At 64.2% G+C, this 56,998-nt stretch carries 53 protein-coding genes (2 of these 53 running past the window's edge); 17 read left to right on the top strand and 36 right to left on the bottom strand.

What is annotated here, in order from left to right:
• The 11 genes in view from EL335_RS09815 to EL335_RS09865 are tightly spaced (at most 14 nt apart) and all read right to left on the bottom strand, a layout consistent with a single transcriptional unit that may run on beyond the window.
• Positions 1–122, bottom strand: the 5' portion of a protein-coding gene (locus EL335_RS09815) for a type II secretion system protein (protein ID WP_126446455.1). 352 nt of this gene lie to the left of the window's left edge; 122 of the gene's 474 nt are visible here — the first part of the coding sequence; the start codon lies at positions 120–122; the stop codon falls past the left edge of the window.
• On the bottom strand, positions 119–1,933 hold the full coding sequence (locus EL335_RS09820) for a secretin N-terminal domain-containing protein (protein ID WP_126446457.1): 1,815 nt from the start codon (positions 1,931–1,933) through the stop codon (positions 119–121). The genes EL335_RS09815 and EL335_RS09820 overlap by 4 nt, the downstream gene beginning before the upstream one ends.
• On the bottom strand, positions 1,930–2,400 hold the full coding sequence (locus EL335_RS14500; protein ID WP_284155324.1) for a hypothetical protein: 471 nt from the start codon (positions 2,398–2,400) through the stop codon (positions 1,930–1,932). Before EL335_RS14500 ends, EL335_RS09820 begins: the two co-directional genes overlap by 4 nt.
• Positions 2,397–2,903, bottom strand: coding sequence for a hypothetical protein (locus EL335_RS09830; protein ID WP_126446459.1), 507 nt, complete (start codon positions 2,901–2,903; stop codon positions 2,397–2,399). Before EL335_RS09830 ends, EL335_RS14500 begins: the two co-directional genes overlap by 4 nt.
• Positions 2,900–3,388, bottom strand: coding sequence for a hypothetical protein (locus EL335_RS09835; protein ID WP_126446461.1), 489 nt, complete (start codon positions 3,386–3,388; stop codon positions 2,900–2,902). Before EL335_RS09835 ends, EL335_RS09830 begins: the two co-directional genes overlap by 4 nt.
• Positions 3,385–3,993: a hypothetical protein gene (locus tag EL335_RS09840; protein ID WP_126446463.1), complete on the bottom strand. Its 609-nt coding sequence runs from the start codon at positions 3,991–3,993 to the stop codon at positions 3,385–3,387. The genes EL335_RS09835 and EL335_RS09840 overlap by 4 nt, the downstream gene beginning before the upstream one ends.
• Positions 3,974–5,536 carry a GspE/PulE family protein gene (locus tag EL335_RS09845; RefSeq protein ID WP_126446465.1) on the bottom strand — a complete coding sequence of 521 codons (1,563 nt, stop codon included), beginning with the start codon at positions 5,534–5,536 and terminating at the stop codon, positions 3,974–3,976. Before EL335_RS09845 ends, EL335_RS09840 begins: the two co-directional genes overlap by 20 nt.
• Complete coding sequence (locus EL335_RS09850; protein ID WP_126446467.1) at positions 5,533–6,711, bottom strand: type II secretion system F family protein; 1,179 nt, start codon at positions 6,709–6,711, stop codon at positions 5,533–5,535. The genes EL335_RS09845 and EL335_RS09850 overlap by 4 nt, the downstream gene beginning before the upstream one ends.
• 1 nt (position 6,712) lies before the next feature.
• Entirely contained in the window at positions 6,713–7,117 is a 405-nt protein-coding gene (gene gspG / locus EL335_RS09855) for a type II secretion system major pseudopilin GspG (RefSeq protein ID WP_126446469.1), read from the bottom strand.
• Positions 7,114–8,442: an NAD(P)/FAD-dependent oxidoreductase gene (locus EL335_RS09860; RefSeq protein WP_284155325.1), complete on the bottom strand. Its 1,329-nt coding sequence runs from the start codon at positions 8,440–8,442 to the stop codon at positions 7,114–7,116. Before EL335_RS09860 ends, gspG begins: the two co-directional genes overlap by 4 nt.
• Positions 8,443–8,456: 14 nt before the next feature.
• Complete coding sequence (locus tag EL335_RS09865) at positions 8,457–8,759, bottom strand: c-type cytochrome (protein WP_126446472.1); 303 nt, start codon at positions 8,757–8,759, stop codon at positions 8,457–8,459.
• A 172-nt stretch (positions 8,760–8,931) separates the two neighbouring features.
• Here EL335_RS09865 and EL335_RS09870 point away from each other — a divergent pair, with 172 nt between their 5' ends.
• The 6 genes from EL335_RS09870 (at position 8,932) to trpC (ending at position 14,703) form a co-directional block, all read left to right on the top strand.
• Entirely contained in the window at positions 8,932–10,350 is a 1,419-nt protein-coding gene (locus EL335_RS09870; protein WP_172600077.1) for a sensor histidine kinase, read from the top strand.
• Positions 10,347–10,697 carry a hypothetical protein gene (locus tag EL335_RS09875; RefSeq protein WP_126446475.1) on the top strand — a complete coding sequence of 117 codons (351 nt, stop codon included), beginning with the start codon at positions 10,347–10,349 and terminating at the stop codon, positions 10,695–10,697. Before EL335_RS09870 ends, EL335_RS09875 begins: the two co-directional genes overlap by 4 nt.
• Entirely contained in the window at positions 10,694–11,980 is a 1,287-nt protein-coding gene (locus EL335_RS09880) for a response regulator (RefSeq protein WP_126446477.1), read from the top strand. The genes EL335_RS09875 and EL335_RS09880 overlap by 4 nt, the downstream gene beginning before the upstream one ends.
• A gap of 290 nt (positions 11,981–12,270) precedes the next feature.
• Positions 12,271–12,837: an anthranilate synthase component II gene (locus tag EL335_RS09885; RefSeq protein WP_126446479.1), complete on the top strand. Its 567-nt coding sequence runs from the start codon at positions 12,271–12,273 to the stop codon at positions 12,835–12,837.
• Position 12,838: 1 nt separating this feature from the next.
• The gene (gene trpD, locus EL335_RS09890) at positions 12,839–13,861 is read left to right on the top strand and encodes an anthranilate phosphoribosyltransferase (RefSeq protein ID WP_126446481.1); all 1,023 of its coding nucleotides are present in this window, start codon (positions 12,839–12,841) and stop codon (positions 13,859–13,861) included.
• Entirely contained in the window at positions 13,858–14,703 is an 846-nt protein-coding gene (gene trpC, locus EL335_RS09895; RefSeq protein ID WP_126446483.1) for an indole-3-glycerol phosphate synthase TrpC, read from the top strand. The genes trpD and trpC overlap by 4 nt, the downstream gene beginning before the upstream one ends.
• 56 nt (positions 14,704–14,759) lie before the next feature.
• Here trpC and fba read toward each other — a convergent pair whose 3' ends face one another.
• The 11 genes from fba to EL335_RS09950 all read right to left on the bottom strand — a co-directional run bounded on the left by fba (position 14,760) and on the right by EL335_RS09950 (position 29,448).
• A complete protein-coding gene (gene fba, locus EL335_RS09900; protein ID WP_126446485.1) occupies positions 14,760–15,824 on the bottom strand; it encodes a class II fructose-bisphosphate aldolase in 1,065 nt (354 codons plus the stop codon).
• Between the two features lie 37 nt (positions 15,825–15,861).
• Positions 15,862–17,298: a pyruvate kinase gene (gene pyk, locus EL335_RS09905; protein ID WP_126446487.1), complete on the bottom strand. Its 1,437-nt coding sequence runs from the start codon at positions 17,296–17,298 to the stop codon at positions 15,862–15,864.
• A gap of 48 nt (positions 17,299–17,346) precedes the next feature.
• Positions 17,347–18,531, bottom strand: a complete 1,185-nt coding sequence (locus EL335_RS09910) for a phosphoglycerate kinase (RefSeq protein ID WP_126446489.1) — start codon at positions 18,529–18,531, stop codon at positions 17,347–17,349.
• Between the two features lie 95 nt (positions 18,532–18,626).
• Positions 18,627–19,631: a type I glyceraldehyde-3-phosphate dehydrogenase gene (gap, locus tag EL335_RS09915; RefSeq protein ID WP_126446490.1), complete on the bottom strand. Its 1,005-nt coding sequence runs from the start codon at positions 19,629–19,631 to the stop codon at positions 18,627–18,629.
• A 29-nt stretch (positions 19,632–19,660) separates the two neighbouring features.
• Positions 19,661–21,676 (bottom strand): transketolase, encoded by a 2,016-nt coding sequence (tkt, locus tag EL335_RS09920; RefSeq protein ID WP_126446492.1) that lies wholly within the window; start codon positions 21,674–21,676, stop codon positions 19,661–19,663.
• A gap of 68 nt (positions 21,677–21,744) precedes the next feature.
• Positions 21,745–22,623, bottom strand: a complete 879-nt coding sequence (locus tag EL335_RS09925; protein WP_126446494.1) for a phosphoribulokinase — start codon at positions 22,621–22,623, stop codon at positions 21,745–21,747.
• Positions 22,624–22,652: 29 nt separating this feature from the next.
• Positions 22,653–23,690 carry a class 1 fructose-bisphosphatase gene (locus EL335_RS09930; RefSeq protein ID WP_126446496.1) on the bottom strand — a complete coding sequence of 346 codons (1,038 nt, stop codon included), beginning with the start codon at positions 23,688–23,690 and terminating at the stop codon, positions 22,653–22,655.
• A 298-nt stretch (positions 23,691–23,988) separates the two neighbouring features.
• Positions 23,989–26,274: a nitric oxide reductase activation protein NorD gene (locus tag EL335_RS09935; protein ID WP_348541415.1), complete on the bottom strand. Its 2,286-nt coding sequence runs from the start codon at positions 26,272–26,274 to the stop codon at positions 23,989–23,991.
• Between the two features lie 7 nt (positions 26,275–26,281).
• Complete coding sequence (locus EL335_RS09940) at positions 26,282–27,085, bottom strand: CbbQ/NirQ/NorQ/GpvN family protein (RefSeq protein WP_126446498.1); 804 nt, start codon at positions 27,083–27,085, stop codon at positions 26,282–26,284.
• Between the two features lie 77 nt (positions 27,086–27,162).
• Positions 27,163–28,548 carry a ribulose-bisphosphate carboxylase gene (locus EL335_RS09945; protein WP_126446500.1) on the bottom strand — a complete coding sequence of 462 codons (1,386 nt, stop codon included), beginning with the start codon at positions 28,546–28,548 and terminating at the stop codon, positions 27,163–27,165.
• 105 nt (positions 28,549–28,653) lie between these two features.
• A complete protein-coding gene (locus EL335_RS09950; protein WP_284155326.1) occupies positions 28,654–29,448 on the bottom strand; it encodes an HAD family hydrolase in 795 nt (264 codons plus the stop codon).
• Between the two features lie 102 nt (positions 29,449–29,550).
• On the opposite strand from EL335_RS09950, the gene EL335_RS09955 reads away from it, so the two are divergent.
• A complete protein-coding gene (locus EL335_RS09955) occupies positions 29,551–30,471 on the top strand; it encodes a LysR family transcriptional regulator (RefSeq protein ID WP_126446502.1) in 921 nt (306 codons plus the stop codon).
• Positions 30,472–30,495: 24 nt separating this feature from the next.
• Here EL335_RS09955 and EL335_RS09960 read toward each other — a convergent pair whose 3' ends face one another.
• Both EL335_RS09960 and EL335_RS09965 read right to left on the bottom strand, forming a co-directional pair.
• Positions 30,496–30,984: a hypothetical protein gene (locus EL335_RS09960; RefSeq protein ID WP_126446504.1), complete on the bottom strand. Its 489-nt coding sequence runs from the start codon at positions 30,982–30,984 to the stop codon at positions 30,496–30,498.
• Positions 30,981–31,538 carry a thioredoxin family protein gene (locus EL335_RS09965; protein ID WP_126446506.1) on the bottom strand — a complete coding sequence of 186 codons (558 nt, stop codon included), beginning with the start codon at positions 31,536–31,538 and terminating at the stop codon, positions 30,981–30,983. Before EL335_RS09965 ends, EL335_RS09960 begins: the two co-directional genes overlap by 4 nt.
• Before the next feature lie 31 nt (positions 31,539–31,569).
• Between EL335_RS09965 and EL335_RS09970 the strand changes: the two genes are divergently transcribed.
• The 4 genes from EL335_RS09970 (at position 31,570) to EL335_RS09985 (ending at position 35,693) form a co-directional block, all read left to right on the top strand.
• On the top strand, positions 31,570–32,301 hold the full coding sequence (locus EL335_RS09970) for a 16S rRNA (uracil(1498)-N(3))-methyltransferase (RefSeq protein ID WP_126446508.1): 732 nt from the start codon (positions 31,570–31,572) through the stop codon (positions 32,299–32,301).
• A gap of 220 nt (positions 32,302–32,521) precedes the next feature.
• Complete coding sequence (gene pap / locus EL335_RS09975) at positions 32,522–34,048, top strand: polyphosphate:AMP phosphotransferase (RefSeq protein ID WP_126446511.1); 1,527 nt, start codon at positions 32,522–32,524, stop codon at positions 34,046–34,048.
• A complete protein-coding gene (gene argA / locus EL335_RS09980) occupies positions 34,045–35,385 on the top strand; it encodes an amino-acid N-acetyltransferase (protein ID WP_172600078.1) in 1,341 nt (446 codons plus the stop codon). Before pap ends, argA begins: the two co-directional genes overlap by 4 nt.
• 35 nt (positions 35,386–35,420) lie before the next feature.
• On the top strand, positions 35,421–35,693 hold the full coding sequence (locus EL335_RS09985) for an oxidative damage protection protein (RefSeq protein ID WP_126446513.1): 273 nt from the start codon (positions 35,421–35,423) through the stop codon (positions 35,691–35,693).
• 209 nt (positions 35,694–35,902) lie between these two features.
• Here EL335_RS09985 and rpiA read toward each other — a convergent pair whose 3' ends face one another.
• The 4 genes from rpiA to aceE form a co-directional block, all read right to left on the bottom strand.
• Positions 35,903–36,577 (bottom strand): ribose-5-phosphate isomerase RpiA, encoded by a 675-nt coding sequence (gene rpiA / locus EL335_RS09990; protein WP_126446515.1) that lies wholly within the window; start codon positions 36,575–36,577, stop codon positions 35,903–35,905.
• An 81-nt stretch (positions 36,578–36,658) separates the two neighbouring features.
• Positions 36,659–38,101, bottom strand: coding sequence for a dihydrolipoyl dehydrogenase (gene lpdA, locus EL335_RS09995; protein ID WP_284155327.1), 1,443 nt, complete (start codon positions 38,099–38,101; stop codon positions 36,659–36,661).
• On the bottom strand, positions 38,098–39,477 hold the full coding sequence (aceF, locus tag EL335_RS10000) for a dihydrolipoyllysine-residue acetyltransferase (RefSeq protein ID WP_284155328.1): 1,380 nt from the start codon (positions 39,475–39,477) through the stop codon (positions 38,098–38,100). The genes lpdA and aceF overlap by 4 nt, the downstream gene beginning before the upstream one ends.
• A 4-nt stretch (positions 39,478–39,481) precedes the next feature.
• Positions 39,482–42,184, bottom strand: a complete 2,703-nt coding sequence (gene aceE, locus EL335_RS10005; RefSeq protein WP_126446518.1) for a pyruvate dehydrogenase (acetyl-transferring), homodimeric type — start codon at positions 42,182–42,184, stop codon at positions 39,482–39,484.
• Between the two features lie 176 nt (positions 42,185–42,360).
• On the opposite strand from aceE, the gene EL335_RS10010 reads away from it, so the two are divergent.
• From EL335_RS10010 to EL335_RS10025, 4 genes are all read left to right on the top strand, one after another.
• Complete coding sequence (locus EL335_RS10010; protein WP_126446520.1) at positions 42,361–42,951, top strand: 2-oxoacid:acceptor oxidoreductase subunit gamma family protein; 591 nt, start codon at positions 42,361–42,363, stop codon at positions 42,949–42,951.
• Positions 42,935–44,188, top strand: a complete 1,254-nt coding sequence (gene porA, locus EL335_RS10015; protein WP_126446522.1) for a pyruvate ferredoxin oxidoreductase — start codon at positions 42,935–42,937, stop codon at positions 44,186–44,188. Before EL335_RS10010 ends, porA begins: the two co-directional genes overlap by 17 nt.
• 225 nt (positions 44,189–44,413) lie before the next feature.
• Positions 44,414–45,421 (top strand): thiamine pyrophosphate-dependent enzyme, encoded by a 1,008-nt coding sequence (locus tag EL335_RS10020; protein WP_126446524.1) that lies wholly within the window; start codon positions 44,414–44,416, stop codon positions 45,419–45,421.
• Between the two features lies 1 nt (position 45,422).
• The gene (locus tag EL335_RS10025) at positions 45,423–47,042 is read left to right on the top strand and encodes an NAD(P)-binding protein (RefSeq protein ID WP_126446526.1); all 1,620 of its coding nucleotides are present in this window, start codon (positions 45,423–45,425) and stop codon (positions 47,040–47,042) included.
• Here EL335_RS10025 and EL335_RS10030 read toward each other — a convergent pair.
• On the bottom strand, positions 47,039–47,515 hold the full coding sequence (locus tag EL335_RS10030) for a Crp/Fnr family transcriptional regulator (protein ID WP_172600079.1): 477 nt from the start codon (positions 47,513–47,515) through the stop codon (positions 47,039–47,041). The two genes, EL335_RS10025 and EL335_RS10030, sit on opposite strands and share 4 nt — an antisense overlap.
• Positions 47,516–47,906: 391 nt before the next feature.
• Between EL335_RS10030 and EL335_RS10035 the strand changes: the two genes are divergently transcribed.
• The gene (locus EL335_RS10035) at positions 47,907–48,647 is read left to right on the top strand and encodes a Mut7-C RNAse domain-containing protein (protein WP_126446530.1); all 741 of its coding nucleotides are present in this window, start codon (positions 47,907–47,909) and stop codon (positions 48,645–48,647) included.
• On the opposite strand, the gene EL335_RS10040 is transcribed toward EL335_RS10035, so the two are convergent.
• The 7 genes from EL335_RS10040 to polX all read right to left on the bottom strand — a co-directional run bounded on the left by EL335_RS10040 (position 48,584) and on the right by polX (position 55,313).
• Positions 48,584–49,687 (bottom strand): polysaccharide pyruvyl transferase family protein, encoded by a 1,104-nt coding sequence (locus EL335_RS10040; RefSeq protein ID WP_126446532.1) that lies wholly within the window; start codon positions 49,685–49,687, stop codon positions 48,584–48,586. The genes EL335_RS10035 and EL335_RS10040 overlap by 64 nt on opposite strands.
• 162 nt (positions 49,688–49,849) lie before the next feature.
• Positions 49,850–50,971 (bottom strand): SGNH/GDSL hydrolase family protein, encoded by a 1,122-nt coding sequence (locus EL335_RS10045; RefSeq protein ID WP_172600080.1) that lies wholly within the window; start codon positions 50,969–50,971, stop codon positions 49,850–49,852.
• 179 nt (positions 50,972–51,150) lie between these two features.
• Positions 51,151–51,459: a DUF3175 domain-containing protein gene (locus EL335_RS10050; RefSeq protein WP_126446536.1), complete on the bottom strand. Its 309-nt coding sequence runs from the start codon at positions 51,457–51,459 to the stop codon at positions 51,151–51,153.
• On the bottom strand, positions 51,452–51,736 hold the full coding sequence (locus EL335_RS10055; protein WP_126446538.1) for a DUF504 domain-containing protein: 285 nt from the start codon (positions 51,734–51,736) through the stop codon (positions 51,452–51,454). The genes EL335_RS10050 and EL335_RS10055 overlap by 8 nt, the downstream gene beginning before the upstream one ends.
• Positions 51,736–53,166 carry an RtcB family protein gene (locus tag EL335_RS10060; protein WP_126446540.1) on the bottom strand — a complete coding sequence of 477 codons (1,431 nt, stop codon included), beginning with the start codon at positions 53,164–53,166 and terminating at the stop codon, positions 51,736–51,738. The genes EL335_RS10055 and EL335_RS10060 overlap by 1 nt, the downstream gene beginning before the upstream one ends.
• A 9-nt stretch (positions 53,167–53,175) precedes the next feature.
• Entirely contained in the window at positions 53,176–53,589 is a 414-nt protein-coding gene (locus EL335_RS10065; RefSeq protein WP_126446542.1) for an archease, read from the bottom strand.
• Positions 53,586–55,313, bottom strand: coding sequence for a DNA polymerase/3'-5' exonuclease PolX (gene polX / locus EL335_RS10070; protein WP_126446544.1), 1,728 nt, complete (start codon positions 55,311–55,313; stop codon positions 53,586–53,588). Before polX ends, EL335_RS10065 begins: the two co-directional genes overlap by 4 nt.
• A gap of 105 nt (positions 55,314–55,418) precedes the next feature.
• Here polX and EL335_RS10075 point away from each other — a divergent pair, with 105 nt between their 5' ends.
• A protein-coding gene (locus EL335_RS10075; RefSeq protein ID WP_126446546.1) for a Lon protease family protein crosses the window boundary here: on the top strand, positions 55,419–56,998 show its 5' portion. Its footprint extends 844 nt past the window's final position; 1,580 of the gene's 2,424 nt are visible here — the first part of the coding sequence; its start codon is at positions 55,419–55,421; its stop codon lies off the right edge, out of view.

Here is a 56,998-nt window from a genome sequence, read left to right on the forward strand (position 1 = left end):
TCCTGTTCTTTCTGACGCTGCACCGACACCTCGGCGAGCGGCAGCGCGATGCCGGCGAGCACACCGAGGATCGCCAGCACGGCGACCAGCTCGATCAGCGTGAAGCCGGAAAGCCGTCTCATTTGGCCTGCTCCTCGGCCGCTGCAGGCTGCGCCTGGGCCGGTACGACCTCGGTGTAGGTGGAAAGGTCGGCCGCCGGTGCGCGCAGACTGCCCTCCGGCCCGGAATCGAATTCGCTGCGCGCCAGCGCCGGGCGTGTCATGCCGCGCACCAGCCGCGGCGTGATCGAAAGGATCAGCTCGGTCTTTTGACCATCCTCGGTGCGACCACTGAACAAGTGACCGAGGATGGGAATCTCGCCCAGGCCCGGCACCTTGTTCGCGCTGCTGCGTTCCGAATCGCTGATCAGGCCGGCGAGCACCTGGTTCTCGCCATCGCGCAGGCGCAGCACCGTCGAGGCATTGCGCGTGCCGATCTGGTAGGCGAGCGTGCCGGTCTTGGTCTTCACCTGATCGACGATGTTGCTCACCTCCAGATTGATGCGAATGGCAATTTCGTTGTCGAGGTAGATGGTCGGCTGCACCTCGAGCTTGAGACCGACCTCGACATACTGCACCGACTCGGCGACGAAGCCGGTCGCGGTCGCCGTGGTGGTGATGTTCGGCACGCGATCGCCGATCATGATCTTGGCCGTCTCGCGGTTGCGCGTGCGGATGCGAGGATTGGCGAGTAGGTTGATGTCGGCATCGCCCTGGCCGGCCGAGATGCTCAGCGGCGTGATCGTCGCGCCGAGCGTGCGCGAGGTGGCGTTTTTGATGTCGGCAAGCGTCAGCAGGCCGTTGGCCGCGCTGGCCAGCGGCGTCAGCGTCAACAAGTCCGGCCAGCGGATGCCCAAATCGAGCAGGCGGCTGCGTTTCACTTCGAGGATCTCGACGTCGAGCATCACTTCCGGCTCGGGCAGGTCATGCACCGCGAGCAGCTTGCCGGCGAGACGGATCATCTCGGGGGTGTCGCGCATCACCAGCAGGTTCTGCTTCTCGTCGGCGACGACGTCCTTCGCCTTCAGGATGGTGCGCAACGTTGCCAGCGCGGTCTTCGACTCGGTATTGGCGAGGTAAAAGGTCTTGATCGTCAAGACCTGATGGTCGCGCGCCTTGGCCGGCGTGTTCGGATAGACGAGCAAGGTGCCGTCGTCGAGCATGCGCCGCTCGAGCTGGTGCGCCAGCAGCACGGCATCGAGGATCTCTTTCACCGTCGCGTGACGCAGGTAGATCGTCGTCGGTGCGTCGACCCGGACATCCTTGTCGAACACGAAGTTGATGCCGGAGGTCCGGGCGAGCACCTCGAACACTTGCTTTAACGAAGCGTCCTTGAATTCGATCGATACCGGCCGGGCCAGTGCTGCGCCGAGCTTGGCATCCTGCGCGGGCGGCTTGCTCGCCAGCGTCGCCTCGATGGTCTCGCGCAGCTTGAGCGCCGCCTCGTCACGCGGTGCTTCGACGAGGATCTCCTGCAGCCGGGTGAGGGCGGCTTCGGCGTCGCCACGCGCCCAGGCGGCCTCGGCCTCGGCTTGCCATTGGGCGCGGCGTCGTTCCTGCCGGGCCGTCGCAACGAGTTTGCGGGCGCGTTCGTTGCCCGGATCGAGCGCCAGCACGCGCGCCAGCTGCGCATCGGCCTCGGCGCGCCGCCCGGCCTCGATCGCCACTTCGGCCTCATGCAGCCAGCGCGCGGCCAGACGCTCGCGCGTCGTCGCCACGGCCATACGCGCCTCGGCACGGTCCGGCGCTTCACGCAAGGCGGCTTCGAAATGCGGCAGGGCTTCTTCGAGCCGGCCCTGCTCGGCGAGGCGGCGGCCTTCCTGCAGGGGTGCCGAGGTCGTCGCGCAGCCGGTGAGCAGGGCGAGGGTGACGCAAAGGGCGGAAAGATGCTTCATTCCTGGGCTTCTCCGATGTCGAGGGTGAGCCGCTCGTGGCGGTCGAGCGATTGCAAGGTCAGTGCCGGGGGCTGGATCGCGACCACCCGATAGCGCGCGTCGAAGGTATCGCCGACGCGCACCACGAGGGTTTCCGCGCCGCGCGCGAGGAATACCGCCCAGCCGTCGCGCTCGTCATGTTGCTTGCCGATCACGCGCCACGGCAGGCTCGGTGCAAGATTCGGCGCTGGTGCGACGGCACCCGGCAGGTCTTCCGTCGCCGCCGCCGGCACAGGCGCGATGGCGGCCGTGGCAAAGGGGTCGCCGCTCGCCGCGGGCAGGGCCTTGCGCGCTGCCAATGCCCGCAGGTAGGGCAGGCGCTCGGCCTGCGCGGATGACGGAGTTGGCGTGGAAGCTTCACCATAGGCCGCGACGAGCGCCACCGCGATCAGCGTCAGGGCGAGCCAGGGCAGACGCGACGAGCTCATGGGCGACCGTTCTCGGTGGCTTGCAGGAGGAACACGAGACGCAGCCGGGCATCGACGCCACGGGCGGTCACATCCCGTTGCAGCACGAGTTCCGCGACGCCCAGCGCCGGCTCGGCGAACAGCGCGGCGCCAAGGAACTTCTGCAAATCGACATAATCGCCGCGCAGCGGCAAGGCCAGCGTCGCGCGCTCGAAGCCGCCGGCGTCGTCGCGCTCGACACCGAACTCGATGCGGCCGGGCTTGAGGCCATGCTGCAGAGCCAGATCGATGACTGCGTTTTGCCGCGCTTCGAGCTCGCTGCGCGGGATCAGCAGGGCACGGAAGGCGAGGTAATGCGCCTGGCTGCGTTGGCTGCCGTCGTCGCTGGCCGCGACGATCGCCGGCCCCGGCGCCGTGAGACCGGTCAAGGCCAAGGTCGGCAGCGCCAGCAAGGCCGTAATAGAGAAAAGCCCCGGCCAGCGGTAGCGGCGCCAGACGAGCTGACAGGCAAGACGGAACTTCACCGCGCCTCCCGGATATGCAGCTCGAGGGAAAAACGCACCGGCCAGTCGGGGTCTTCGCTGCGCTCGACGCCGAGCAGGGTGGCCTCGGCGATCGGCGTCGCGCTACGCAAGTGCCCGGGCAAGGCCTGAACGACCGCCTGGCTACGAGCCTCGCCGCTCAAGCGGACGCTGGCATGCGCGATATCCGCCTCGGCGCGTTCCAGCACGGCTGCGTGCGGCGTCCCGAAATGATCCGCCAACACGGCGAGCACTTCCGGCCAAGGCAGGTTGAGTTCGCGGATCGCCCGGTCGGCCGCCTGCACGGCCTCGCTGGCCGGCAGGCTGGGCGGCTGGGCTTGCGCCATGTGGCTGGCCTCGACCGGGCTGGTCAGCCCCCAAACCGAGGCGCCGATGATCACCACCAGCATGCCGAAGGCACCGGCGATCCAGCGCATCCGCGTGGATACCGGCGGCGGCGGAGCGAAGTCGATGGCCAAAGGCTTCATGCCGTCACCTGCGCGAGTGGGCCAACGATCACCGGCGGCGGGCAAATTTCGGCCAGGCCCGCCTGCCGGCAATCGCGGCGCAACAACGTGGCGAAGTCGGCCCGGCTGCGATCGAGCGGCGGATGGACGCGCACGTTGCGCCAGCAGCCATCGACGATCAGGCCGATCGTCGTGCTCTCTTCTCCCGCCAGGCAAAACGCCACCGTGCGCTCGAGGCGGCGGCAATGCCGGTTGTAGGCGCGCACGAATTGCGGCTGGATGCGGCGCGGCCGCCAACCTCGCTCGGCCGCCCGACGCGGCAGATCGACGGCCACTGCCGCCGGCAATGCGCAGGCGAGCCAGGCGCGCGCGGTCGGGTCGGGATCGTAACGCAGCACCCAGCGGGCGGGATCCTCGCCAAAGAGCGCGGCAAAACGTTCCGCGGCATAAAGGTCGAGTTCGGCCACGCTGGCGAGCCCCGCGGGGCAATCGAGGATCCAGTAACGGGCCAGCGCATCCGAGACGCTGATCTCGATGGCCGCCCCGGGCCGCGGCGGGTCGCTGAGCGGCAGCGCGCCGCGCCGCGGCACGTGCCATTCGACGGGTTCAGGTCTGAAGCGTGACACGCGCCACCTCTTCGAGGGTCGTCTGCCCGGCACGGGCCAGCTGCAAGGCGGCATCGCGCAGGCTACGCATGCCCTGTCGGCGCGCCTCGGCCTTGATCTCGGCCAGCGGCGCCCGTTGGGCTATCAGGGCTCGCAGACGATCGTCGAGCGCCAGGATCTCGGCGACCGCCCGACGGCCCCGATAGCCGGTACCGCGACACTCGCCGCATCCCCTGCCCCGGCGCAAGCCATCCCAGGCGGCTTGTGCAGGCAGGCGCAATGCGGCGAGCGCGCGTGAGGAAGGTGTCGCGGCTTCGGCGCAGTGCGGGCAGACAGTGCGCAGCAGGCGCTGCGCCCAGACACCGTTGAGCGCCGAAGTCAGGGCATAGGGATCGATGCCCAGATGGGCGAAGCGGTTGAAGACGTCGAAGACATCGTTGGCATGCACCGTCGAGAGCACCAGGTGCCCGGTCAGCGCCGATTGCACGGCGATCTCGGCGGTCTCGGCGTCGCGAATCTCGCCGATCATGATCTTGTCCGGATCGTGGCGCAGGATCGAGCGCAGGCCGCGGGCGAAGGTGAGCCCTTTCTTTTCATTGACGGGAATCTGCAGCACGCCGGGAAGCTCGTATTCGACCGGGTCCTCGATCGTGATCACCTTGTCGCGACCGTCGTGGATCTCCGCCAGCACGCCGTAGAGCGTCGTCGTCTTGCCGCTGCCGGTGGGTCCCGTGACCAGCAGCATCCCGTAAGGCAGCACCGCCAGAGCACGCATTTGGGCCAGCTCGTCGGCAGCGAAGCCGAGCCGTTCGAGGCTCAGCGTTTCGCCGTCGGCCACCAGCCGGCGTTTGTCGAGGATACGCAACACGGCATCCTCGCCGTGGATGCTCGGCATGATCGACAGCCGCAGATCGACGCGTCGGCCGGCGAAGCGCACCGTGAAACGGCCGTCTTGCGGGATGCGCCGCTCGGCGATGTCCAGCTCGGCGAGCACTTTGAGACGCGAGATCGCCTGCTCGGCGGTATCGCGGCCGGCCGCCTCGGCGATCCGTTCGAGCACGCCGTCGATGCGGTAACGCACCACCAGGCCGTGCGGCGTCGCCTCGATATGGACGTCGCTGGCACCGAGCCGCAGCGCATCGTGCAACGTCGCATTGATGAGCCGCACGATGGGGCTCGCCTCATCAGCGGCATGGGCCGCGTCAACCTCTGCCTCGCGGGGTGCCGTCTTGCCAGCGCCGAGTTTCTCCTGGGCGAGGTCTGCCAATGAACTCGTCGCTTCCGCCTGTCTGTCGAGCCAGGCGGTGAGGTCTTCCGGTCGGGCGAGATACCACTCGAGCGGGCGGCCGGCGCGCGCCTCGAGCCAACGCTGTCGGTCGGCATCGAGCGGATCGTCGGAAACGCCGACGACCCGCCGGCCGTCGCGCAACAGCGCACAGCGTCGCGCCCGGGCCTCACTGAGAGGCACGCGGCCGAACAACGGCTGCAGCCGGTGCAGTTGATAAAGCGAGAGGATCGGGAAATCGATCTCTTCGCGGAGCTGGGCCTCGAGCGGCGCGTTCATTGCAGGCTTTCGGCGAGATCGAATATCGGCAGGTAGAGTAGCACGACGATGGTACCGACGATGAGACCGATCGCCGCCATCAGCAGCGGCTCGAACGCGCGCGCGAAGACATCGATGCGGCGGGCGATCTCGCCGTCGTGGAAGCGCGCCGCGCGGCCGAGCATTTCGCCCAACCGGCCACTGCGCTCGCCGACGCGCAACAGGCGCAATGCGACCGGTGTCGCGAGTCCGGTGGCTGCAAAGGCTTGCGAGACGCTCTCGCCGCGTTCGATCGCGGCGGTGGCGGCGCGATGGCGCAACAATGTTTCCGGCGTCAGCAGCCCCTCGCTGAGCCGCAGCGCCTGAAGGATCGGCAAGCCAGCTTCGAGCAGCGTGCCGAGCGCGAGATAGAGCCGAGAGAGCTCGACCATGACGAGCGTCGCGCCGATGCCGGGCAGACGGCGCGCGAAGCGTTGCGCGGCACCGCTCAGCCACCAAGCTCTGGCGCCGACGATCGATACGGCCAGGAGAAACATTGCGGCGAGCGCCAGCTCCCGCCCATGCGCGGCAGCGAAATTGCCCCAGGCCATCAGCTGCTGCGATAGCCAAGGCAGCTCGCGGCCGGTGCCTTGGTAAATGCCGGCAAAGCGCGGCACGACGTGGCCGAGCAGGAAGGCCGCGACCGCGCCGCCGACCACCATCAGGATCGCCGGGTAGATCATCGCGCTGACCACGCGACTCCGCACGGCGTCGAGCTGGCCATGGTATTCGAGATATCGCGCCAGCGAGACCGGCAAGCTCGACGTGCGTTCCGCTGCCCGCATCAGGCCGATGTAGAGCGCCGGGAAATGCTCCGGCTGACGTTCCAGGGCCGTGGAAAAACGTTGCCCTTCCCGCAGATCGCGCAGCAGCCGTTCGAACACGGCGCGTGTTTCGCTGCGTGCTTCCTTGTCGCACAAGGCCTCGATGGCTTCCGTCAGTGTCAGGCCGGCTTCGAGCAGCGCGAGCAGCTCCTGGCTGAACAAGGCCAGCGGAAAGACGCTGCGCCGCCTCGCGAGCAAGCCTTGCACCGGCACGACCGACAAGGGGCGCAGCGCCTGCGCCAACACCTGCGCGCGTGCCGCCGCCGCATCGGCGGCCTCCACGTCGAGGCTGACGATACGTCGATCGGCGAGGGCACGCACCGCGAAGCGCATCTCAGTATGCGATGTCCGCGTTGTCGCCCGTGCCGCCAGGCACGCCGTCACGGCCCAACGAGAGCAGCTCGTAATCGCCCTTGCGGCCGGGCACCCGATAGACATAAGGCCGGCCCCAAGGATCGGCCGGCACGTCCTTTTGCAGATAGGGACCGTTCCACTTCGCCTCGCCGGCCGGCCGCTCGCGAAGAGCCGCGAGCCCCTGCGCCGCAGAAGGATAATGGCCGGTATCGAGACGGTAAGTATCGAGCGCCTTGGCTAGCGCCTCCATCTGGGCGCGGGCCGCGGTGATCTCGGACTTGCCGAGCTGGGCGGCATAGCGCGGCCCCACGTAGGCGACGAGCAGACCGATGATGGCGACCACCACCAGCAGTTCGAGGAGCGTGAAGCCGCGCGTATGCCTCATGCGAAGGTGTCTCCCATCAGCGCGGCAAACCACTTGCCCATCTCGTCGAAGTTCTTCGTCGACCGCGCCGCCGCTTCGCCAGAGGAGGCGGGCACCGGCACCATCGACGCCGTCGCGGCATCGTAGCGGTAGTTCGCCGTCAGCCAGGAAGCGGTCGTCGCGGTGATCGGCGAGTAACAGGCCGAGTTGGTGTGCGGCGACGGATCGAGCGCCAGGCCGGAGAGCAAACGCAGGATCGCGTCGGCGCAAACCTTGGCTTCCTGGTTGGCGATGTGGCCGGCCTTGGGTTGTGTCGTCGCCGAGGCGTCGCCGATGACGTGGATGCCCGGCGCGGTCGTCGATTCGTAGGACAGCACATCGACCTTGGTCCAGCGCCCGTCCGCGGTGTTGGTGAGGCCGTTGGCCGAAATCACCTTGCCGGCGCGATGCGGCGGAATCAGATTGAGCACGTTGGCGCGGATGTTGCCGATGCTGGTATCGACCGTCATCGTCGTCGCATCGACGCTGGTGATCGTCACCCCTGGTTGATACTCGATCACGTCGGCATGGACGTTGTAGAAGGCGTCGGTGAAGGCATTCACTTCGGCGGTGATGCCCGGGTTGGCATCGAGCACGATCACCTTCGAGCCCGGCCGGTTAGTCTTCAGCCAATCGGCGACGACGCAGGCGCGCTCGTAGGGGCCGGGTGGACAGCGGTAGGGCTTGGCCGGGATGCTCATCACGAAGACGCCGCCGTTGGGCATCGCGGTGATCATGTTGCGCAACGCGGTGGTTTGCGGGCCGGCCTTCCAGGCATGCGGCACCTTCGCCTGCGCAGCGGAGGATTCCAGGCCGGGCAGGATGTCGAAATCGACACCCGGCGCGATCACCAGCCGGTCATAGGCATGGCTGGTGCCGCCGGCGAGGACGACCTTCTTGCCGACCGGATCGATGGTCAGCACCTCGCCCTGGACGACCTTCACACCATAACGGCTCGACAAATTGCCATAGCCGTATTGCAGCGAGCCGATCGTGCGGCTGCCGTTGAGCACCAGGTTGCTCATGATGTTCGAGGTATAGGCCGAATCACGCTCGATCAGCGTGACGGCGACACCGGTGCCGCCCCACAAGCGCAGATATTTGGCCACCGTTGCACCGGCCATACCGCCGCCGATCACGACCACCCGCCCCTTGATGCCGGTATTGGCAGGCACACCGGTCGATGTACCGGTCTTGGTGGAGTTCTTCTTCTTGCTGTCCGCGCGGGCCAGCAGGCTCCAGCCGACAGAGGAAAACGCGATGCCCGAGGCGCCGGCCCATTGGATGAATTTCCTGCGATCGATCATGGTCCGTTCCCCCCTCAGCGGAGCGTCGCCAGGTAATTGGCGAGCTGGTTGATCTCGGCATCGGTATAGCCGCGCGCGTGCTTGTCCATCATCTTCGGTGTCGATTTCAGCTGCATTTCCTTGAGCTCCTTGACGATTTCGCTGGCCGACTTGCCGGCGAGCTTCTCCACACCGCCGCTGCCATTGGTGCCGTGGCACTGGAAGCAGTTCGAGGCGAGCAAGCGCCCGGCCGGCGGGGCGGCGAGAGCGGTCTGGCTCAGTGCGGGCAGACAGGCCAGGCTGCATGCCCATGCGCACAAGATTTTTCTTCGTTTCATGACGACTCCTTTTTCTCGATGTGACGAACGCCGCTCGTATCCGAGCGGCAGAGGACGGCCTTCCTGGCAGCAGGCCGCGGAGCGCATCCTGAGCGATGCGGTAAAGTGTTGCCACTGTCGTCGATACCCGACACTTTTTCCGGGCGAGTCGTTTTCCTACCATTGCGAGCCGATGAACCTGTATCCGCGCTCCTTCCTGCGTCTGATCCTGACCGGCTGGCTGCTGACGGCCCTGCCGCTCCTGATTGCGATCGCCTTCGCCTCGGTGAGCCTGAAAGGACTGAGCGAACGCAGCGCAATTTCGATGCTCGAGACGGCCGAAGCCGCGCGGCTGGCCTGGGAACTCGACGAGGACATCCTCACGATGGAGCGCCTGCTGCGGCAATACGAGGCATTGCAGGACCGGTCGCTGATCGACGACTATCTGCTGGCACAAAAGGAATGGAGCTCGCATCTGGATGAACTCGTCCGTCTGCCGCTGCTTGCTTCGCTGAGCGACGAGGTAAGCGCCATACGCACACTCGAAGCCACCGCACAGCCCCCGCTGTTGGCCGACGCACCTGACGTAGAGCCGATGCTGAACACATTCGAGGCCCTCAAAAACCGTATCAGCGGCCTGATCAAGGAGATCGACCGGCTCAGCGAAGCAGAACGCCAGACCTTCCGCAACGAAGCAGAACGGCTGCAACAGCAGCTGCTGATCGCCATCGCGCTGGCGCTACTTGCCGCGCTGTTGCTGTTCTGGGCGGGGCAGCGCACGGTCGCGCAACTGTTTCGTGGCGTCGAGCGCGCCGTAATCGCGTTGGGCAACAACCTGCTGGAACGGCCGATCGAGCTCAAGGGCACCAACGATCTGCGCTGGATCGGCAAGCGGCTCGAGTGGCTGCGCCGGCGCATGCTCGCCCTGGAGGAAGAGCGCACGCGCATCCTGCGTCACGTCTCGCACGAGCTGAAAACCCCGCTCGCCGCGCTGCGCGAGGGCAGCAGCCTGCTCGCCGATGGCGTCGCCGGACCACTGTCGATCCAGCAGGATCAGATCGCCGCGATCATGCAGGGCAACGTGCTGCGGCTGCAGGCGCTGATCGACGGCCTGCTCAAATTGCAGCAGGCCGAGCACGTGCGCGAGCGCATCGAACCCGTGAGCCTGCGGCTCGACGAGCTGGTCCAGCAGATTTTGGCGACCCACAAGCTCGCCGCGCGCGACAAGCATCTGCGCATCACCGGCCGGCTCGCGCCGCTGACCCTCGTCGGCGGCCGCGAGGAGATCACCACCATCATCGACAACCTGCTGTCAAACGCCGTCAAGTTCTCACCACCGCGCGGCACGGTGCGCATCGAGCTCTCCCGCAACATGCAGAATGCGGTGCTCGACGTCTTCGACGAAGGGCCGGGCGTGCCCGAGGAGGAGCGTAAAATGATCTTCGAGCCGTTCTACCGCGGGACGGCGGCGAAATCGGTCGCCGGCGTCGGCCTCGGTCTCGCGATCGCCCGCGAGCTCGCCGTCGCCCATCGCGGCATGCTCGAATATCTTTCCGACGAGGCAGCCACGCATTTCCGCGTCACCCTGCCCCTCACCGCCGAATTGCCATGAGCCCCCTGCGCATCCTTTGCTTGGCTGTCCTGCTGCTGGGAGGTGGCTGCACCAATCTGCCCGGCCAGGGCGATGCGATGCCGGACGAGTCGCAAAGGCTACGCGAAGCGCTGCGCAAAGCCGAAGACGAAAAGCTGCAACTCCTGCAACAGCTCGCCGAGCTCCAACACCGGGACGAAGAAGAAAAACAGAAGTTGCATGATCAGCTGGCCGAACGTCAGCGCCGGCTGCGTGATGAGCAGCGCAAGGTCGAGATGCTCGAAGCCAAGGTCGCCGACCTCGAAAAGAAGGTCGAGGCATTGCGGCGCATCGACCGCGAAACCCTGAAAAGGGCGATCCGCCGATGAGCACGGTACAAGGCGCCCGCATCCTGGTCGTCGACGACGACCCCGATCTTCTCGCGCTGATCGGCATGCGACTTTCTTCGGCGGGTTATACGGTTGCCAAGGCAGCATCCGGAAAGGAAGCGCTGGAGATCTTCCGTGCCGAACGGCCGCGTGCCGTCGTCACCGATCTGCGCATGGAAGGCATGGATGGCCATGCGCTGTTCGAGCGCCTGCATGCCGAAGCGCCGAGCGTGCCGGTGATCATCCTCACCGCCCACGGCACCATTCCCGATGCGGTCGCAGCCACACAGCGCGGCGTGTTCAGCTTTCTCACCAAGCCTTTCGATGGCCGCGAGTTATTGGCGCGCATCGCCGCAGCGATCGCCCTGTCGCCGCCGATCGCACCGGAACGCGCCAATGCAGCCTGGCGCGGCGGGATCGTCTCCGCCGATCCGGCGATGGACGAGCTGCTGCGCGCCGCCCATCGTCTTGCCGACGACCCGCGGCCGTTGCTGCTCAAAGGACCGCCGGGCAGCGGCAAGGAATTGCTGGCGCGCGCGATCCACCGCTGCGGTGCGCGCGCCGCTCAGCCGTTTCGGATCCTGCCCTGCGCCGCCAGCGCCGACGCCGACGCCAGCGCACGCTTCGATGCTGCGCTCGATCACGAGGGCAGCTTGCTGCTCGACGACATCGAACGCCTGCCAGCGAACCTGCAAGCCCGGCTGCAGGCGCGCATCGGCACGACCGACCTGTTCGGGGGCAGGCGCACGAACGTGCGCTTGATCGCGACGGCAGGACAAACGCTGGAAGCCGCCGTCCATGAAGGGCGCTTTCGTGCCGATCTCTACTACGGCTTGATGCGCAACATGCTGACAGTTCCCGGTCTGGCTGCGCGGCGTGGCGACATTCCGCTGCTCGTCGCGCATTTCGCCGCACAGGCGGGCGGCAAGACCGCCCAGGCGTTCTCCCCCGAGGCGATGAGCCTGCTCTGCGAGGCGCCTTGGCCCGGCAACGTGCGTCAGCTGCGCAGCATCGTCGAACAGGCGCTGGCGCTGGCGGTCACCCCGCTCGTCCCCGCCTCGCTGGTCAGACGCCTGCTGGCAGAGGAAAACGCACGGGAAATGGCCGCCTTCGATGACGCGCGCCGGGCGTTCGAATACGACTACCTCGTGCAACTGCTGAAATCCACTTGTGGCAATGTCGCCCAAGCCGCGCGCATCGCCCGCCGCAACCGCACCGAGTTTTACAAGCTACTGGCGCGCCACGATCTCGATCCGGCGCGCTTCAAACAAGGCGGGCAATGAATCCGGGCTGCCATCGAGTCCGTTTCTGAGGGAAAATGGCAGCTTTACCAGGCCGTTGAAAAACGTCACGAGGATGGCCAGATGCAAGGCGCACGGAGCGCAGCGACCGAGACATATCAAACAGATAGGCGAGGGAGCGACAACGAAGTTGCGGCGAAGGCTAACCTCGGTTTTGCCGACCGAGGTTAAGCGAAGCGGCCGAAGCCAACACCGCGCAACGCCGCAGATGGCCACCGCAGTAGTTTTTCAACAGCCTGTTACATCCCGACGCGCACGAAAGGCGCCACCCCATGCTGCTGATGATCGACAATTACGACTCTTTCACCTACAACCTCGTGCAGTATTTCGGTGAGTTGGGTGAGCCGGTGCGGGTGTTCCGCAATGATGCGATCACGCTCGAAGAGATCGCCGCGATGGCGCCCGATTACCTGGTGATCTCGCCGGGGCCCTGCTCGCCGAAGGAAGCGGGCATCTCGGTCGATGCGATCAGGACGTTCGCCGGCAAGCTGCCGATCCTCGGCGTCTGTCTCGGGCACCAGAGCATCGGCTATGCCTTTGGCGGCGAGATCGTGCACGCCAAGCAACTGATGCACGGCAAGATTTCGCCGGTGCATCACGCCGATGTCGGCATCTTCAGTGGTCTGCCCAATCCTTTCAACGCCACGCGCTACCATTCGCTGGCGATCCGTCGTGAGACGCTGCCCGGCTGTCTCGAAGTCACCGCCTGGACCGACGACGGCGAGATCATGGGCGTGCGTCACAAGGCATTCGCCATCCAGGGCGTGCAATTCCATCCCGAATCCATCATGACCGAGCATGGCTATCGACTACTCAAGAACTTCCTCGAAGGGAAATGACATGATCACGCCACAACAAGCGCTCCAGCGCACCATCGAGCACCGCGAGATCTTCCACGACGAGATGCTGCACTTGATGCGGCAGATCATGAAGGGCGAGGTCTCGCCGGTGATGATCGCCGCGATCCTCACGGGCTTACGCGTCAAGAAAGAAACCATCGGCGAGATCACCGCCGCCGCGAAGGTGATGCGCGAGCTCGCCACGAAGGTCGACGTGCCCCCCAACTCGCATTTCGTCGATATCGTCGGCACCGGCGGCGATGCTTCGCACACCTTCAACATCTCGACCGCCGCGGCGTTCGTCGCCGCCGCAGCCGGGGCGACGGTAGCCAAGCACGGCAACCGCGGCGTCTCGTCGAAATCCGGCGCCGCCGACGTTCTCGAAGCGCTGGGCGCGAAGATCGATCTCCTGGCGCCGCAGGTCGCCGAGTGCATCAAACAAACCGGCATGGGCTTCATGTTCGCGCCCAATCACCATCCGGCGATGAAGAACGTAGCGCCCGTGCGCCGCGAGATGGGCGTGCGCACGATCTTCAACATCCTCGGGCCGCTCACCAATCCGGCGAGCGCACCCAACTCGCTGCTCGGCGTGTTCCATCCGGATCTGGTCGGCATCTGCGTGCGCGTGATGAAAGAGCTCGGCGCCCAGCACGTGTTGGTCGTCCACGGCAAGGATGGCATGGATGAAATCTCGCTCGGCGCCGCAACACTGGTCGGCGAACTGAAGGACGGCGAGATCCGCGAATACGAAATCCATCCCGAAGACTTCGGCATGCAGATGATCGCCACCCGCAACCTGCGCGTCGCGGATGCCGCCGAATCGAAGGGACGCATCCTCGGCGTGTTGAAGAACCAGCCCGGCCCGGCGCTGGAGATCGTCTGCCTCAATGCCGGCGCGGCCCTGTACGCCGCCAATCTAGCCCCGGACATCGGTGCCGGCATCGCCATCGCACGCGAGACGATCGAAAGCGGCCGTGCCCTGGCGAAGCTCGAGGCATTTGTTCGCGTCACGAATTCGTTATGAGCGACATCCTGAACAGGATCCTCGCCGTCAAGCGCGAGGAAGTCGCCGCCGCGAAAGCCGCCAAACCCTTTGCTGCGATCCGTGACGAAGCACGGGCGCAGCCCGCGCCGCGCGACTTCGTCGGCAGCATGCGCACGAAAATCGGCGCTGGTGGAAATGGTAACGTCCTGCCGGGCGCCGACTCGCCTCGGACAGTCGGCGCTGGCGGGACGGCAGTCATCGCCGAGATCAAGAAGGCCAGCCCCTCGCAAGGCGTGATCCGTCCGGACTTCCATCCCGCCCAGATCGCCGCCGACTATGAAAGGCATGGCGCTACCTGTCTATCGGTGCTCACCGACCGGCGATTCTTCCAAGGCGCGCCCGAATATCTGCAACAGGCACGGGCCGCCTGCAGCTTGCCGGTGCTGCGCAAGGATTTCGTGATCGACCCGTATCAGGTCTATGAAGCCCGTGCGATGGGGGCGGATGCGATCCTCTTGATCGTCGCCGCACTCGAAGACTCGCAGATGGCGGAACTCGAAGAAATCGCCTTCAGCCTAGGGATGGCGGTGCTGGTGGAAAGCCACGATGCCGGCGAAATCGACCGGGCGCTTCGACTTGAGACACCGCTCATCGGCATCAACAACCGCAATCTGCGCACTTTCGAGGTGAGCCTCGATACCACGCTCTCACAGCTTTCCCGCATCCCAGCCGATCGCATCGTCGTCACCGAATCCGGCATCCAGACCCCCGCCGACGTCGCATCGATGAAGGCCCAGGGTGTGCATGCCTTCCTGGTCGGCGAAGCCTTCATGCGCGCACCCTCTCCGGGGGCGGAACTTTCGCGGCTGTTCGGAATGTGAAACAAAAGGGCCGCTGACGCGGCCCCGTGATGCGAATGGTGCGTCTTACTTGAGTCTTACTTGATCACTGCAGTCAGCTCGCCCTTCTTGTAACGCTCGGCCATCTTTTCGAGCGGGATCGCCTTGATCTTGCTCGCCATGCCGGCGCAACCAAACGCTTCGTAACGCGCCTTGCAGATTTCTTTCATCGCCTTGCGGGCTTCGGCGAGATACTTGCGCGGGTCGAAGTTCTTGCGGTCGGTGTTGAGATAACGACGGATCGCACCGGTGGAGGCCATGCGCAGATCGGTGTCGATGTTCACTTTGCGTACCCCGTTCTTGATGCCTTCGACGATTTCCTCGACCGGCACGCCGTAGGTGGCGCCCATCTCGCCGCCGTTCTCGTTGATGATCTTCAGCCAGTCCTGCGGCACGCTCGATGAGCCATGCATCACCAGGTGGGTGTTGGGAAGCTTGGCATGGATTTCCTTGATGCGGTCGATCCTGAGCACAGCGCCCGTGGGCGGACGGGTGAACTTGTAGGCGCCGTGCGAGGTGCCGATCGCGATCGCCAGCGCATCGACGCCGGTGAGTTTGACGAACTCGGCGGCTTCGTTCGGATCGGTGAGCAGCTGGTCGTGCGAGAGCTTGCCTTCGGCGCCGTGGCCGTCTTCCTTCTCGCCCTGACCGGTCTCGAGCGACCCCAGACAGCCCAGCTCGCCCTCGACGGAAACACCGATCGCGTGCGACATCTCGACCACCTTGCGGGTGACCTCGACGTTGTACTGGAAGGTGGAGGGCGTCTTCGCATCTTCCATCAGCGAGCCATCCATCATCACGCTGGAAAAGCCCGAGCGGATCGCCTGGATGCAGATCGCCGGGCTCGCGCCGTGGTCCTGGTGCATCACGATCGGGATGTCGGGGTGGGTCTCGATCGCGGCCTCGATCAGCTTGCGCAAGTAGGCTTCGCCGGCGTATTTACGCGCGCCGGCCGAGCCTTGCATGATCACCGGGCTGTTGGTTTCCTCGGCGGCCTCCATGATGGCCTGGATCTGTTCGAGATTGTTGACGTTGAAGGCGGGCAGACCATAGCCGTGTTCGGCGGCATGGTCCAGCAGTTGGCGCATGGATACGAGTGGCATGGAAGTCTCCTCTTCGATTGGGTTGCGATACGGTTGACTAGGCGGGCCGGTGCTCGCCGACCCGAACGATTTTCAGGGTATTCGTGCCGCCGGGCTGGCCGATCGGCTCGCCGCAGGTGATGACGATCAGATCGCCCACCTCGACGGCGCCGGCACGGATCAGCTCTTCCTCCGCTTCGAACAGTTGCTCGTCGCGATCGTGTCCCTGGTAACGGGTCATCAGCGGATAGACGCCGCGATAGACACTGACTTTGTAACGCGTGCGGATGTCGTTCGTCAAGGCATAGATCGGTACATTGCAACTGAGCCGGGAAATCCACAGCGCGGTGGAGCCGGTCTGCGTCAGTGCGGCGATCGCCTTCACTTTCAGGTGGTGGGCAATAAACAGCGCGGCCATCGCGATCGACTGATCGATGCGCGTGAACACCAGATCGAGGAAATGGCGATCGAGCGCGGCCGGATCCATCGATTTTTCTGCCTCGTAACAGATGCGCGCCATTGCCTGCACGGTCGCTACCGGATATTCGCCGGCAGCGGTCTCGCCGGAGAGCATCACCGCATCGGTGCCATCGAGCACCGCATTGGCGACGTCGGAAACTTCCGCGCGCGTCGGCACCGGCGAGTGGATCATCGATTCCATCATCTGCGTGGCGGTAATCGCGAACTTGTTCATTGCGCGCGCTTGGCGGATGATTTTTTTCTGCAGCGCAGGCACGGCGGCATCGCCGACCTCGACGGCCAGATCGCCGCGCGCCACCATCACGCCGTCACAGGCATTGAGGATATCGTCGAGGTTGTCGATCGCCTCGCGGCGCTCGATCTTGGCGATCACCAATGCCTGGGAGCCCGCCTTGCCGAGCAGCTTGCGCGCCAGACGCAGATCGGCACCGCTCTTCGGAAACGAGACGGCGACGTAGTCGACCTGGAGCATCGCCGCGTTCTGGATGTCTTCCATGTCCTTGGGCGTCAGCGCGGGCGCGGAAAGCCCACCGCCCTGCTTGTTGATGCCCTTGTTGTTCGACAGCTCGCCGCCCTGACGCACCACGCAGTGGATCTCGGCGTCCTGGACGGATTGCACCTCCATCACGATGCGGCCGTCGTCGAGCAGCAGGATATCGCCCGGCACGACATCGTCGACCAGTTCAGGGTAATCGAGACCGACACGCTCGCTATCGCCCAGCGTGCATTCGGCATCGAGAATGAAGCGCTGGCCCGGCTTGAGCACGATCTTGCTGCCGGCGAATTTGCCGATGCGAATCTTCGGCCCTTGCAGGTCGGCCATCACCGCGATGGTGCGGCCATGCTTGCGCGAGGCTTCATGCAAGCGTTCGAGACGCTGGCGGTGATCGTCGAGACTGCCGTGCGAAAAGTTCAGGCGTACGATGTCGATACCAGCGACAACCAGCCTGTCGATCGTCTCGGCATCGGTTGAGGCCGGGCCGAGCGTCGCGACGATTTTGGTGGCACGTTGCATGGGAGCGGTGACGGGCCGCACGGCGGCGGCCCATTTGTGCGGATGGTTTCAGCCTTGGGCGCGCTTTTCGAGAATCTCGACGGCCGGCAGCACTTTGCCTTCGAGATATTCGAGGAAGGCGCCGCCGGCGGTGGAGATGTAGGATACCTTGTCGTAAATCCCGTACTTCTGGATCGCGGCGATCGTGTCGCCACCGCCAGCGAGCGTAAAGGCCTGGGTGGCGGCGATCGCCTCGGCGAGCTTCTTGGTGCCATTGCCGAACTGATCGAATTCGAACACACCGACCGGGCCGTTCCAGACCACGGTGCCCGCCGTCATGATGATGTCGGCAAGCTGCTGGGCGCTTCGCGGGCCGATGTCGAAGATCATGTCGTCCTCCGCCACTTCATCGGCGTTCTTCAGCACCGCCGGCTCGTTGGCGTCGAACTTCTTGCCGACGACGACATCGACGGCGATCGGGATCGAAGCGCCGCGCTTTTCCATTTTCTCGATCAGCGCCTTGGCCGTCGGGATCAGCTCGTGCTCGCACAGCGACTTGCCGACGTTCTTGCCGGTCGCGGCAAGGAAGGTGTTGGCGATGCCGCCGCCGACGACCAGTTGATCGACCTTTTCGGACAGCGCTTCGAGCACGGTCAGCTTGGTGGAAACCTTCGAGCCGCCGACGATGGCGACCATCGGCCGCGCCGGATTGGCGAGCGCCTTGTCGAGCGCTTCGAGCTCTTGGGAGACGAGGATGCCGGCGCAGGCCACCGGCGCGAATTGCGCGATGCCGTAGGTCGAGGCTTCGGCGCGGTGGGCGGTGCCGAAGGCATCCATGACGAATACGTCGCACAGCGCGGCGTATTTCTTCGCGGTCTCTTCGAGGTTCTTCTTCTCGCCCTTATTGACGCGGCAGTTCTCCAACAGCACGACTTCGCCTTCGGCCACGTCGAAACCGCCATCGACCCAGTTCTGGATCAGGCGCACCGGCTTGCCGAGCTTCGCGGACATCACCTCGGCGACCGGCGCCAGGGAATCTTCGGGCTTGAACTCGCCTTCGGTCGGCCGGCCCAGATGCGAGGTCACCATCACCCGGGCGCCGGCCTGCAGCGCGAATTCGATGGTCGGCAGCGAGGCGGTGATGCGTGCGTCGGAGGTCACCTTGCCGTCCTTGACAGGCACGTTCAGGTCGGCGCGGATGAAGACGCGCTTGCCCTTGAGATCGAGGTCGGTCATGCGGATGAATTTGGCCATGTTTGTCTCCCGAGTCTTTTTCGAAATCAACCACTGAAGCGCTGCGCCGTGATGACAGCGCAACGCTTGGATGGCGGATCTCTGTGGCTGCCTTGTTACTTGCTGGCGACGTGCTGGACGAAGCGCAACATGTTGCAGGTGTAGCCGTACTCGTTGTCATACCAGGCAACGACCTTGACGAAGGTCGGGTCGAGCTGGATGCCGGCTTCGGCATCGAAGATCGAGGGCTGGGCGCAGCCGCGGAAGTCGGTCGACACGACCTTCTCGTCGGTGTAGGCGAGCACACCCTTCAGCGGGCCGGATTCCGAGGCTTCCTTCATCGCCTTGCAGATGTCTTCGTAAGTGGCTTCCTTGAGGAGCTCGACGGTGAGGTCGACCACGGAGACGTCGGAGGTTGGCACGCGGAAGGCCATCCCGGTGAGCTTCTTGTTGAGCTCGGGGATGACTTTGCCGACGGCCTTGGCAGCGCCGGTCGAGGAGGGGATGATGTTCTCGAGAATACCGCGACCGCCACGCCAATCCTTCGAGGATGGGCCATCGACGGTCTTTTGCGTCGCGGTGGCGGCATGCACGGTGCTCATCAGACCGCGCTTGATGCCAAACTTGTCGTGCAGCACCTTGGCCACCGGCGCCAGGCAGTTGGTGGTGCAGGAGGCGGCCGAGACGATGGTCTCGCCGGCATATTTTTCGTGATTGACGCCATAGACGAACATCGGCGTGTCATCCTTGGACGGTGCGGATTGAACGACTTTCTTCGCACCCGCATCCAGATGCTTCTGGCAGGTTTCCTTGGTCAGGAAGAAACCGGTGGATTCGATCACGACATCGACGCCGACCTCGCCCCACTTGAGGTTGGCAGGATCTTTCTCCGCGGTCAGGCGGATTTTCTTGCCATTGACCACCAGATGATTGCCCTCGACGGCGATATCGCCATTGAAGCGGCCATGCACGGAGTCATACTTGAGCATGTAGGCGAGATAGCCAGGCTCGAGCAGGTCATTGATGGCGACGACCTCGAGCTGAGGAAATTCCTTGGCGATGGCGCGAAAAGCCATGCGGCCGATGCGGCCGAATCCGTTGATACCGACTTTGATGGTCATGAGAGGTTCTCCTTGTTGATCAATGGGAATCAGATGAATTGCTCGACGGCCTTCACGACGTTTGCGACGGTGAAACCGAACTCCTTGAACAACACACCCGCCGGCGCAGATTCGCCGAAACGGTCGATGCCGATCACGGCACCCTCGCCGCGGATGTATTTCCACCAGCCGTCGGTGACACCGGCCTCGACGACGATCTTCGGCAGGCCAGGGGGCAGCACGCTGTCCTTGTAGGCCTGATCCTGACGGTCGAACACGTTGGTCGAAGGCATCGATACGACATTGACGTGGATCTCCTGCTGCGCCAGCGCCTCCTGGGCTTTCAAGGCCAGATCGACTTCGGAGCCGGTGGCGATGATCACGGCCCGCACATTTCCATTGGCTGGCGAAAGGATGTAACCGCCCTTCTCGATCAGCGCGATGGTGGTGGCATCGCGCTTGATGAACGGCAGATTCTGACGCGACAGGCACAGCGCGGTGGGGCCGTTTTGCTTCTCGACGGCCTTTGTCCAGGCGACGATGGTCTCGACGGTATCGCACGGCCGCCAGACGTCCATGTTCGGGATCATACGCAGCGTAGCGATCTGCTCGATCGGTTGGTGCGTCGGGCCATCTTCGCCGAGACCGATCGAATCATGCGTAAATACGTAGATCACGCGCTGCTTCATCAGCGCCGACATGCGGATGGCGTTCCTCATGTATTCGGAGAACATCAGGAAGGTGCCGCCGAAGGGCAGGATGCCGCCATGCAGCGCCATGCCGTTCATGATGTGCGCCATGCCGAATTCGCGCACGCCATACGAGATGTAGTTGCCCGGCTGCTTCTGGAAGACGTGCTTGCAGCCGCTCCAATTGGTCAGGTTCGAGCCGGTCAGATCGGCCGAGCCGCCGACGAATTCGGGAAGATGCGGCGCCAGTGCATTGATCGCGATCTGGCTTGCCTTGCGCGTCGCGACGGTCTCGGCCTTGGCGTTGATCGCCTCGATGGCTTGCCGCGCGATCTCGGGCCAGTTGGCGGGCAGCTCGCCGGCCATGCGGCGCTTGAATTCGGCAGCCTCTGCCGGATAGGCCTTCGCGTAGTGCTCGAACCTGCGATTCCAATCTTCCTCGAGCGCCGCCCCTTTCTTGCGCGCATCCCAGGCCTCATAGACTTCCTGCGGGATCTCGAATGGTGGGAAGTTCCAGCCGATGTGCGGACGGACGGCAGCGATTTCGGCCTCGCCCAGCGGCGCGCCATGCACGTCGTGGGTGCCGGCCTTGTTCGGGCTGCCCGCGCCGATGATCGTCTTGCACTGGATGAAGGTCGGCCGGTCGGTGACGCTCTTCGCTTCCTCGATGGCCTTGTGGATCGCCTCCGGGTCATGACCATTGACGTTCGGGATCACGTGCCAGCCATAAGCTTCGAAGCGCTTGCAAGTGTCGTCAGTGAACCAGCCTTCGACGTGACCGTCGATCGAGATCCCATTGTCGTCCCAGAAGGCGGTCAGTTTGCCCAGCCCCCAGGTACCGGCAAGCGAACAGGCTTCGTGCGAAATCCCCTCCATCAGGCAGCCGTCGCCGAGGAACACCCAAGTGCGGTGATCGACGATCTCGTGGCCCGGACGGTTGAACTCGGCGGCAAGCAGTTTTTCTGCCATCGCCATACCGACGGCGTTGGTGATGCCCTGGCCGAGGGGGCCGGTGGTGGTCTCGACGCCCGGGGTATAGCCGTATTCCGGGTGACCCGGCGTCTTGCTATGCAGCTGGCGGAACTGCTTGATGTCCTCGATCGTCAGATCGTAGCCGGTCAGATGCAACAGCGCATAGAGCAGCATCGAGCCGTGGCCATTGGAGAGCACGAAGCGATCGCGGTTCGGCCACTTCGGGTTGGCCGGATTGTGTTTCAGATGGTGATTCCACAGCACCTCGGCGATCTCGGCCATGCCCATCGGCGCGCCGGGATGGCCTGACTTGGCCTTTTCGACGGCGTCCATCGCAAGGGCACGAATCGCGCTGGTGAGGTTGTTGAAGACAGGGGGTTCGAAATCGCTGAAGGTTGCAGACATGTGGTTTCCTCCCGGGCAAACGTGCAATTATGCGCGATTCCCGTCGTTCGTGGTTTGCGTGTTCCGGTTCAGATCGCCATCGCGCGACGCTTGTTTTCCATCAGGCGCAGGATCATCGGCGTGAAGATCAGCTGCATCGCCAGCTCCATTTTGCCGCCCGGCACGACGATGACGTTCGGCCGCGACATGAAGGAGTCGTGGATCATCGACAGCAGATACGGGAAGTCGATGCCCTTCGGGTTGGCGAAGCGGATCACGACGAAGCTCTCGTCCGGCGTCGGAATGTCCTGGGCGATGAACGGGTTCGAGGTATCGACCGTCGGCACGCGCTGGAAGTTCACGTGGGTGCGCGAGAACTGCGGCGTGATGTAGTTCACGTAGTCGGGCATGCGGCGCAAGATCGTGTCGACCACCGCCTCGGTCGAATAGCCGCGGGCGCCTTTGTCGCGGATCAACTTCTGGATCCATTCGAGGTTGATGATCGGCACCACGCCGACCAAGAGGTCGGCATGCTGGGCGACATTCACCTTGTCGGTGACCACGGCGCCATGCAAGCCTTCATAGAACAACAGGTCGGAGGGCGGCAGATCCTGCCAGGGCGTGAAGGTGCCCGGCTCCTGTCCCCAGGGCGCGGCTTCCTCGTGGTTGTGCAGGTAGTAACGGCGCTTGCCGGTACCGGTTTCGCCATACTGCTTGAACAGCGCTTCGAGCAGCTCGAGCTCGTTGGCATCGGGGCCGAAATGGCTGAAGTGGTTGTTGCCCTCCGCCGCCGCCTTGGCAGCAGCCTCCTTCATGGCCTTGCGGTCGTATTTGTGGAAGGAATCACCCTCGATGATCGCAGCGGTGATCTTTTCACGGCGAAAAACATGCTGGAAGGATTTCGTCACCGTGGACGTGCCTGCGCCGGACGAGCCGGTGATGGCGATGATGGGGTGCTTGACCGACATGTGCGTCTCCTGGAGAAATGAAACGAATCCTAGCGGAACAGGCTGCGCGTCGAGAACAGCGGCATATCGTAGCTGTCCACGTCCTTGCCTTCGATGTATTCCTGATGATAGCGGTGGATGCGCTCGACCTCTTCCTTCGAACCGAAGATGAACGGTGCGCGCTGATGCAGCTCTTTCGGCTTGATTTCGAGAATCGGATTGCGGCCAGTGATTGCCGCGCCGCCCGCTTGTTCGATGATGAAGGCGATCGGGCTGGTCTCATAGATCAGACCCAGACGACCGCCCTGCTCGCGGGTGCGCTCGTCGTGCGGATAGAGGAACACGCCGCCGCGCATCAGGATACGGTAAGCCTCGGCGACCAAGGAGGCGACCCAGCGCATGCCGAAATCCTTGCCGCGGGGCCCATCCTTGCCCTGCATGCACTCATGCACGTAACGCCGCACCGGCGGCTCCCAGTATTTCTCGTTCGACGCGTTGATCGCAAACGTCGAGGCCTGGGCAGGAATCCTGATCTGCGGATGGGTGAGGATGTACTCGCCGATCTCGCGGTCGAGCGTGAAGCCATCCACACCATGGCCGGTGGTGAGGATCAGGCGCGTCGACGCGCCATATTGGACGATGCCGGCGGCAAGCAGCTCCTTGCCCGGCTGCAGGAAATCTTCTTCTTTCGGTTTGCGCTTCGGATCGGGTGCCCGCAGGATCGAAAAGATCGTGCCGGTCTGAAAATTGATGTCGAGATTGCCCGAGCCGTTCAGGGGATCGAAGGCCAACAGGTACTTGCCGCGCGGCTGGGCCTGGACGATGCCATCGATATCCTCGGAAGCCATCGCGGCGAGATGCCCGGTCGCCATCGCCGCCTGGAGCATCACGTCGTTGGCGAGCGCCTCGAGTTTCTGGTTCAGTTCCTTGCCGGCGGCGATCAGCGCGCCCTTGCTGACGACATTGGCGATGACCTTGCTCGCCGTCGCGATATCGGTGATCAGACCGGTGAAATCCCCGGTCGCGCCGGGAATCTTCCGCTGATACTCGTTCATGAACTGGGACAGCGTGACGCGCCCTGCTTCCATGTTCCCCTCCTAATCGTTGGCCGCCAGTGAAAAACGATTTATTTTAAGTATCTGCAGGCCGCATTTCTCAGCTCCAAGAAAAATCCCCGCCCCCGCCAAAAGGAGGGGGCGGGGCAAAACTGGCTAAACGCCAGAGGGAGTGGAGAAACGGTTTGCCGACGGCCTGCTGTTCGAACCCGACTCGAGCAGGGCTGCCGTGCAGATGAGCGGACTCTAAAGAACGTCACCCATAAGGACAAGTCACTTTTTCTTATGGTGTGAATAAGACGATTGCCGCTGCAGCGCAGCATTCCAGCGCTCATCGCGTCAAAGCGAGATAGAGCATCGGCAGCTGCTCCGGCAGGCGTTCGATCCGGTCGAGCACCCGCCAGCGATGGCCGAAGATTTCGCGCACGTAGTCGTCGGCCTTGGCATCGAGTGATAGGCAGAAAGGGATCACGCCTTGCGCATCGAGCTCTTCGACGGCTTTCTTCGCATCCGCTTTCAGATGTTCGGCATCGGTGACATCGATGTCGGCCGGCTCACCGTCGGTGAGCAAGAGCAGGATACGGCGATCGGCCTTGCGGGCGGAAAGATAATGGCCGGCATGCCTGAGCGCCGCGCCCATACGGGTGGAAAAGCGCGCCTGCATCGCAGCGATGCGCCCTTTCACCGTGTCGTTCCAACGCTCCGCAAAACCCTTGAGGTGCAGATAGCGCACCTCGTGGCGCGTATTCGAATGAAACCCGGCGATCGCCAGCGGGTCGCCCAAGCGGTCGATCGCCCAGGCCAGCAGCGCGACCGCCTCTTGGCCGAGCTCGAGGATCGTCTGTGCCGTCCCACCAGCGCCGACTTTATGGTTCAACGACTCGGACAGATCGACCAGCAATAGCACGGCGATGTCGCGGCCATCGGTGCGGTGGCTCATGTTGATGCGCGGATCGGGCTGGCTGCCGGCCTTGAAGTCGATCAAGGAGCGGATCGCCACGTCGAGATCGAGCTCGCTGCCCTCCTCCTGATAGCGGATACGCACCTTGTCCTGCGGCTTGAGCATATCCAGCAAGCGTTTGAGATGCTTGGCGAGCGCGGCATGTTTGGCGAGCAAGCGGTCGATGTCCGCCGGATTGCCCGACGGATGCAACGTTTCATAGACACTCACCCAGTCGGGGCGGTAGGTCTTCGAGCTGTAATCCCACTCGTGATAGTGGCGCGGCGGCAGGCCGAGGATTTCGGACTCCTTCGCCAGCCGCTTGTCGGAATCGTCGAAGAACTCCTCGTCGTCGGAATCCTCGATGTAGCGCCACAGATGCCGGTTGTCGTCGCGGTAATCGACCTCGGTGTCTTCGAAACGCACCTTGGGCAGCTGATCGCTCTGGCGGCGCGTCTTTGCGACGTAGGCCAGCGCCAGCTCGGCCACCGCGGCCGTACTCGATGCGCCCTTTGCCAGCAGCGCATGAAAGCGCGCCACCGTCTCCTGGATCGCCGCATCGCGATAGCCGTGGTCGGGATCGAGACAGGCGCGCGAGAGCATCGCCAGCCGATGGCGCAGGCAAGAGGTGGTTTCTGGATCGCAGGCATCTTCGATCGGCTTTGGATGCAGCGCCAGAAAAATGCGCGCCAGGCCCGGATATTCGCGCATCAGCAAGCAATCGATGCGTGCATCTTCGAGGAACTCGACGGCCAGCCGCTGGAACGGGCTCCAGTTGTCGGCGATCTGGGCCTGGCTCCAACGGCGGTGGCCGACCATGTGAGCCAGCGTCGCCCGATAGCGGTCGATGCCGGCCACGCCCCGGGCGTCGTCATAGACGTCGGGAACGCGCAAACCCAGCTTGTCGTAATAGGGCTGCGGCTTGCGCAGCTCATCGAAGGCGGTCGAATAGGGAACCAGATGGTCGGCATCGCGCCACAAGCCGCGCAAGTAGAGATCGAGCTGGCGTTCGACGTCGGCGAACAGAGTGCCGTGGCGCTCGCGCTGCAAGACCGCCTTGCTATCGGCCAGCCGCAGCGCGAAATAGTCCACCTGCCGTTCCGGATGGTGGCTGTAGTTGCGGATGCCGTATTCGACCCAGTTCTTGAGCCCTTTCAGGCTCAGTAGATCGAGCAGCCTAGGCGCCTGTTCGAAGAAATGCGGCAGCCCCGGGCTTGGGAAGGTTGCGTGGCGACCGTGGATAGAGCCGGTGGTACGCATCATCAGATCGCGCGCGATGGCGAGATAAGCTTCGAGCTGTTGCTGCGATTGCAGCCGCCGCGCCACGGCAGCGAGAGTCTGCAGGAAGCCGGCGATCGCCTTGCCGTTGGGGGATTTCTGCATCGCCCGCACGAAGTCCATCACGGCGGGCAAGGCCGTCATACCGACTGCGCGCACGACCGACGGCCATTCCTCGAGGAAGATCAGCATCGGTTCCGGGCCGCGGCCGAGCTTGCCGAGGTATCGCGCCGCATCGAGATAGGCATCGAAGTCGGAGCGCTCGATGACGAGCAGGGCCTCCGCCATCATTTCCTCGAATACCTCGGCGACTTGCGGAAAGCGCGTATCGAGCCGCGCCCAGTATTCCCGCATCAGCGGGTGCTGGTAGTCGGAGAGCGCCGGATCGGCGGGCGACACAGCCACCTCAAACGAACGTGGCGTCGATGGCGTGGTCGAGCGTGGCGCGGATGTCGGCGTCGTCGGTGATCGGCCGCACCAGCGCCATGCGACAGGCATCCACCTCCGGCACGCCGCGGCGGATCAAGGTCGCGGCATAGACCAACAGGCGCGTCGAGATGCCCTCATCCAGACCATGTCCTTTGAGATTGCGTCCGACCTGACCGATCTTCACCAACTTCGCCGCCGTGCCCTCGGCCAGGCCGGTTTCCTTGGCGATGATCGCCGTTTCGAGCTCGGGCGGCGGGTAGTCGAAATCGAAGGCGGTAAAGCGTTGCTTGGTCGATTGCTTCAAGTCCTTCATCAACGACTGGTAGCCGGGGTTGTAGGAGATCACCAGCTGGAAATCGGGATGCGCCTCGACGAGTTCGCCCTTCTTGTCCAGCGGCAGCACGCGGCGATGGTCGGTGAGCGGGTGGATGACGACCGTGGTGTCCTGGCGCGCTTCGACGATCTCATCGAGATAACAGATCGCGCCGATGCGTGCCGCGACGGTCAAAGGGCCATCCAGCCAGCGCGTGCCATTGGCATCCAAAAGCCAGCGGCCGACCAGGTCGGAAGCCGTCATGTCCTCGTTGCAGGCCACCGTGATCAAGGGCTTGCCGAGCTTCCAGGCCATGTATTCGACGAAGCGGCTCTTGCCGCAGCCGGTGGGACCCTTGACCATCACCGGTAGACGCGCGGCATAGGCCGCCGTGAAGAGCTCGACCTCCCTGCCCTGCGGCTGGTAGAAGGGTTCCTGCTTGACGAGGTATTGCGTCTTGTCGATCATCCCGTTATCCGATCAGAAAAGTCAGGAATAGCCAGCGAAAAATCCCCGCCGCAGCGGGGATCGTGCCCGAAATCGACTTACTTGTGGATGCCGAGCTTTTCGCGCCAGCCCGGATAGAGCTTGTCGGCATCGTGCGGGAAGGATTCGAAGGCGCGGGCGAATTCCTTGTGTTCCTTCGCCCATTCGATCGGATCGGCCTTGGCCTTCCAGCACTCGTAGGCCTGGCGCAGGCTCTTGGCGCCGGCGGCCGGGGAATCGATGTGACCGTAGGAGCCGCCGCCAGCGGTGTTGATGACGTTGCCGTGGCCGAGGTTCTCGAAGAAGCCGGGAAGCCTCAGCGCGTTCATGCCGCCGGAGATGATCGGCGTGGTCGGCTTCATGCCATACCATTTCTGGTAGTAGGCCGGCCCCTGGAACTCGTCACGCTCGATGATGTAGGCGATCGCACGGTCATCCTTGTCTCCCTCCATCTTGCCGTAACCCATCGTGCCGACGTGGATGCCGGAGGCGCCTTGCAGGCGGGCCATCTTGGCCAGCACATAGGCGGTGTAACCACGCTTGCTCTGCGGCGAGGTGACCGCGCCGTGACCGGCACGGTGGTAGTGCAGATACTGGTTCGGGAACCAACGGCGGGCCGTCGTGATCATGCCGGGGCCGCCGACGTAACCATCGACCAGGAAGGCGACCTTGTCGGCATCGGGGCCGAAGGTTTCGAGGATGTATTCGCCTCGGGCGATCATTTCGTCGTGATCGTCGGCGGTGATGTTGGCGGAGAAGATTTTCGCCTCGCCGGTCTCGTCCATCGCGCGCTTCATCGCGTCATAGACGAGCGGGATGACCTTCTTCATCGGGCAGAACACCTGATTGCCCTGCGGTTCGTCGTTCTTGATGAAGTCGCCGCCGAGCCAGAATTGATAGGCCGCCTGGGCGAAGGGCTCGGGCCGCAGGCCGAGCTTGGGCTTGATGATCGTGCCGGCGATGTAGCCGCCATCCTTGATCGGGCGGCCGAGGATGCGCCACAGGTCGGAAATGTCCTTGGCCGGGCCGTCGAATAGCTCGATGGCGCGCTTGGGCATGTAGAAGTCATACATCTTCGCGTATTCGATGTCGCCCATGCCCTGGTTGTTGCCGATGGTCAGCGTCAGGAACGAGACCATCATCATGCGACCGTCGGTGACGTTGCGGTCGAACAGATCGAGCGGATAAGCGATGCGCATCTCTTCGGTGGCTTCATCGATGTGATAGACCAGCGCATCGACACCCTTGGTGAAATCGTCGGTGGTGCACACCTCGACGTTGGTGCCGGTAGAGGATTCGGCGGCGAAGTGCGCGGCGGCCTCGAGATAACCGTAGCCGGCCTTCGGCTTCATCTTGTAGGCGCAGAGAATGTGTTTGCCGCCCTTGATCAGGTCTTCTTCCTTGAGCGAGAGATCGGCGTAGCGGCTGGATTGATCGAGTGCCATCGTGGGTTTCCTCCGTAAGTGGTGGTGTGTCGTTTTCAGTGAAACAATGCAAGCATCTTAAGCAAATGGTTCATAAATAACAGTCACGTGTTTTTATCGTGACCATCATCGATTTCTGATGATCTCCTCGTGCCAGAGGCGTAGCAGCTCGACATCGACGAAAGTCTTGCCATGCATGTCGCCACGTCGTACCTCGCAAGGTTTGTCGGGTTCGCCCAGGTCGGAGAGTACTGCGAAAGCGCCCGTGAAATCGTGATCGAGCGTGTATTCGCTCTCGGTCACCAGGGTCGGCAAACCGGCCGCGAGGCTCGCTCTCAAGCCGTTGGCGGAATCCTCGAAAGCGATGCAGGCAGAAGGTGGGAGATGCAGTTTGTCGAGGACCCAGAGATAGATGTCGGGCGCCGGCTTTTTCTTCGGCACCACGTCGCCGGCGCCGATCACCTCGAACCAGGACTCGGCCTCTGGCGCGAGACTTGCCTTGAGCAGACTCGTGACATTCGCGGGCGTCGTCGTCGTGGCGATCGCCAGCCGTAACCCCGCCAATCGCGCTTCGCGCATCAAGCGCGCGACGCCGGGCTGCAATGGGATGCCTCCCTTGGCGACGAGGTCGAGATAGTGTTTCGTCTTCGCGGCATGCAAGGCGCGGATCGCCTCATCGGCATCCGGCCGGCGCAAGAACTCCGGAGCGTATTTTTCGCAGAAGTAGCGGATGCGTTCCTTGCCGCCGGTCACTTGAAGGAGCTCACCGTAGAGCGCGGCATCCCAGCGCCAGGGCAGACCGACCGCCTCGAACGCGGCATTGAAAGCCAGACGATGACCGTCGCGCTCGGTATCGGCCAGCGTGCCATCGACGTCGAAGATCAGGGCTTGCAGTGCTTCCATGCCGGGGAAGATAGCCATCCACAATCATAAGTGACAGTCAAGTTTTCTTATTCCAATGATAAGATCGCAGGCATAGAATCGGCGCTGGCGAGACGGCACCGGCAGCCAGGAGTGGATGAAATGAAACATGTCACCTTGCGCCAGCTCAGAGTCTTCGAATCCGTCGCGCGTCATCTGTCGTTCTCACGCGCGGCGGAAGAACTGCATCTGACTCAACCGGCCGTGTCGATGCAGGTCAAGCAGCTCGAAGAGCTGGCAGGACTGCCGCTCACCGAGATGATCGGCAAGAAGGTCTATCTCACCCAGGCGGGGGAAGAAGTCGCGCGTCATGCCCGGCGCATCGCCCAACAATTGCGTGAGGCCGAAGAAGCGCTCGATGCCTTGAAAGGCGTCAAGGGCGGCCGTCTGTCGATCGGCGTCGTCAGCACGGCGAAGTATTTCGCACCGCGCCTCTTGGCCGAGTTCCGCCGTCGTCATGACGGCATCATGCTGGATCTGCGCGTCGGCAATCGCGAGACGGTGGTGCATCAACTCGCCGACAACGAGATCGATCTGGCGATCATGGGTCAGCCGCCACGGGAATTCGCCACCGTCTCGGCCGCCTTCGCCGATCATCCGCTCGTCATCGTCGCCGCACCCGATCATCCGCTCGCCGCGCGCAAGCGCATCACGGCCGCGGAACTCGCCGAGGAAACCTTTCTGATCCGCGAGCCCGGCTCCGGCACCCGCGCGACGATGGAACGCTTCTTTGCCGATGCCGGCATCGCACCGCGCCAGCTCCTTGAACTCGCCGGCAACAACGAAACGATCAAACAGGCCGTGATGGCCGGCCTGGGACTAGCCTTCATCTCTGGGCACAGCGTCGCGCTCGAATGCGAGGTCGGCCGGCTGGTCCAGCTGCCGGTCGCCGGCACGCCGGTGATGCGCCGCTGGTTCGTCGTGCAGCGCGCCGAGAAGGAGCTGCTCCCGCTCGCCGCAGCCTTCCGCGCCTTCCTGCTCGACGAGGCGCCGGCGCTGATGGGCGGAAAAACCGCGCACTGAGAATCAGCGCTGGATAGAGGGCACCTATTTTCTTGGCGGCGCCTTCCACAGCGTGACGGTCACGCCGAGCTTGCCGACGAAAGCCTTGGCATACAGTCCGTCGAGACGCAGCCGCGGCCCACCTTCGGGCAATGCGGACAGGACGATGTCGGTCAGTTGCGCATCGGTAAGCCGCGTCGCACCCTCGGCATGCCAGAGCTTGATGTGGCCGCAGGCATCGCGGTCGACGAGCAGTGCCCGGTCTTTCGCTGCGGCCGGCAGCCGGATCAGCACGCCTTCCGGTAGCTCATAGGCGCGCGCCGGGCCGAACTCGGTCGAACGCTCCGGCCCGCCTTCCGGCGTCGCGCTCGCCATCAGCTCGAGGGCCGTGTCGTCGTCGAGCTTGCTCTCGCCTTCGCCGTGCCAAACGACGAAACCTTGCGCCCCTTGCTGTACCAGCAGCACGTTGTCCTCGGCAAGCGCCGGCAAGATGCCAAAGCACAGCGCCAGCGCGGCGAGCAGGATGCGCTTCATTCGGCTTTCCACTTGATCGAACAACCGATGCTCGGAATCTGCTCGCGCGGGCCCTGCCCGGTCTGGGCGATCTGCTTCATCGCCTCGAACAGGTCGCGGCGCACGCCTTCCGGTGCGGTCTCCTTGCGCGACTCGTCGAGCCGGCCGCGATATTGCAGCTCGAGCTGGGCATTGAAACCGAAGAAGTCGGGCGTGCATACCGCGCCGTAGGCGCGGGCGACCGCCTGTGTCTCGTCGAGCACATAGGGGAAGGGAAACTGCTTCTCGCGGGCGATCTTTACCATGTTGTCCCAGGAATCCTCGGGATAGTCGGTCGGATCGTTGGACATGATCGCGATCGAGCCGATGCCGTATTGCTTGAGTTCTTTGGTGTCGCGGACGATGCGGTCGATCACCGCCTTGACATACGGGCAGTGGTTGCAGATGAACATCACCAACAAGCCGTTTTGCCCGCGCACGGCATCGAGGTTGTAGCGCTTGCCATCGACGCCGGGCAGGTCGAAATCGACCGCCTTCCAGCCAAAATCGCAGACAGGGGTGGGGGTGCTGACCATAATGCCTCCATCGTTATGAAATAATGAGCCAATGATACCGCGCTTCCACTGCCCCCCTCCGCTGGCCCCCGGGGCGCTCGTCGAGCTGCCCGAGACGGTTTGCCATCATGCCCTGCGCGTGCTGCGCATGAGAAACGGTGATCGTCTCATCCTCTTCGACGGCAATGGCGGCGAGTGGCAGGCGACGCTCAAAGTCGGCGCTGGCGGCACGGCACAAGCGCTGTTGGGTGAATTCGACCCGATCGAGCGCGAATCCCCTTTACAGGTCACGCTTGCCCAGGCGCTGCCCGCCGGCGACAAGATGGACTGGATCGTCGAAAAATGCGTCGAGCTGGGGGTGGCGGCGATCCAGCCGCTCGCCGCGAAGCGCAGCGTGATGAGGCTTTCTCTGGAACGCATGGCACGCCGCGTGCAACACTGGAATGCGATCGCCGCCGCGGCCTGCGAACAATGTGGCCGCAACCGTGTCCCGATCGTCGCGCCGGTGCTTGACCTGCATCAATATCTGGCGACGGCGCAGGCGCAGAATGCCTGCCGTCTGCTGCTCGCGCCACAAGGCGAGGACACGCTCCGCTCGCTAGCGAGGCCCACGGCGCCGATCGTGGTGATGGTCGGGCCCGAAGGCGGCTGGGACGACGGGGAGATCATCGCCGCGCAGGCGGCGGGTTTCGCCCGGGTGCGCCTTGGCCCGCGCGTGCTGCGCACCGAGACCGCCGGCGCGGCGCTGTTGGCGGCGCTGCAGGCGCTGTGGGGAGACTTTTGAACCCAGATTGTCCATTAGGGCGCAAGGCGATTTCGAGGCGAGGGCGAGGCGATTTGCGTCCGCGCGACGAGCCAATAACCGTGTCTGGCGATACGCGGGGGCGCAAAGGGCCCGCCCGCAGCCCGAAAGCCGCCGTGTGGGCGATGAAATGACCGTATCAAATGCTCATGGCGCATCAGCCCGCTCTCAATGGATAATCTGAATCGAAGGGGAGACATCCATGTTCGAATCCGCCGAGATCGGCCACCAGATCGACAAGGCCACCTGGAAGAGCACGGTGCCGCAGCTGCGCACCGATTTGCTCGACGCGCAATACGAGCTCAAGGAACAGAGCAGGTTCTCGGTCATCGTGCTGATTTCCGGCCAGGATGGTGCCGGCAAGGGCGAGACGATCAACCTGCTCTACGAATGGATGGATCCGCGCTTTCTCTCGACGCTGGCGTTTTCCGAGCCCACCGACGAAGAACGCGAACGTCCGGTGATGTGGCGCTACTGGCGGGCGCTGCCGCCCAAAGGGCGCATCGGCATTTTCGCCGGCTCGTGGTATTCGAATCCGATCCATGAGCGCATCGCTGGAACGATCAAGCAGGCGGCGCTCGATGCGCGTATCGACCAGATCAACCGCTTCGAGCAGATGCTCGTCAACGAGGGCGCGCTGGTGCTGAAATTCTGGCTCCACCTCACCAAGGCAGGGCAGAAGCGGCGTCTCAAGGCACTGGAAAAGGACCCGCGCACCGCCTGGCGCGTGACGAAATGGAACTGGGAGCGGCTGAAGACCTACGATCAGCTCCAGGAAGTCGCCGGCCATGTGTTGCGCATGACCAACACGCCCTGGGCGCCGTGGATCATCGTCGCGGGCGAAGACGACCGCTACCGCAGCCTCACCGTCGGCAAGATCATTTTCGATGCGCTGCGCGCCCGTCTGGCCGATGGCGAACGATCGTCATCGCCCGTCACTCCGCCGATCCAGCCGAACATCGACGGGCGCGATGTGATCAGCGAGCTCGATCTGACCCAAAAGCTGACCAGGAAGCAGTATGAGACCCAGCTCGCACACTGGCAGGGACGCCTGTCCGAATTGGTGCGCGATCCGCGCTTCAAGAAGCATTCGCTGATCTGTGTCTTCGAAGGCGTCGATGCCGCTGGCAAGGGTGGGACGATCCGCCGTGTCGCCGCGGCGATGGATGCCCGCCAGTACCAGATCGTGCCGGTGGCAGCGCCCACCGAGGAAGAGCGCGCTCAGCCCTATCTGTGGCGTTTCTGGCGGCATGTGCCACGCACGGGGCGCGTGACGATCTTCGACCGTTCCTGGTATGGCCGTGTGCTGGTCGAACGCATCGAAGGCTTCTGCGCCGAGGCCGACTGGCTGCGTGCCTATTCGGAAATCAACGATTTCGAACACGAGCTGGCACAGGCCGGTGCCGTCATCGTCAAGTTCTGGCTGCAGATCAGCAAGGAAGAGCAGCTCAAGCGCTTCAAGGCGCGCGAACAGACCGACTACAAGCGTTTCAAGATCACCGACGAGGACTGGCGCAATCGCGAGAAATGGGACGACTACCACCGCGCGGTGTGCGACATGGTCGACCGCACCAGCACCGGCACGGCGCCGTGGACGCTCATCGCGGCGGAAGACAAGGCCTATGCGCGCGTCAAGGTATTGCGTACCCTCTGCGAGCGGCTTTCCGCTGCGCTGGAAGGAAAAAACCCCGCGGGCGTCGGCGGCAAAGGAAAGAAAGGCCGGCAATGATGGAATCGAACGAAACCACGCTCACTGACGAACGGCTGGTCGCCTGGGTACGCCAGGCGGCGCCGTACATCCATGCCTTTCGCGGCCGCACTTTCGTGATCGCCTTCGGCGGCGAAGCGCTCGAAGACCGGGCCAGCGCGCAGGCGCTGATCCACGACATCGCGCTTTTGGACAGCATGGGCATCCGCCTCGTGCTGGTGCACGGCGCGCGGCCGCAGATCGACGCCGAAATGGCGGCGCGCGGCCTCCCGCCCCGCTTCCACAAGGGTCTGCGCATCACCGACGCCGCCGCGCTCGAATGCGTCAAGCGCGCGCTCGGCGTCACCCGCATCGAGATCGAGGCGATGCTCTCGCAGGGGCTGCCGAACACGCCGCTGGCCGGCGGCTTCCTGCGTGTGACCGGCGGCAACTTCATCTCTGCCAAGCCGGTCGGCGTCGTCGATGGCATCGACCATCACTACACCGGGGCGGTGCGCAACGTCATCGCCGAGGAAATCCAGGCCGACCTCGCCCAGGAAAACGTCGTGCTGATCTCGCCGATTGGCGCCTCACCGTCCGGGGAAATCTTCAATCTCGCCTGGGAAGAAGTCGCCGAAGCCGTCGCCTGCGCCATCCACGCCGACAAGCTGATCTTCCTGGTCGACGCCCCAGGTCTTCTCGATCGCAAGGGCGAGCGCATCGACGCGCTCACCGCCGACGAGGGCGAAGCGCTGCTCAAGAAACGCATCAAACAGTCGCCCGAAGTGACCCGCGTGCTGCCGGGCGCGCTGCGCGCGGTGCGCGGCGGCAAGGTGGGCCGCGTGCATTTCCTCGACCGGCGCCGCGACGGCGCGATGCTGATGGAATTCTTCACGCGCGATGGCATCGGCACCGTGCTCACCCATGCGCCGCTCGAGCGCATCCGCGGCGCGACGATCCACGACGTCGCCGCGATCCTCGCGTTGATCGCGCCGCTGGAAGCCGACGGCACGCTGGTCAAGCGCGGCCGCGAGCGCATCGAGATGGAGATCGAGCGCTTCTCGGTGCTGGAACTCGACGGCACGGTGGTCGGCTGCGCCGCGCTTTATCCGTTTTCGGATGCCAAGGCTGGCGAACTCGCTTGCCTGGCGGTGATGCCAGAATACCGCGAGATCGGCTATGGCGACCGGCTGCGGCGTCACATCGAGCAGCGGGCGAAACAGCTGGGCATCAAACGCCTGTTCGTGCTGACGACCCGCACCGCGCACTGGTTCACCGAACGCGGCTTCGTTCCCACCGATGTCGGCGAACTACCCGAACAACGCCGCGAGCTCTACAACTTCCAGCGGCGCTCGAAGGTGCTGGTGAAGAATCTGTAGAATGACCTGCCCAACGATACGAAGAGGATTTCCCCATGGCTAGAACCGTCAAATGCGTCAAACTCGGCCGCGAGGCCGAAGGTCTCGATTTCCCGCCGATGCCCGGCGAGCTCGGTAAGCGCATCTTCGAAAACGTCTCGAAGGAAGCCTGGCAGCAGTGGATCCGCATGCAGACGATGATCATCAACGAAAATCGACTGAACCTCGCCGACCCCTCGCACCGCAAATACCTCGCCGAGCAGGTTGAAAAGCACTTCTTCGGCTCCGGCGCCGACCGTGTTCAGGGTTACGTTCCTCCGCGTAGCTGACAAAGGTCTTGCGAAGAGCAAAGTGCTTTCGGCGTAGGCTAACGTGAGCGCAAGCGAACGTTAAGCGAGGCGAACAGCCGAGCGGCCGAAGCCAAAAGCACTTCTTCGGCTCCGGCGCCGACCGTGTTCAGGGCTACGTTCCGCCGCGAAGCTAATTGCTACGTTCCGCCGCGAAGCTAATCGCTACGTGCCGCCGCGAAGTTGATCGGCTATTTCGTCAGCTTTCGCACGCCCTCGGGTGTCGCCAACAGCAATAGGTCGGCACCGCGACGCGCGAACAAACCGTTGGTGACGACGCCGACGATCTGGTTGAGCGTCGTCTCCAGCCCAGCCGGATCATCGATCTGCCAGCCATGCACGTCGAGGATCACGTTGCCGTTGTCGGTGACGAAGCCTTCGCGCAGCTTCGGCTCGCCGCCGAGCTTGACGATCTCGCGCGCGACGTAGGCGCGCGCCATCGGGATCACCTCGATGGGCAGCGGAAACTTGCCGAGCTTGGCGACGAGCTTCGATTCATCGCAGATGCAAACGAATCTTTCGGCCACCGCGGCGACGATCTTCTCGCGGGTGAGCGCCCCGCCGCCGCCCTTGACCATCTCGAGCCTTGCGGTGATCTCGTCGGCGCCATCGACATAGACCGGCATCGCGGTGACCTCGTTGAGGTCCAGCACCTCGATGCCGTGACCCTCGAGACGCTTTTTCGTCGCCTCGGAACTGGCCACCGTCGCGGCGATGTGATGCTTGATCTTCGCCAGCGCGTCGATGAAGAAATTGGCCGTCGAGCCGGTGCCCACACCGATGATGCTGCCGGCCGGCACGTTTTGCGCGACAAAGTCCGCCGCCGCCTGGGCGACGGCCTGTTTCAGCTCGTCCTGCGTTGCCATGCGTGTTTCCTCCTTGCAGCGCCCGGTCGAGCCGGGCTTGTGATCGAAATAGTCGAATGCCTTCGTGTAAGCCGCCGAATTTCAGCGTTTCTTCAGCGGCGGCAGATCGGTGCAGGAACCATGCGCCACTTCGGCCGCCAGGCCGATGGATTCACCGAGCGTCGGATGCGGATGGATGGTCTTGCCGATATCGATCGCATCGGCGCCCATTTCGATCGCCAGCGCGATCTCGCCGATCATGTCGCCTGCCGACGGGCCGACGATCGTGCCGCCGACGATGCGATGGGTTTCGGCATCGAAGATGAGCTTCGTGAAACCATACTCGGCGCCATTGGCGATCGCGCGGCCGGAGGCGGCCCAGGGGAATTTCGCCACCTCGACCGCCCTCCCCTGCTTCTTCGCTTCGTCCTCGCCCAGTCCCACCCAGGCAACTTCCGGGTGTGTGTAGGCCACGCCCGGTATCACCGTCGCATCGAAATGCGCCTTTTGCCCGGCAGCGGCTTCGGCGGCGACATGGCCCTGATGCACCGCCTTGTGCGCGAGCATCGGCTGGCCGACGATGTCGCCGATCGCGAAGATGTGCGGCACATTGGTGCGCATCTGGGTATCGACGGCGATGAAGCCGCGCGCATCGACCGCGACACCCGCTTTTTCCGCGCCGATCTTCTTGCCGTTCGGGCTGCGGCCGGCGGCCTGCAGAATCAGGTCGTAGCGCTGCGGCTCATTGGGCGCATGCTCGCCTTCAAACGTCACCCATAGCCCATCGTCGCGCGCCTTAACGGTGGTGGTCTTCGTCTTCAGCATGATCCGGTCGAAGCGATGGGCATTGTGCTTTTCCCACACCTTCACTGCGTCGCGGTCGGGGCCTTGCATCAGGCCGTCCATCATCTCGACGACATCGACGCGAGCGCCCAGCGTCGAATAGACGGTGGCCATCTCCAGCCCGATGATGCCGCCGCCGATGACGAGCATCTTCTGGGGCGCGCGCGGCAATGCGAGCGCCCCGGTCGAATCGACGATGCGCGGATCATCGGGCAGGAAGGGCAGATGCACGGCGGCCGAACCCGCGGCGATGATGCACTTCTCGAAGCGGATGACGCGCTTGTGGCCCGTCTTTTCCTGCGCCGGCCCCGCGGTTTCCTCGACTTCGAGATGATGCGCGTCGAGGAAATGGCCGTAGCCGCGCACCACCTCGACCTTGCGGGCTTTCGCCATGCCAGCAAGGCCTTGGGTCAGCTTGCCGACCACCTTCTCTTTATGTGCGCGCAGCTTGCCGATGTCGATCTGCGGGGCAGCGAAGTCGACACCAGCAGAGGAGACGCGCTGCGCTTCCTCGATCACCGCGGCGATGTGCAAGAGCGCCTTCGACGGAATGCAGCCGACATTGAGGCAGACGCCGCCCAAGGTCGGATAACGCTCGACCAGCACGGTTTTCATGCCGAGATCGGCGGCGCGGAAGGCCGCCGAATAGCCGCCGGGGCCTGCGCCGAGCACCAGCAGTTCGGTCTCGATCGGCGCATTCACAGCAGCACCCTCCGGAAGTCGCCGAGCAATTGGGCCAGATAAGCGTTGAAGCGCGTCGCCAACGCGCCGTCGATGACGCGATGATCGGCGGAGAGCGACAGCGGCAGGATCAGACGCGGCACGAACTCCTGGCCATTCCACACCGGCTTGATGCTGGCCTTGCTGACGCCGAGGATCGCCACCTCCGGCGCATTGACGATCGGCGAGAATGCGGTGCCGCCGATGCCGCCAACGCTCGAAATGGTGAAGCTCGCGCCCTGCATCTCGGTGGGGGAAAGCTTGCCTTCGCGCGCCTTTTTCGCAAGCTCGGCGGTTTCCTGCGCGATCTCGATGACCCCCTTCTTGTCGGCCTCTTTCAGCACCGGCACGACCAGGCCGTTCGGCGTGTCGGCAGCAAAGCCGATGTGCCAGTAGTTTTTATAGACGATCTCGTCGCCGTCGAGCGAGCCGTTGAGCTCGGGATATTTCTTCAGCGCCGCGACGGCTGCCTTGATGATGAAGGCGAGCATCGTGATCTTGATGCCGGTTTTCTCGTTTTCCTTGTTGAGCGTCACGCGCAAGGCTTCGAGCTCGGTGACGTCGGCATCCTCGTGATAGGTCACTGCCGGGATCATCACCCAGTTGCGGGCCAAATTCGGCCCGGAAATCTTCTTGATGCGCGACAAGGGCTTTCTCTCGACCGGGCCGAACTTGGCGAAATCGACCTGCGGCCAGGGCGGCAGATTCAGCCCTGCCCCCAAACTCGGCGCTGACGGGACGGCACCACCGGCGAGCGCGGCTTTCACGAAGGCCTGGACGTCCTGATGCGTAATGCGCCCTTTCGGCCCGCTGCCTTTCACCTGCGCGATGTCGACGCCCAGTTCGCGCGCGAAGCGGCGCACCGAAGGGCTGGCGTGCGGCTTGACGCCATCGAGCTCGGCGACGATCTCGGCCGGCGATGGCAGGCGCACGGGTGGCGGCAGGATCGCGATGGTCGGCGTCGGCGGCACGGGGCCGGCTGACGCAGACGGCGCAACGACCGGCGCCGGCACGGCCTCGGGAGTCCGTGCGGCGGCGGCCTCGGGAGTCTGTGCGGCTGCGGCCTCGGGAGTCCGTGCGGCGGCCTCGGGCGCCGGGGCCGCTGGTGTTGCGGGCGCTGGCGCTTGGGCGGCCGGTTCGAGCACGACGATCGACGTCCCTTCGCTGACCTTGTCGCCGAGCTTGACCTTGACTTCCTTGACGATGCCCGCGGCGGGGCTGGGCACGTCCATCGTCGCCTTGTCCGATTCGAGCGTGATCAGCGCATCTTCGGCCTTGACCTCATCGCCCGGTTTGACGTGGATCTCGATGACCGGAACGTCCTTGAAATCACCGATGTCGGGAACTTGGATGTCCATCGCCTCAGACTCCCAGCGGATTCGGTTTGGCCGGATCGAGGCCATATTTCACGATCGCCGCCTTCACGGTAGCCACCTCGATCGCCCCGTCTTCGAGAAGCGCCGACAGCGCCGCCAGCGCGATCCAGCGGCGATCCACCTCGAAGAAGTCGCGCAGCTTCTCGCGCGTATCGGAACGACCGAAGCCGTCGGTGCCGAGCACCGTGTAGCGACGCCCGCCTTCGGTGATGAAAGGACGGATCTGCTCGGCATACAGGCGCACATAATCGGTCGCGGCAACGATCGGCCCGCGCGTGTCGGCGAGCAGCTTCTTGGCATGGCAGACCGGCTTCGGCTCGTCCGGATGCAGCAGGCGGTAGCGCGTGCAAGCGTGGCCATCGCGCGCCAGCTCGGTAAAGCTCGGGCAGCTCCACAGATCGGCCTCGATGCCCCAGTCGGCCTTCAACAGCTCGGCGGCGGCGATCACCTCGCGGAAGATCGTCCCGGAACCGAGCAATTGCACGCGCGGGCCGTTGCTGCTGGCGCCCTTCCTGAACAGATACATGCCCTTGACGATGTCTTGCTCGACGCCTTCCGGCAGGGCCGGATGCTCGTAGTTCTCGTTCATCACCGTGATGTAATAGAACACGTCTTGCTGCTCGGCCACCATGCGCCGCAGACCATCCTGGATGATCACCGCCAGCTCGTAGGCAAAGGTCGGATCATAGGAGAGGCAGTTCGGGATCGCCGCGGCGAGCAGCTGCGAATGGCCATCCTCATGCTGCAGCCCCTCGCCATTGAGCGTCGTGCGCCCGGCGGTGCCGCCGATCAAAAAGCCGCGCGCACGCGAATCGCCCGCGGCCCAAGCCAGATCCATCGTGCGCTGCAGGCCGAACATCGAATAGAAGATGTAGAAGGGAATCATCTGCACGCCATGCGTCGAATAGCTCGTCGCCGCGGCGATCCAGTCGGCCATCGCACCGGCCTCGTTGATCCCCTCCTGAAGAATCTGGCCGTCTTTCGATTCCTTGTAGAACATCAGCTGGTCGGCATCCTGCGGCACGTACTTTTGCCCTTCCTGGTTCCAGATGCCGATCTGGCGGAACAGACCCTCCATGCCGAAGGTGCGCGATTCGTCCGGCACGATCGGCACGATGCGCCGCCCAAGCTGTTTGTCCTTGATCAGCAAGCCGAGCAAGCGCACGAAGGCCATCGTCGTCGAGAATTCACGCCCTTCGCCGGAAGCCTTCAGCAGCGACTCGAATGCCGACAGCGGCGGTACCGGCAATGGCTCGACCCGGCGTCGCCGTTGCGGCAGATAGCCGCCCAGCGCCAGCCGCCGGCTCCTCATGTATTCGAGCTCGGCCGAGCCTTCGGGGAATTTCAGATAGGGCAGCTTCTCGAGGTCTTCGTCGGCGATCGGCAAACGGAAGCGGTCGCGGAAGGCCTTCAGCGACGTGGTGCCCATCTTCTTCTGCTGATGGGTGATGTTCTGCGCCTGGCCCGATTCGCCCATGCCATAGCCCTTGATGGTCTTGGCGAGGATCACCGTCGGCTGCCCGGCATGCTCCATCGCGGCCTTGTAGGCGGCATAGATCTTGTGCGGATCGTGTCCGCCACGGTTGAGGCGCCAAATGTCGTCGTCGGTCCAGTTGGCGACCATCGCCTTCAATTCCGGCGTGTTGAAGAAATGCTCGCGCACGTAGGCGCCGTCCTTCGACTTGAAGGTCTGGTAATCGCCGTCGACGCATTCCATCATGCGCTTCCTGAGCAGTCCCTTCTTGTCCTGCGCCAGCAGGGAATCCCAGTAGCTGCCCCAGATCACCTTGATCACGTTCCAGCCGGCGCCGCGGAATTCGGCCTCCAGTTCCTGGATGATCTTGCCGTTGCCGCGCACCGGCCCGTCGAGGCGTTGCAGATTGCAGTTGACCACGAAGATCAAGTTGTCGAGCCGCTCGCGGCCGGCCATGCCGATCGCGCCCATCGATTCCGGCTCGTCCATCTCACCATCGCCCATGAAGGCCCACACCTTGCGGTCGGTGGTCTTGGCCAGCCCGCGATCTTCGAGGTATTTCATGAAGCGCGCCTGATAGATCGCCTGCAAAGGCCCCAGGCCCATCGATACGGTGGGGAACTGCCAGAACTCCGGCATGAGCCAAGGGTGCGGATAGGAAGGCAGTCCCTTGCCATCCACCTCGCGCCGAAAGCCGTCGAGCTGCTCTTCGGTGAGCCGACCGAGCAGGAAAGCGCGCGCATAGATGCCGGGGGCGGAATGGCCCTGGAAATAGATCAAGTCGCCGCCCGAAGGATGATTCGGGCCGCGCCAGAAATGCTGGAAACCGACGTCATAGAGGGTCGCGGCCGAGGCGAAGCTCGCGATGTGACCACCCAGGTTCGACTTGTCGCGGTTGGCGCGCAGCACCATCGCCAGCGCGTTCCAGCGCACATAGGAACGGATGCGGTTTTCGATCGCATAGTCGCCGGGCGCGAGCGGCTGGCGGTCGACCGGAATGGTATTGACGTAATCGGTGTTGGCGGAATACGGTAGGTTGATGCCGGCACGCCGTCCCAGCGTGATCAGTTGCTCGATCAGGTAGTGGGCGCGCTCGGCGCCTTCCTGCTCGATGACGGCCTCCAGCGCATCGAGCCACTCCTGTGTCTCCTGCGAATCGGCATCATCACCGCGGGCGGCCAAAACGGAAGCCGCACCAGACTGAACCTCGGACATATCTCCTCCTGTATGGAGCGATGGAATCGGGCTTCGCGGGGTGCGCGAAGCGGTTGTTCGTATAGGCCGCCGGGTAGGCGGCGCTGCCGATGTTAAAGGGTTAAACTCACCCTCGCAATCGGGCAGTGCACCATGAACGCCACAGCAGGCCCGATCCATCACGAGGAGAACGCAGCATGTTCCAGGCTCGCTTTCACGGCCGCGGTGGTCAAGGGGTCGTCACCGCAGCGGAGATGCTCTCCATCGCCGCCTTCGACGAAGGCCGCCATGCCCAGGCCTTTCCCAGCTTCGGCTCGGAACGCACCGGAGCGCCCGTGGTCGCCTTCTGCCGCATCGACGACAAGGAAATCCGTCTGCGCGAACCGGTCACTGCGCCCGATGCGCTGATCATCCAGGACCCCACGCTCCTGCATCAGGTGGACTGTTTCGCGGGTCTCAAGCCCGACGGCTACATCCTGATCAACACCGGCAAGAGCTTTGCCGAACTTGGGCTGGGCGAATTCGTGGCGAACTACCGCCCAGAGCGGCTGTGCACCCTGCCCGCCACCGAGCTGGCCTTGAAGCATGTCGGCCGGCCGGTGCCCAATGTGCCGCTCTTGGGCGCCTTCGCCGCCGTCACCGGCATCGTCCGGCTCGATTCGGTGCTCAAGGCGATCCGTGAGAAATTCTCCGGCAAGGTTGCCAGCGGCAATATCGCCGCGGCTGCCGAAGCTTTCGAGCTCGCCAGGCAAAAAATGGAGGCTGCCGCCCATGTTGAAACAGTGTGAAGGTTCGCGCGCCGTCGCCGAGGCGGTGGCGCTGTGTCGCCCCGAGGTGGTCTGCGCTTATCCGATTTCGCCGCAGACGCACATCGTCGAAGCGCTGGGCGAGATGGTCAAGGCAGGCACGCTCAGCCCCTGTGAGTTCATCAACGTCGAATCCGAATTCGCCGCGATGTCGGTGGCGATCGGCGCCTCTGCTGCCGGCGCGCGCAGCTACACGGCCACCGCCTCGCAGGGCCTGCTGTTCATGGCTGAAGCCGTATTCAACGCTTCCGGCCTGGGGCTGCCGATCGTGATGACGGTGGCCAATCGGGCGATCGGCGCGCCGATCAACATCTGGAACGACCACTCGGATGCGCTGGCGATGCGCGACGCCGGCTGGATCCAGCTATTTGCCGAGAACAATCAGGAAGCGCTGGATCTGCACATCCAGGCCTTCCGCCTCGGCGAGGAACTCAGCTTGCCGGTAATGGTGTGCATGGACGGCTTCATCCTCACTCACGCCTACGAGCGCGTGGATATGCCGACGCAGGAACAGGTGGACGCCTACCTGCCGAAATACGAGCCGCGCCAGGTGCTCGATCCGGCCGAGCCGGTGTCGATCGGCGCGATGGTCGGCCCCGAGGCCTTCATGGAGGTGCGCTATCTCGCCCATGCCAAACAGATGGAGGCGCTGAAGCTGATCCCGGCGTATGCGGCAGAGTTTTGCAGCATCTTCGGTCGCGATTCGGGCGGCCTCACACACACCTATCGCTGCGAAGACGCCGAGACCATCGTCGTCGCGATGGGTTCGGTGCTCGGCACGATCAAGGACGTCGTCGATGAAATGCGTGCCCAGGGCCACAAGATCGGCGCCTTGGGGATCACGCTGTTCCGCCCCTTCCCGCTCGAGGGCGTGCGTGCGGGTCTGGCGGGGGCGAAGCGCGTCGTGGTGATCGAGAAGAGCATGGCCGTGGGGCTGGGCGGGATACTCTCGACCAACGTGCGCATGGCGCTGTCGGGCTTGCACATGCACGGCTATACGGTCATCGCCGGGCTGGGCGGCCGTGCGATCACCAAGAAGTCGCTGACGGAACTGTTCCTCAAGGCAGAGAAAGACACGCTCGAACACGTCACTTTCCTCGACCTCGACTGGGCGATGGTCAACAAGCAGCTCGAACGGGAGAAGGCGCACCGCCGCTGCGGCCCGGTGGCCGAGAACCTGCTGCGCGACATCGGCGTCGTCGCGGCGAGAAACTATTGAGGCAGGCATGCGGTATGGACAGGCAGCGATTTGCCAGCGGGTGTCGGCAGCCGTCGGCGCAGGGCGTGGATACGGCGCCCGCTTGTCCGAGCATTGCGAGTCGTGGGCGCACCACGCCCAAGCCCAACGGCTGCCCCAGCCGCGAACCATGAGCCGCCCTGCCCATGCCGACTGCCAACGGCTCTCGAGATCATTTGCAGCCTGGCAACATTGAGGGAGAACTCCATGTCCTACCAACCGATCAAGTTCTACCAGACCGGCACCTTCACGGTCGGCAACCGCCTGCTGCCGCCGGAACAGCGCAGCGTGCAGGCGCAGGTCAAGCGCTACAACTCGATCAACTCCGGTCACCGCGCCTGCCAGGGCTGCGGCGAGGCGCTCGGCGCACGCTATGCGATCGACGCGGCGATGGAAGCAACCAACGGTCGGGTGATCTGCGCCAACGCCACTGGCTGTCTGGAAGTGTTCTCGACACCCTATCCGGAAACGAGCTGGCAGGTGCCGTGGCTCCATTCGCTGTTCGGCAACACCGCGGCGGTGGCGACCGGGATCGCCGCAGCGCTCAAGGTGAAGATGCACAAAGGCGAGCGCCGCCACATCCGTGTCGTCGCCCAGGGCGGCGATGGCGGCACCACCGACATCGGCTTCGGCTGTCTCTCCGGCATGTTCGAGCGCAACGACGACGTGCTTTACATCTGCTATGACAACAACGGCTACATGAACACCGGCGTGCAGCGCTCCTCCGCCACGCCGCCGGCGGCGCGCACCACGACCACGCCGGCGGCCGGGCCCGAGCCGGGCAATCCGTTCGGTCAGGGCAAGTTCGTGCCGGCGATCGCGATGGCGCACGAGATTCCTTATGTGGCCACCGCGACGGTCGCCGATCTCAGAGACCTCGAAGCCAAGGTGCGCCGCGCGATGGAATTTCACGGCGCGCGCTATCTGCACATCCTCGTGCCCTGCCCGCTCGGCTGGGGCACGCAGCCGAACGAGACGATCAAGATGGCGCGGCTCGCCAAGGAGACGGGCTTGTTTCCGGTCTTCGAAGCCGAATACGGCGAGCAAAAGTCGGCGCTGGCGATACGGCACCCCCTGCCCGTCGAGGAATATCTGAAGCCGCAGAAACGCTTTGCTCACCTGTTCGCGCCGAAGCTGCGCACCGAGGCGATCGCCCGGCTGCAGGCGCTCGCCGATCGCAACATCCGGAAATACAAGCTGCTCGAAGGAATGTGACATGGACAAGCCCTTTGCCATCACCCTCGATCCCGGCTCCTCGCTCGCCAACCGCACCGGCTCATGGCGCACTTTCCGGCCGGTGTATGTCGACCGTCTGCCGCCGTGCAATGCCGCCTGCCCGGCCGGGGAAAACATCCAGGGCTGGCTCTATCATGCCGAAGCCGGCGACTACGAAGCGGCCTGGCGCGCGCTGGTGGAAAACAACCCGCTGCCCGCGATCATGGGCCGCGTCTGCTACCATCCCTGCGAGGGCGCCTGCAACCGTCAGCATCTGGATGAGGCGGTCGGCATCAATTCGGTCGAACGCTTCCTCGGCGACGAGGCGATCAAACGCGGCTGGCGTTTTGCCAAACCCGAGACGAAAAGCGGCAAGAAGGTGCTGGTCGTAGGCGCCGGGCCATCGGGTCTTTCCTGCGCCTATCACCTCGCCCGGCTGGGCCACCAAGTAGAAATTCGCGAAGCCGCTCCCTATCCCGGCGGCATGATGCGCTTCGGCATCCCGAAATACCGCCTGCCGCGCGAGGTGATCGACGCCGAAGTCGCGCGCATCCTCGAGTTGGGCGTCACCCTGAAGCTCAACGCCAAGGTCGGCGATCTCGAAGCGGCGATGCAGGAAGGTTTCGATGCCGCCTTTCTCGCCGTCGGCGCGCACATCGGCAAGCGCGCCTACATTCCGGCCGGCACCGCCGCAAAGATGCTCGATGCGGTCTCGGTGCTGCGTTCGCTAGCAGGCGACGAGAAGCCGCAGCTCGGCCGCCGTGTCGTCGTCTATGGCGGCGGCAACACGGCGATCGACGTCGCCCGCTCGGTGAAGCGCCTGGGCGCCGAGCCGGTGATCGTCTATCGCCGCACCCGCGACAAGGCGCCGGCGCACGATTCCGAGATCGAAGAAGCGCTCGAGGAAGGCGTGATGATCAAGTGGCTGGCGACGATCAAGCATGCCGACGCCGGCGAAATCACCATCGAGAAGATGGTGCTCGACGACAAAGGCTTCCCGCAGCCGACCGGCGAATTCGAGACGCTGGCGGCGGATTCGGTGGTGATGGCGCTCGGCCAGGACGTGGACCTGTCGCTGCTCGAGAAGGTGCCCGGGCTGGAGGTGAAAGACGGCGTCGTGCAGGTCGGCCCGAACATGATGACCGGTCGCCCCGGCATCTTCGCCGGCGGCGACATGGTGCCCTCCGAGCGTACCGTGACGGTCGCGGTCGGCCACGGCAGACAGGCCGCGCGCCACATCGACGCCTGGCTGAAAGGCGAAACCTATCTTCCGCCCCCCAAGCATGAGCCTGCCACCTTCGACAAGCTCAACACCTGGTATTACTCCGAGGCGCCGCATCAGGTGCGGCCGACGCTCGACATCCTGCGCCGCCAGTCCACGTTCGACGAAGTGGTGCAGGGGCTGGATGAATCGAATGCCCTGTTCGAAGCACGCCGCTGCTTATCCTGCGGCAACTGCTTCGAATGCGACAACTGTTACGGCGTCTGCCCGGACAATGCGGTGATCAAGCTCGGCCCTGGCAAGCGCTTCGAATTCAATTACGACTATTGCAAGGGCTGCGGGCTGTGCGCGGCGGAATGTCCGTGCGGAGCGATCAAGATGGTGCCGGAAGAAAACTAGCGTGGCGTGATCGCCAAGCGGCGAATCTTCTCGTGCATCCGTTCGAGATTGATGTTGAGCATGCGGAACAGGCCACGCATGAAATTGTAGACCTGGCGCGGATGAGTTTCGATCAAGAGCTCGAAATCGTCCGGCCGCACGGCATACACCACCGTCGGCCCCTTGGCCTGCAAGGTCACCTGGCGTGGCGTGCGCTCGACGAAACAGCGGATGCCGGCACAATCGCCGGCCTTCATCGTATTCACGATCCGGTTACGGCCATTGACCTTGCTGCTCACTTTGAGACTGCCGGCGGTGACGATGAAAAGCGTGTAATCCTCGTCGCCCTCGCGCACCAACACCTCGCCATCCGTCAGTTCGCGCACTTCCATGACGGTGGCCAAGACCTGGCAGTCGAGGTCGCCAAGAAACCTGCCGAGCTCGGAATCCTTGATGAGCAAGCGCGCCGGTTCGTGTTCTGACGTGATGGGCATGGGCGACAGACCTACGATTTCGAGACGAAAAAAAGTATATCGACCCCTGCCGATTCGCCCCATTGTTAGATTTTGGGTGGGAATAGGACGCTTCTATGCCGCCACGTCCGTTGGGGCAGTGATCGAGTTCGATTTGCTCGTCATCTCCGCCCCTAGCAGGCGGGTTAGGGGAAACGCTGAAGAAGGCCGCGAGCGGGATGTAGCGCAAGGCGTTTGGTGCGCAGCGACCGAGACATAACATGGAGTTAGGCGAGGGAGAGACAACGAAGTTGCGGCGAAGGCTAACCTCGGCTTTGCCGAGGTTAAGCGAAGCGGCCGAAGCCAACACCGCGCAACGCAGCGATGCGCCCGCGCAGCAACTTATTCAGCGTTTCCTTAGAGTAATGCACCCATGGCCAGCGCCACCTTTCGCTTCTATGCCGAGCTCAACGCCTTCCTGCCGCTCGAACGGCGGCAGCGGGATTTCGTCGTCAAACTCGCCCGCGCCGCGACGACCAAGCACATGATCGAGGCCTGCGGCGTGCCGCATACCGAGGTGGCGTACATCTTCGTCAATGGCGAGCCCGCGAGCTTTTCACGCCTGCTCAAGGATGGCGACCGGGTGGCGGTGTATCCTGCCATCAAGCGGCTCGACCTCTCCCCGCTCGCGCCGCTCAACGCACCGCCCCCCGGCAGACCGAGCTTCATCGCCGACTGCCATCTCGGCGGGCTCGCCCGCATGTTGCGGATGGCTGGCTTCGATACCGCATTTCGCAACGACTATGACGATCGGGAGATCGCCGAGCTCGCCGACCGCGAGTCGCGCATCGTGCTCACGCGCGATCTCGAATTGTTGAAGCTGCGCACGATCCGCTACGGTGCCTATGTGCATGCCTTGAAGGCCGAGGCGCAGTTCGCCGAAGTCGTCAGGCGTTTCGACCTGTTGCCTCACTTCGCGCCGTTTTCACGCTGTCTGCTGTGCAATGTCCTGCTCCGCGACGTCGCCAAGGAGGTGGTAATCGACCAACTGCCACCTTCGGTGCGGGAACATCAACGGCATTTCCGCCGCTGTCCGAGCTGCCAACGCATCTATTGGCCCGGCTCGCACTGGGAACGGATGCAGGCGATGCTGTCGGCCGCAGTCCGCCGATAAAGCTGTGCAAGCCGATGGGCATGGCTTTGCCGGGCCTCGGCAGCGACGCCGATCGCCCGTGCAAAGCCCTCGGCGAGCCGCGCCAGGTCGACCACGCCCGGCATTTCCGGCATCTCCCAGGTGGCCAGATAGGCGGCGAGTTTGTTGCTGCGGCCGGCCAGCGAAGGCGGCAGGAAACTCACTCGCGGCAGGGCAAACGCGGTGGCCACGATATGGCCGTGCAGACTGGTGCCGGCGAACCCTTGGCTCGCCGCGATCAGCGCCGCGATCTGCCAGACATCGAGCGCTGCGAAGATGCGCCAGGACGCCGTTGCGAGCCGAGCAGCGCAGCGCCGATACGCATCGAGGTCATCATGCCAGGGGGCGGTACCGGCACGGAAAAAGACGATGCCCCAGCCCGTTTCCGCCGCGATGGCATCAAAGCCACGGGCCAGCGAGTCCAGCGTCGCGTCATCGCCACATTCGGCGGCGAATTGCACGGCGACGAAGCCGGCAGGAAAGTACGAGCGGATGCCGGCCACCTCGCCCCGTGTCGTCTCCTGTGCGATACGTGCGCCGAAGCGCTCGGCGATGACCGCCACCGGATCGGGCGCGAGTGCGGCCGCAATACCGTCCTCGGCCAGGGCGGCCTGGGTGGCTCGGTCACGCACAAAAAGGGAATCAGCCCCTGCCAGCTTCGCCAGCACCTCGCGCCGCAACGACGCATCGGCATGGGCGAGATCCGCCCCGCCGACGGCATTGAACACGATGCGCCGTGCCGCCGGAAAAAGCTCGCGGCCGATCACATAAGGCGCTGCGGCAGTGAGGCCAAAGCGCTCGGTTGCAAAGGTACGCGCACCCACAGGGTCGGTGTCGAAGCGCGCGATCAGCCCGGAGGCTTCCTCCGGTTCGGCCAGCATCACCGCCGCCTGCCAGGCGGTGGTGGTCAGGATCTCGCCGCCGACGTGGATGATCTCGACCGGCACGCCGTGATACCTGGCTGCCAGATCGGCGATCGCTTCGATGCGAAAGCCGCCATAGGGCGTCAGGTCGCGTGCCACCAAACCCGCCGGGATGAGCGTTCTGCCCTCACACAGCGCCGCCGCGATCCGGCCGAACAGCAGATCGCCGAAGTTGTGGCGGTCGTGGGCGCCGAAGAGCAGCGCCGGTGCCGTCCCGTCAGCGCCGACTTCGTCTCCGATGCTCGCCGTGGCATTCCTCCGCTAACTGCGCGCCAGACGCCGCCCCAAAGCCGCAGGCAGCAGGACGATCAGCATGAGCCAGAGCGTCGCCGGTTCGGGCATCCGCATGGTATTGACGAAAGCAGTGGCGACCAACTGATGGCCGTATGTGGTCGGATGGATGCCGTCCCAGAAAAGGTAACCAGTTGGATCGGCGACACAAGCCGGATCCACCGCACAAGCACTCGAGACGTTGGTCAGGCCATAAGCAGCTGGGTTATCGGCAATCGCCGTCATGATGCCAAACAGATCGAAGCGAGTCAGGTCTCCGGAGAAAGTATCTTCGAATCCATCCAGAACAGAATCGAGCTGCGCATTCATGATCGTCGACCCAAGCCATGCGCTAAACACCGCATCGCTGCCCAAGGCTTGCACGGCGGGTACTAGGCTGAGATTTGGCAGATTCCATACCGCGATGTGCTGGGCCCCCAAGTCGGCCAGGGTTTCCAGCACCGTCTCCATTCCAGTCAAATAATCTGTGATCACTGCCCACGGATCAGTGGCTGGGTCACTGTCCATCGCCGCGGCGAAAGCATCCCGCAGGTCATTGCCACCACCCTCGACGACGAATAGTGCATCTGCCGGCGCAGGGTTACCGTCGAGAAGCAGCGCAAAGGCAGAAACCTGATCGACGAGGCTGAACGGGAACCCCAGGGGCGGTGTGGTGCCGACCCGCGCTCCGCCGAAAGCGAAATTGGTACCCGTCACAGGAGGCACGGTTCCTCCCATCATGAAGTTGTACAGGTCAGAAAAACTCACCCCGTTCAGCGCATTTTGGGTCGGCAGTCCGGTGATCGCAGAGACATAATCCGGCCACACCCAGCCGTTCGAATAACGGTTCGCGGTATAAGGGAAAGTCGGCACCAGTGACGTATCGACTTCATCGGAACCCGGCGAAATCGGCGCCTCTGTGCGCTGAAAGGCATAGGGGTGGGATGACCCATAGATGGCCGGTATCGCCTCGTCGAACACCCAGGCATTGTTGCCGGTATCGGCGAGGCTATCGCCAAAGATGTATAGGCTGCTGTAACTCGCGGCCTGGCTGGGGGCGCTGCAGAAGAGCCCGCAGGCACAAAGGCCAAGGAATAGAGAACGCGCTTTCATTGTTTTCTCCCTGAAGCAGATACGGGAACCCGTTGTTTCCATGCAAGATTCATGCTTGTTTGCGTTTTCGTTGCAACTCATTGGCTTGCGTTTTTCAATCGAATAGCCATGTAAAGAAAAGCGACACTTTCAGCCGATCCGTGGCTTCGCGCTGGCAGATGCTCTGCGCCATTCTGGCCTCATCTCGTCTGCGGCCGGTTTGGCGCCGACCGGCCATAGAGCCTGCGCAGCTCGTCCTTCGCGGCTTCCAGGATCGCCCGCCGTTCGCTGGGCAGCTTGCGGCCGGCGCGGTTGATGTAGAAGTTGAGCATCGACATCGCCGACTGGAAGGGACTCGCCTTGCGGCGCGTGCTCGCCTCGGCCGAGGCCGCGAGCGAGCGCGCGATCGCGGCCGGGTCGTCCCAGGTGAATACCCCGGCTTCGAGATCGAGCGCAAAGCTCGTCTCGGTCACCTGCTGCGACCAGCGTCTGGGTTTCTTCTCATCCATCCCTGGCTGTGGGCGCTGCCCGCTCCGGTGCCCGCCGCCAGATCAATCGCCCATCGCGCCAGACTTCGCGGATGCGGTGCAGCGGGATGTCATGCACGCGCCCTTCCGCGTCGATGAGGGTAAGGAGTTCGGGATTGTCGGAGTCGCGACCAATGTCGGAAAGTTTGACATGCCGGATGGCACCGGCAACGCGATCCCAATAGCCGAGTACGAATTCGCCCTTGCCAAACGCCGCATCCCAGCGGATGCGGGCGAGCAGTTCGTGGATCGGTTGCATCAGCCCTTCACACAGACGAGGGGTGCCAGCCGCGCCACCTTGCGCGCCAGACCAGCGCGATGGGCTGCCTCGACGACGCTGCCGACGTCCTTGTAGGCGAAGGGCGCTTCTTCGGCCACCCCGCGCAGACTCGGACTGCGGATCAGCACACCGCGCGCGGCCAGCTCAGCGACGATCTTGCGGCCGGAAAAGCGGCGCGTCGCCTCGTTGCGGCTCATCGCGCGGCCAGCGCCATGACAGGCCGAGCCGAAGGCGCGCTCCTCGGTGCCGGCGGCACCAGCCAGCACCCAGGAGGCGGTGCCCATGCTGCCGCCGATCAACACCGGCTGGCCAACGGCGCGATATTCCGGCGGCAATTCTGGATGCCCCGGGCCGAAGGCGCGTGTCGCGCCTTTGCGATGCACGAACAGGCGGCGCTTTTCGCCCGCCACGGTATGAATCTCCTCTTTGCAGGTATTGTGCGAGACGTCGTAGAGCAACGGCAGATCATGGCCCGGAAAGAATTCGCCGAACACTTCGCGCGTCAGATGGGTGAGGATCTGCCGGTTGGCCAGCGCGCAGTTGATGCCGGCGCGCATCGCACCGAGATAGCGTTTGCCCAGCGGGGAAGACAGCGGCGCGCAGGCGAGCTCGCGATCGGGCAGCGCCAGCGCGAAGCCCGGCGCGGCGATCGCCATCTCGCGCAGGTAGTCGGTACCGATCTGGTGTCCCAGGCCGCGCGAGCCGCAATGAATGCTGACCACCACTTCGTCCTGCTTCAGGCCGAAAGCGACCGCAGCCTCGTGGTCGAAGATTTCGACCACCCGCTGCACTTCGAGGTAGTGATTGCCGGAGCCGAGCGTGCCCATCTCGTCGCGCTGGCGCTGCTTGGCCTGCGCCGAAACCGCAGCCGGATCGGCGCCGGCGACACAGCCGTCTTCCTCGATGCGAAAGAGATCTTCGCCGCGCCCCCAGCCTCGTTCGACCGCCCAGCGCGCGCCGCCTTCGAGCATCGCGTCCATCTCGGCAGCCGACAGACGAATCGCGCCGGTGCTGCCGACGCCGGCCGGAATCTTGGCGAACAGACGATCGGCAAGCTCATGTCCGACGGCTTCGACCTCACCGACCGTCAGGCCGGTGAGCAGGCAGCGCACGCCGCAGGAGATGTCGAAGCCGACACCGCCGGCCGAGATCACCCCGCCCGCATCGGGATCGAAGGCGGCCACGCCACCGATCGGAAAGCCATAGCCCCAATGGGCATCGGGCATCGCATAGGAAGCCGCGACGATGCCCGGCAGCTTGGCGACGTTAATCACCTGCTCGCGCACTTTCTCGTCCATCGCCTCGACCAGTGCGCGGTCGGCGAAGAGGATGCCCGGCACGCGCATCGCGCCGGTCTGCGGCACCTCCCATGCAAATTCGCTTCTCTGGATTAGGCTTTTCAGTTCCATCTCCACTCCTCATACATCGACGACACACTGCGCCAACCATTGCCCGTCGGGAAGGTGTTCTACTTTCAGTTCGCAGAAGCTCGCCCCCTTGATCTCGGCGGCCGGCTGGTGGCGCGCGACATCGATCGGCTCGCCCCATGCGGTCGCCGTCAGACGATGATGTTCGATGCTCACCGTAAAGCGCGAGAAGAGTAGCTTGCGCGTCGCCATCTCGTAGATCAACGCATTGAGCCAGTCGAGCAACAGCAGTTCGTCATCGGGCGCTGCGCATTCGATCCGTGCCGCCTCAAAGCCGCCGACTTTCGTGGGGTCGGTGATCACCGCGGTCAAGGCCATGGCGCAAGCGGCGAAGGCCTCGGCCTTCGTCGCGCCCAAGCCCCGCACGCCGACGTCGGCGTCGTGTTCGAATGTCTCCCATTTCATTTCCGTGTCCTCGCCAACAGGGGCAACAGCTCGGCCAGCGGCCGCGTGTTCAGCACGTCCTTGGCTTCCAGCCAGCCGCGCCGCGCCTGACCGAGGCCAAAGCGCAGGTTGGCGAAATCGGCCCGGCTGTGCGCGTCGGAATCGATCGCCACCAGCACGCCTTCGTCCTTGGCCAGCAGACAATCGCTGTCGGTCAGATCGAGCCGCTCGGGGTGGGCATTGAGTTCGAGGAAACAGCCACGCGCCTTCGCCGCGCGCACGATCCTGGCCATATCGACATCGAACGGCGGCCGCGCGTCGATCAGGCGGCCGCTCGGATGGGCGAGGATGCTGACATAGGGATGATCGAGCGCGCGCAGGATGCGCTCGGTCTGTTTCGCGCGCGGCAGGTCGAAACGGCTGTGGATCGCCACGACGACCAGATCGAGCTCGCCGAGCACGTCGTCGGGGAGATCCAGGCGACCATCTTCGAGGATGTCGACCTCGATGCCCTTCAGCAGCCGGAAGCCTTCGAAGCTCTCGTTGAGCCGGTCGATCTGCGCGCACTGTTCGCGCAGCCGACGGCTATCCAACCCATGCACCATCGTCAGTCGCCGGGAATGCTCGGTGATCGCGAGATATTCGAATCCCAGCCGCTGCGCCTCGGCAGCCATCGCCTCGAGCGTGTCGCGGCCATCGGTGGCCTGGGTATGCACGTGCAGATCACCGCGCAGCTCGGCAAGCTGAACCAGCTTCGGCAGCCGGTGCGCACGCGCCGCGCCGATCTCGCCGCGGTCTTCGCGCAGCTCGGGCGGAATCCAGTCGAGTCCCAACGCCGCATAAACCTCCTCTTCGCTGCTTCCGGCCAGACGCTGCCGGCCGCGGAACAGCCCGTATTCGTTGAGCTTGAGGCCGAGCTCCTGGGCGAGCTTGCGCAGTACGATGTTGTGCGCCTTCGAGCCGGTGAAGTAGAGCAGCGCCGCGCCCCAGGCTTCCGGTTCGATCACGCGCAAGTCGACCTGCAGGCCCGACTTCAGCACCACGCTGCCGCGCGTCTCCCCCGCCGCGAGCACGTCACGCACCTCCTCGTAAGCCGTGAAGCGCCGCATCACCGCCGCGGGATCGCGTGTGGCGATGAGGATGTCGAGATCACCGACGGTCTCGCGCGCGCGACGGAAGCTGCCGGCGATCTCGATCTTTTCCACCGCTTTTGCTCCTTTGAGCCAGGTCAGCAGGGAGCCGGCATATTGCGCGGCGATCGCCAGCTTGAGCCGCTTGCTCTGCGACAGATGCTGCTCGACCGCTTGCAGGATGTTCGCCTCGGTCTTGGTGCCAAACCCCGGCAGGGTGCGAATGCGGCCGTCGCGCGCGGCACGCGCGAGCTGCTCCAGCGTCTGGATGTCGAGCTCGTGCCAGAGCGTACGGACGCGTTTCGGGCCCAGCCCCGGAATGTGCAGCAGTTCGGTGATGGCCGGCGGCAGTTCCTGGCGCAGTTTCTCGAGCGCCCGGCATTTGCCGGTCTCGACGATCTCGCGGATCTTCGCCGCGAGATCCTCGCCGATGCCCGGCAATCGTGTCAGATCCTCGCCGCGCTCGACGAGGGTGCGCAACTCGCGCGACCATTCGCCGACGATGCGCGATGCATTGCGGTAGGCGCGGATGCGAAACGGATTGGCGCCCTCGATCTCGAGCAGATCGGCGATCTCGGTGAAGATCGCCGCGATGTCGGCATTGTGGATGGGCATATCCGAGCCTTTCCGGCAAATCGAGCGATTTCATTATCCCCTGAAATCGCCGGGGTGCGCTCCCTATAATCGGGCGATCCTCATACCGAATCCAACGATCGCCTCATGACCGTCCCCGCTCCCCTCAGCCCCGACCAGCTCGGCCAACGCTGCGACCCCGCGCAGCTGGGTTTTGCCACCACTGACGAGGTGCTCCTATCGCCCGCCGGCATCGCCCAGCAACGCGCTCGCGCGGCGCTGCATTTTGCGCTCGAGACACGCGCGCCGGGCTTCAATGCCTTCCTGCTCGGCGAACCGGGCTATGGCCGCCATCGCCTCGTCGCCCGGCTGCTCGACGAGCTGGCCCCGCGGCAAGCCGTGCCGCCGGACCTTTGCTACGTCTATAACTTCGCCGACAGCAACCGGCCGCGGCTGTTGATCCTCCCCCCTGGCCGCGGCGCGCGCCTGAAGGCCGACATGCAGCGTTTCGTCGCCGAACTGGCCAAGGCGATCGCCGCCGCCTTCGAGAGCGACACCTTCCGCGGCCAGGCCGAAGCCTTGCAGGAGGAATACAAGGAACGCGAAGACCAGGCGCTGCGCCGACTCGGCCAGACCGCGAGCGAAAACGGCATCGCCCTGCTGCGCACCCCGCAGGGTTTCATGTTCGCCCCGCTCAAGGGCGAGGAGACGATGGGGCCGGATGATTTCGAGGCCCTGCCCGACGCGGAGAAGGAACGTCTCAACAAGCTGATCGAAGCGTATGGCGAGAAATTGCGCGAGCTGCTGCATCAGTTCCCCCGCTGGCGGCGCGAGCTGCAGGCGCGCCTTCTGGCGCTCAGCCGTGAGACCATGACCCTGGCGGTCGGCCACCTGATCGAGGAGCTCAAGGCGCACTATGTCGATCTCATCAATGTCGTCGCCTTTCTCGACGAGGTGATGCGCGATGTCGTCGACAGCGCCGAAGAATTGCGCGAGACGAAGGGGGAAGCGGAAGGCCCCGTCGGGGCGATGGCCGGCAACTTGCCGCTGTCGCGCTATCAGGTCAATCTGCTCATCGACCACGGCGCGACCCAAGGGGCGCCGATCGTCTTCGAAGACCCGCCGAGCTTCCAGAATCTGATCGGCCGCGTCGACCACATCGCCCACATGGGGACATTGATCACGCATTTCACGATGATCCGTGCCGGCGCATTGCAGCGCGCCAATGGCGGCTATCTGGTGCTCGATGCCGACAAACTGCTCGGTCAGCCCTATGCCTGGGAAGGCTTGAAACGCGCGCTGCGCGCACGCCAGGTGCGCATCGAATCGCTCGGGCAGATCTTCGGCTTGCTGTCGACGCTGACCATCGAGCCGGAACCGATTCCGCTCGACCTGAAGGTGATCCTGATCGGCGAACGTCATCTTTACTACCTGCTCAAGGAATACGATCCTGAATTCGAGCAGCTCTTCAAGGTGGCGGCCGATTTCGACGATGTGGTGCCGCGCGAGGCGCCGACCATCACCGGCTATGCCAGCTTCATCGCCAGCGAGGTGCGCGCCAAACAACTGCGTCCGTTCGATGCCGCCGCGGTGGCGCGCGTCATCGATCACGCGGCACGGCTCGCCGATGATGCCGCGCGTCTGACCACCGCGACGCGCCAGATCGCCGACCTCTTGGTCGAAGCCGATTTCCATGCCGCGCAGGCGCAACACCCCGTGGTCGGCGC

This window comes from Sulfuricystis multivorans, assembly GCF_003966565.1.
Taxonomy (GTDB): domain Bacteria; phylum Pseudomonadota; class Gammaproteobacteria; order Burkholderiales; family Rhodocyclaceae; genus Sulfuricystis; species Sulfuricystis multivorans.

Bases quoted from the DNA above. Each gene is read 5' to 3' on its own strand.
- EL335_RS10020 (WP_126446524.1), top strand. From the start codon at position 44,414: ATGTCCTACCAACCGATCAAGTTCTACCAGACCGGCACCTTCACGGTC.
- EL335_RS09880 (WP_126446477.1), top strand. From the start codon at position 10,694: ATGAGCACGGTACAAGGCGCCCGCATCCTGGTCGTCGACGACGACCCC.
- aceF (WP_284155328.1), bottom strand. From the start codon at position 39,477: ATGGACATCCAAGTTCCCGACATCGGTGATTTCAAGGACGTTCCGGTC.
- EL335_RS10055 (WP_126446538.1), bottom strand. From the start codon at position 51,736: ATGCAACCGATCCACGAACTGCTCGCCCGCATCCGCTGGGATGCGGCG.
- EL335_RS09945 (WP_126446500.1), bottom strand. From the start codon at position 28,548: ATGGCACTCGATCAATCCAGCCGCTACGCCGATCTCTCGCTCAAGGAA.
- EL335_RS09965 (WP_126446506.1), bottom strand. From the start codon at position 31,538: ATGGTCAGCACCCCCACCCCTGTCTGCGATTTTGGCTGGAAGGCGGTC.
- EL335_RS09850 (WP_126446467.1), bottom strand. From the start codon at position 6,711: ATGCGCTTCGCGGTGCGTGCCCTCGCCGATCGACGTATCGTCAGCCTC.
- EL335_RS09940 (WP_126446498.1), bottom strand. From the start codon at position 27,085: ATGATCGACAAGACGCAATACCTCGTCAAGCAGGAACCCTTCTACCAG.
- EL335_RS09930 (WP_126446496.1), bottom strand. From the start codon at position 23,690: ATGGAAGCAGGGCGCGTCACGCTGTCCCAGTTCATGAACGAGTATCAG.
- EL335_RS14500 (WP_284155324.1), bottom strand. From the start codon at position 2,400: ATGAGCTCGTCGCGTCTGCCCTGGCTCGCCCTGACGCTGATCGCGGTG.
- EL335_RS09870 (WP_172600077.1), top strand. From the start codon at position 8,932: ATGAACCTGTATCCGCGCTCCTTCCTGCGTCTGATCCTGACCGGCTGG.
- gspG (WP_126446469.1), bottom strand. From the start codon at position 7,117: ATGAGGCATACGCGCGGCTTCACGCTCCTCGAACTGCTGGTGGTGGTC.
- EL335_RS10065 (WP_126446542.1), bottom strand. From the start codon at position 53,589: ATGAAATGGGAGACATTCGAACACGACGCCGACGTCGGCGTGCGGGGC.
- EL335_RS09885 (WP_126446479.1), top strand. From the start codon at position 12,271: ATGCTGCTGATGATCGACAATTACGACTCTTTCACCTACAACCTCGTG.
- EL335_RS09865 (WP_126446472.1), bottom strand. From the start codon at position 8,759: ATGAAACGAAGAAAAATCTTGTGCGCATGGGCATGCAGCCTGGCCTGT.
- EL335_RS10050 (WP_126446536.1), bottom strand. From the start codon at position 51,459: ATGGATGAGAAGAAACCCAGACGCTGGTCGCAGCAGGTGACCGAGACG.
- EL335_RS09860 (WP_284155325.1), bottom strand. From the start codon at position 8,442: ATGATCGATCGCAGGAAATTCATCCAATGGGCCGGCGCCTCGGGCATC.
- tkt (WP_126446492.1), bottom strand. From the start codon at position 21,676: ATGTCTGCAACCTTCAGCGATTTCGAACCCCCTGTCTTCAACAACCTC.
- EL335_RS09875 (WP_126446475.1), top strand. From the start codon at position 10,347: ATGAGCCCCCTGCGCATCCTTTGCTTGGCTGTCCTGCTGCTGGGAGGT.
- EL335_RS09835 (WP_126446461.1), bottom strand. From the start codon at position 3,388: ATGAAGCCTTTGGCCATCGACTTCGCTCCGCCGCCGCCGGTATCCACG.
- gap (WP_126446490.1), bottom strand. From the start codon at position 19,631: ATGACCATCAAAGTCGGTATCAACGGATTCGGCCGCATCGGCCGCATG.
- fba (WP_126446485.1), bottom strand. From the start codon at position 15,824: ATGCCACTCGTATCCATGCGCCAACTGCTGGACCATGCCGCCGAACAC.
- EL335_RS09985 (WP_126446513.1), top strand. From the start codon at position 35,421: ATGGCTAGAACCGTCAAATGCGTCAAACTCGGCCGCGAGGCCGAAGGT.
- EL335_RS10045 (WP_172600080.1), bottom strand. From the start codon at position 50,971: ATGAAAGCGCGTTCTCTATTCCTTGGCCTTTGTGCCTGCGGGCTCTTC.
- EL335_RS09845 (WP_126446465.1), bottom strand. From the start codon at position 5,536: ATGAACGCGCCGCTCGAGGCCCAGCTCCGCGAAGAGATCGATTTCCCG.
- EL335_RS09910 (WP_126446489.1), bottom strand. From the start codon at position 18,531: ATGGCCAAATTCATCCGCATGACCGACCTCGATCTCAAGGGCAAGCGC.
- EL335_RS09970 (WP_126446508.1), top strand. From the start codon at position 31,570: ATGATACCGCGCTTCCACTGCCCCCCTCCGCTGGCCCCCGGGGCGCTC.
- EL335_RS10030 (WP_172600079.1), bottom strand. From the start codon at position 47,515: ATGCCCATCACGTCAGAACACGAACCGGCGCGCTTGCTCATCAAGGAT.
- EL335_RS09925 (WP_126446494.1), bottom strand. From the start codon at position 22,623: ATGTCGGTCAAGCACCCCATCATCGCCATCACCGGCTCGTCCGGCGCA.
- EL335_RS09820 (WP_126446457.1), bottom strand. From the start codon at position 1,933: ATGAAGCATCTTTCCGCCCTTTGCGTCACCCTCGCCCTGCTCACCGGC.
- argA (WP_172600078.1), top strand. From the start codon at position 34,045: ATGATGGAATCGAACGAAACCACGCTCACTGACGAACGGCTGGTCGCC.
- EL335_RS10010 (WP_126446520.1), top strand. From the start codon at position 42,361: ATGTTCCAGGCTCGCTTTCACGGCCGCGGTGGTCAAGGGGTCGTCACC.
- EL335_RS09955 (WP_126446502.1), top strand. From the start codon at position 29,551: ATGAAACATGTCACCTTGCGCCAGCTCAGAGTCTTCGAATCCGTCGCG.
- polX (WP_126446544.1), bottom strand. From the start codon at position 55,313: ATGCCCATCCACAATGCCGACATCGCGGCGATCTTCACCGAGATCGCC.
- EL335_RS10035 (WP_126446530.1), top strand. From the start codon at position 47,907: ATGGCCAGCGCCACCTTTCGCTTCTATGCCGAGCTCAACGCCTTCCTG.
- EL335_RS09950 (WP_284155326.1), bottom strand. From the start codon at position 29,448: ATGGCTATCTTCCCCGGCATGGAAGCACTGCAAGCCCTGATCTTCGAC.
- aceE (WP_126446518.1), bottom strand. From the start codon at position 42,184: ATGTCCGAGGTTCAGTCTGGTGCGGCTTCCGTTTTGGCCGCCCGCGGT.
- EL335_RS09960 (WP_126446504.1), bottom strand. From the start codon at position 30,984: ATGAAGCGCATCCTGCTCGCCGCGCTGGCGCTGTGCTTTGGCATCTTG.
- EL335_RS10025 (WP_126446526.1), top strand. From the start codon at position 45,423: ATGGACAAGCCCTTTGCCATCACCCTCGATCCCGGCTCCTCGCTCGCC.
- porA (WP_126446522.1), top strand. From the start codon at position 42,935: ATGTTGAAACAGTGTGAAGGTTCGCGCGCCGTCGCCGAGGCGGTGGCG.
- pap (WP_126446511.1), top strand. From the start codon at position 32,522: ATGTTCGAATCCGCCGAGATCGGCCACCAGATCGACAAGGCCACCTGG.
- trpD (WP_126446481.1), top strand. From the start codon at position 12,839: ATGATCACGCCACAACAAGCGCTCCAGCGCACCATCGAGCACCGCGAG.
- rpiA (WP_126446515.1), bottom strand. From the start codon at position 36,577: ATGGCAACGCAGGACGAGCTGAAACAGGCCGTCGCCCAGGCGGCGGCG.
- trpC (WP_126446483.1), top strand. From the start codon at position 13,858: ATGAGCGACATCCTGAACAGGATCCTCGCCGTCAAGCGCGAGGAAGTC.
- pyk (WP_126446487.1), bottom strand. From the start codon at position 17,298: ATGCAACGTGCCACCAAAATCGTCGCGACGCTCGGCCCGGCCTCAACC.
- EL335_RS10060 (WP_126446540.1), bottom strand. From the start codon at position 53,166: ATGGAACTGAAAAGCCTAATCCAGAGAAGCGAATTTGCATGGGAGGTG.